Annotated in this window: 48 protein-coding genes, 1 tRNA gene and 2 pseudogenes (1 of these 51 running past the window's edge); 25 read left to right on the top strand and 26 right to left on the bottom strand. The window is 61.6% G+C overall.

Annotation, left to right across the window (positions count from 1 at the left end; translation table 11 throughout):
- Positions 1 to 213: pseudogene (locus G372_RS13510) on the top strand (DUF4172 domain-containing protein); the annotation flags it as partial.
- Positions 214 to 682: 469 nt separating this feature from the next.
- Here G372_RS13510 and G372_RS0106250 read toward each other — a convergent pair.
- The 3 genes and pseudogenes from G372_RS0106250 to G372_RS14565 form a co-directional block, all read right to left on the bottom strand.
- Positions 683 to 1,345 (bottom strand): hypothetical protein, encoded by a 663-nt coding sequence (locus G372_RS0106250; protein ID WP_019024494.1) that lies wholly within the window; start codon positions 1,343 to 1,345, stop codon positions 683 to 685.
- Between the two features lie 300 nt (positions 1,346 to 1,645).
- Positions 1,646 to 6,274 (bottom strand): site-specific integrase, encoded by a 4,629-nt coding sequence (locus G372_RS0106255; RefSeq protein ID WP_244263190.1) that lies wholly within the window; start codon positions 6,272 to 6,274, stop codon positions 1,646 to 1,648.
- A 456-nt stretch (positions 6,275 to 6,730) separates the two neighbouring features.
- Positions 6,731 to 7,233, bottom strand: a pseudogene (locus tag G372_RS14565) (integrase core domain-containing protein).
- A gap of 121 nt (positions 7,234 to 7,354) precedes the next feature.
- Here G372_RS14565 and G372_RS13910 point away from each other — a divergent pair.
- The 5 genes from G372_RS13910 to G372_RS0106280 all read left to right on the top strand — a co-directional run bounded on the left by G372_RS13910 (position 7,355) and on the right by G372_RS0106280 (position 9,749).
- Positions 7,355 to 7,591 (top strand): type II toxin-antitoxin system Phd/YefM family antitoxin, encoded by a 237-nt coding sequence (locus G372_RS13910; protein WP_081621260.1) that lies wholly within the window; start codon positions 7,355 to 7,357, stop codon positions 7,589 to 7,591.
- 442 nt (positions 7,592 to 8,033) lie between these two features.
- Positions 8,034 to 8,684 (top strand): SOS response-associated peptidase, encoded by a 651-nt coding sequence (locus G372_RS0106265; RefSeq protein ID WP_019623386.1) that lies wholly within the window; start codon positions 8,034 to 8,036, stop codon positions 8,682 to 8,684.
- A gap of 73 nt (positions 8,685 to 8,757) precedes the next feature.
- The gene (locus G372_RS0106270; RefSeq protein ID WP_018873847.1) at positions 8,758 to 8,967 is read left to right on the top strand and encodes an MbcA/ParS/Xre antitoxin family protein; all 210 of its coding nucleotides are present in this window, start codon (positions 8,758 to 8,760) and stop codon (positions 8,965 to 8,967) included.
- A gap of 146 nt (positions 8,968 to 9,113) precedes the next feature.
- Positions 9,114 to 9,323, top strand: coding sequence for an MbcA/ParS/Xre antitoxin family protein (locus tag G372_RS0106275; RefSeq protein WP_019623385.1), 210 nt, complete (start codon positions 9,114 to 9,116; stop codon positions 9,321 to 9,323).
- Between the two features lie 93 nt (positions 9,324 to 9,416).
- The gene (locus tag G372_RS0106280) at positions 9,417 to 9,749 is read left to right on the top strand and encodes an MbcA/ParS/Xre antitoxin family protein (protein WP_019623384.1); all 333 of its coding nucleotides are present in this window, start codon (positions 9,417 to 9,419) and stop codon (positions 9,747 to 9,749) included.
- A 274-nt stretch (positions 9,750 to 10,023) separates the two neighbouring features.
- Here the strand turns inward: G372_RS0106280 and G372_RS0106285 are convergent, their stop codons facing one another.
- The 7 genes from G372_RS0106285 to G372_RS0106315 all read right to left on the bottom strand — a co-directional run bounded on the left by G372_RS0106285 (position 10,024) and on the right by G372_RS0106315 (position 18,386).
- The gene (locus G372_RS0106285) at positions 10,024 to 11,196 is read right to left on the bottom strand and encodes a sialidase family protein (RefSeq protein WP_018649400.1); all 1,173 of its coding nucleotides are present in this window, start codon (positions 11,194 to 11,196) and stop codon (positions 10,024 to 10,026) included.
- A complete protein-coding gene (locus G372_RS0106290; protein WP_018649401.1) occupies positions 11,184 to 13,193 on the bottom strand; it encodes a TonB-dependent receptor family protein in 2,010 nt (669 codons plus the stop codon). The genes G372_RS0106285 and G372_RS0106290 overlap by 13 nt, the downstream gene beginning before the upstream one ends.
- Before the next feature lie 135 nt (positions 13,194 to 13,328).
- Positions 13,329 to 14,618 carry an NAD(P)/FAD-dependent oxidoreductase gene (locus G372_RS0106295; RefSeq protein ID WP_018649402.1) on the bottom strand — a complete coding sequence of 430 codons (1,290 nt, stop codon included), beginning with the start codon at positions 14,616 to 14,618 and terminating at the stop codon, positions 13,329 to 13,331.
- A gap of 12 nt (positions 14,619 to 14,630) precedes the next feature.
- Positions 14,631 to 14,945 (bottom strand): c-type cytochrome, encoded by a 315-nt coding sequence (locus G372_RS0106300; protein ID WP_018649403.1) that lies wholly within the window; start codon positions 14,943 to 14,945, stop codon positions 14,631 to 14,633.
- Positions 14,946 to 16,243: 1,298 nt separating this feature from the next.
- A complete protein-coding gene (gene tatA, locus G372_RS0106305; RefSeq protein WP_018649404.1) occupies positions 16,244 to 16,504 on the bottom strand; it encodes a twin-arginine translocase TatA/TatE family subunit in 261 nt (86 codons plus the stop codon).
- Positions 16,505 to 16,730: 226 nt separating this feature from the next.
- Positions 16,731 to 17,900, bottom strand: coding sequence for a copper resistance D family protein (locus G372_RS0106310; RefSeq protein WP_038038837.1), 1,170 nt, complete (start codon positions 17,898 to 17,900; stop codon positions 16,731 to 16,733).
- Between the two features lie 3 nt (positions 17,901 to 17,903).
- Entirely contained in the window at positions 17,904 to 18,386 is a 483-nt protein-coding gene (locus G372_RS0106315; protein WP_018649406.1) for a copper resistance CopC family protein, read from the bottom strand.
- A gap of 402 nt (positions 18,387 to 18,788) precedes the next feature.
- Here G372_RS0106315 and G372_RS0106320 point away from each other — a divergent pair, with 402 nt between their 5' ends.
- The 9 genes from G372_RS0106320 to G372_RS0106360 all read left to right on the top strand — a co-directional run bounded on the left by G372_RS0106320 (position 18,789) and on the right by G372_RS0106360 (position 30,073).
- A complete protein-coding gene (locus tag G372_RS0106320) occupies positions 18,789 to 20,435 on the top strand; it encodes a YncE family protein (RefSeq protein ID WP_019623383.1) in 1,647 nt (548 codons plus the stop codon).
- Between the two features lie 59 nt (positions 20,436 to 20,494).
- Positions 20,495 to 21,697 carry an ABC transporter permease gene (locus G372_RS0106325; protein WP_018649408.1) on the top strand — a complete coding sequence of 401 codons (1,203 nt, stop codon included), beginning with the start codon at positions 20,495 to 20,497 and terminating at the stop codon, positions 21,695 to 21,697.
- On the top strand, positions 21,694 to 22,365 hold the full coding sequence (locus tag G372_RS0106330; protein WP_018649409.1) for an ABC transporter ATP-binding protein: 672 nt from the start codon (positions 21,694 to 21,696) through the stop codon (positions 22,363 to 22,365). Before G372_RS0106325 ends, G372_RS0106330 begins: the two co-directional genes overlap by 4 nt.
- A complete protein-coding gene (locus G372_RS0106335; RefSeq protein ID WP_018649410.1) occupies positions 22,362 to 23,576 on the top strand; it encodes an ABC transporter permease in 1,215 nt (404 codons plus the stop codon). Before G372_RS0106330 ends, G372_RS0106335 begins: the two co-directional genes overlap by 4 nt.
- 25 nt (positions 23,577 to 23,601) lie before the next feature.
- Positions 23,602 to 24,279: an ABC transporter ATP-binding protein gene (locus tag G372_RS0106340; protein WP_018649411.1), complete on the top strand. Its 678-nt coding sequence runs from the start codon at positions 23,602 to 23,604 to the stop codon at positions 24,277 to 24,279.
- Entirely contained in the window at positions 24,279 to 24,980 is a 702-nt protein-coding gene (locus tag G372_RS0106345; protein ID WP_018649412.1) for a hypothetical protein, read from the top strand. Before G372_RS0106340 ends, G372_RS0106345 begins: the two co-directional genes overlap by 1 nt.
- Positions 24,981 to 24,991: 11 nt before the next feature.
- Positions 24,992 to 25,534 (top strand): hypothetical protein, encoded by a 543-nt coding sequence (locus tag G372_RS14570; protein WP_018649413.1) that lies wholly within the window; start codon positions 24,992 to 24,994, stop codon positions 25,532 to 25,534.
- Positions 25,535 to 25,626: 92 nt separating this feature from the next.
- Positions 25,627 to 28,683: an ATP-binding protein gene (locus G372_RS0106355; RefSeq protein WP_231362411.1), complete on the top strand. Its 3,057-nt coding sequence runs from the start codon at positions 25,627 to 25,629 to the stop codon at positions 28,681 to 28,683.
- Complete coding sequence (locus G372_RS0106360) at positions 28,673 to 30,073, top strand: sigma-54-dependent transcriptional regulator (RefSeq protein ID WP_019623382.1); 1,401 nt, start codon at positions 28,673 to 28,675, stop codon at positions 30,071 to 30,073. The genes G372_RS0106355 and G372_RS0106360 overlap by 11 nt, the downstream gene beginning before the upstream one ends.
- A 45-nt stretch (positions 30,074 to 30,118) precedes the next feature.
- Here the strand turns inward: G372_RS0106360 and G372_RS13915 are convergent, their stop codons facing one another.
- Positions 30,119 to 30,616 carry a c-type cytochrome gene (locus G372_RS13915; protein ID WP_231362410.1) on the bottom strand — a complete coding sequence of 166 codons (498 nt, stop codon included), beginning with the start codon at positions 30,614 to 30,616 and terminating at the stop codon, positions 30,119 to 30,121.
- A 1,392-nt stretch (positions 30,617 to 32,008) separates the two neighbouring features.
- On the opposite strand from G372_RS13915, the gene G372_RS13520 reads away from it, so the two are divergent.
- Positions 32,009 to 33,217: a hypothetical protein gene (locus tag G372_RS13520; protein WP_231362409.1), complete on the top strand. Its 1,209-nt coding sequence runs from the start codon at positions 32,009 to 32,011 to the stop codon at positions 33,215 to 33,217.
- Positions 33,218 to 33,731: 514 nt separating this feature from the next.
- Here the strand turns inward: G372_RS13520 and G372_RS0106380 are convergent.
- From G372_RS0106380 to G372_RS0106395, 4 genes are all read right to left on the bottom strand, one after another.
- Entirely contained in the window at positions 33,732 to 34,247 is a 516-nt protein-coding gene (locus G372_RS0106380; protein WP_018649419.1) for a VOC family protein, read from the bottom strand.
- A complete protein-coding gene (locus G372_RS0106385; RefSeq protein WP_018649420.1) occupies positions 34,229 to 34,819 on the bottom strand; it encodes an NADPH-dependent FMN reductase in 591 nt (196 codons plus the stop codon). Before G372_RS0106385 ends, G372_RS0106380 begins: the two co-directional genes overlap by 19 nt.
- 107 nt (positions 34,820 to 34,926) lie before the next feature.
- Positions 34,927 to 35,706, bottom strand: coding sequence for an acetoin reductase (locus G372_RS0106390; RefSeq protein WP_018649421.1), 780 nt, complete (start codon positions 35,704 to 35,706; stop codon positions 34,927 to 34,929).
- 109 nt (positions 35,707 to 35,815) lie between these two features.
- Positions 35,816 to 36,283 (bottom strand): DoxX family protein, encoded by a 468-nt coding sequence (locus G372_RS0106395; RefSeq protein ID WP_018649422.1) that lies wholly within the window; start codon positions 36,281 to 36,283, stop codon positions 35,816 to 35,818.
- A 112-nt stretch (positions 36,284 to 36,395) separates the two neighbouring features.
- Here G372_RS0106395 and G372_RS0106400 point away from each other — a divergent pair, with 112 nt between their 5' ends.
- Positions 36,396 to 37,346 (top strand): LysR family transcriptional regulator, encoded by a 951-nt coding sequence (locus tag G372_RS0106400; protein WP_018862965.1) that lies wholly within the window; start codon positions 36,396 to 36,398, stop codon positions 37,344 to 37,346.
- Between the two features lie 580 nt (positions 37,347 to 37,926).
- Here G372_RS0106400 and G372_RS0106405 read toward each other — a convergent pair.
- Genes G372_RS0106405 through G372_RS0106415 form a run of 3 tightly spaced genes read right to left on the bottom strand, consistent with a single transcriptional unit; the run spans position 37,927 to position 40,337 of the window.
- Positions 37,927 to 38,904 (bottom strand): TraI domain-containing protein, encoded by a 978-nt coding sequence (locus G372_RS0106405; protein WP_018864004.1) that lies wholly within the window; start codon positions 38,902 to 38,904, stop codon positions 37,927 to 37,929.
- On the bottom strand, positions 38,894 to 40,111 hold the full coding sequence (locus tag G372_RS0106410; RefSeq protein ID WP_018649426.1) for a site-specific integrase: 1,218 nt from the start codon (positions 40,109 to 40,111) through the stop codon (positions 38,894 to 38,896). The genes G372_RS0106405 and G372_RS0106410 overlap by 11 nt, the downstream gene beginning before the upstream one ends.
- Positions 40,104 to 40,337 (bottom strand): hypothetical protein, encoded by a 234-nt coding sequence (locus G372_RS0106415; protein WP_018174062.1) that lies wholly within the window; start codon positions 40,335 to 40,337, stop codon positions 40,104 to 40,106. Before G372_RS0106415 ends, G372_RS0106410 begins: the two co-directional genes overlap by 8 nt.
- 119 nt (positions 40,338 to 40,456) lie before the next feature.
- Between G372_RS0106415 and G372_RS0106420 the strand changes: the two genes are divergently transcribed.
- Positions 40,457 to 40,702: a helix-turn-helix domain-containing protein gene (locus G372_RS0106420; protein WP_018649427.1), complete on the top strand. Its 246-nt coding sequence runs from the start codon at positions 40,457 to 40,459 to the stop codon at positions 40,700 to 40,702.
- Between the two features lie 211 nt (positions 40,703 to 40,913).
- Here G372_RS0106420 and G372_RS0106425 read toward each other — a convergent pair.
- Positions 40,914 to 40,990 (bottom strand) — tRNA-Arg (locus G372_RS0106425).
- Positions 40,991 to 41,055: 65 nt separating this feature from the next.
- The gene (locus G372_RS0106430) at positions 41,056 to 41,763 is read right to left on the bottom strand and encodes an MBL fold metallo-hydrolase (protein WP_026278967.1); all 708 of its coding nucleotides are present in this window, start codon (positions 41,761 to 41,763) and stop codon (positions 41,056 to 41,058) included.
- 345 nt (positions 41,764 to 42,108) lie between these two features.
- On the opposite strand from G372_RS0106430, the gene G372_RS0106435 reads away from it, so the two are divergent.
- Positions 42,109 to 42,729 carry a methyltransferase domain-containing protein gene (locus G372_RS0106435; RefSeq protein ID WP_019623380.1) on the top strand — a complete coding sequence of 207 codons (621 nt, stop codon included), beginning with the start codon at positions 42,109 to 42,111 and terminating at the stop codon, positions 42,727 to 42,729.
- 114 nt (positions 42,730 to 42,843) lie between these two features.
- The gene (locus G372_RS0106440; RefSeq protein ID WP_019623379.1) at positions 42,844 to 43,605 is read left to right on the top strand and encodes a TIGR01458 family HAD-type hydrolase; all 762 of its coding nucleotides are present in this window, start codon (positions 42,844 to 42,846) and stop codon (positions 43,603 to 43,605) included.
- 49 nt (positions 43,606 to 43,654) lie between these two features.
- On the opposite strand, the gene G372_RS0106445 is transcribed toward G372_RS0106440, so the two are convergent.
- The 6 genes from G372_RS0106445 to trxB all read right to left on the bottom strand — a co-directional run bounded on the left by G372_RS0106445 (position 43,655) and on the right by trxB (position 50,628).
- Positions 43,655 to 45,538 carry a DEAD/DEAH box helicase gene (locus G372_RS0106445; RefSeq protein ID WP_018864000.1) on the bottom strand — a complete coding sequence of 628 codons (1,884 nt, stop codon included), beginning with the start codon at positions 45,536 to 45,538 and terminating at the stop codon, positions 43,655 to 43,657.
- Between the two features lie 162 nt (positions 45,539 to 45,700).
- The gene (gene gloA / locus G372_RS0106450; protein WP_019623378.1) at positions 45,701 to 46,201 is read right to left on the bottom strand and encodes a lactoylglutathione lyase; all 501 of its coding nucleotides are present in this window, start codon (positions 46,199 to 46,201) and stop codon (positions 45,701 to 45,703) included.
- A 234-nt stretch (positions 46,202 to 46,435) separates the two neighbouring features.
- The gene (locus tag G372_RS0106455; RefSeq protein ID WP_019623377.1) at positions 46,436 to 47,110 is read right to left on the bottom strand and encodes a transglycosylase SLT domain-containing protein; all 675 of its coding nucleotides are present in this window, start codon (positions 47,108 to 47,110) and stop codon (positions 46,436 to 46,438) included.
- 284 nt (positions 47,111 to 47,394) lie between these two features.
- Positions 47,395 to 48,150, bottom strand: a complete 756-nt coding sequence (gene aat / locus G372_RS0106460) for a leucyl/phenylalanyl-tRNA--protein transferase (RefSeq protein WP_018863997.1) — start codon at positions 48,148 to 48,150, stop codon at positions 47,395 to 47,397.
- Between the two features lie 135 nt (positions 48,151 to 48,285).
- Positions 48,286 to 49,509 (bottom strand): GNAT family N-acetyltransferase, encoded by a 1,224-nt coding sequence (locus tag G372_RS0106465; RefSeq protein WP_018863996.1) that lies wholly within the window; start codon positions 49,507 to 49,509, stop codon positions 48,286 to 48,288.
- Positions 49,510 to 49,512: 3 nt separating this feature from the next.
- Positions 49,513 to 50,628, bottom strand: coding sequence for a thioredoxin-disulfide reductase (trxB, locus tag G372_RS0106470; RefSeq protein ID WP_018863995.1), 1,116 nt, complete (start codon positions 50,626 to 50,628; stop codon positions 49,513 to 49,515).
- A gap of 439 nt (positions 50,629 to 51,067) precedes the next feature.
- Here trxB and G372_RS0106475 point away from each other — a divergent pair, with 439 nt between their 5' ends.
- From G372_RS0106475 to G372_RS0106490, 5 genes are all read left to right on the top strand, one after another.
- The gene (locus G372_RS0106475) at positions 51,068 to 53,962 is read left to right on the top strand and encodes a ribonucleoside-diphosphate reductase subunit alpha (protein WP_019623376.1); all 2,895 of its coding nucleotides are present in this window, start codon (positions 51,068 to 51,070) and stop codon (positions 53,960 to 53,962) included.
- 109 nt (positions 53,963 to 54,071) lie between these two features.
- Positions 54,072 to 55,310, top strand: a complete 1,239-nt coding sequence (locus tag G372_RS0106480) for a ribonucleotide-diphosphate reductase subunit beta (protein WP_019623375.1) — start codon at positions 54,072 to 54,074, stop codon at positions 55,308 to 55,310.
- Positions 55,311 to 55,477: 167 nt separating this feature from the next.
- Positions 55,478 to 56,140: a hypothetical protein gene (locus G372_RS14330; protein WP_167539415.1), complete on the top strand. Its 663-nt coding sequence runs from the start codon at positions 55,478 to 55,480 to the stop codon at positions 56,138 to 56,140.
- A 727-nt stretch (positions 56,141 to 56,867) separates the two neighbouring features.
- Positions 56,868 to 57,497 carry an AbiV family abortive infection protein gene (locus G372_RS13925; RefSeq protein WP_081621255.1) on the top strand — a complete coding sequence of 210 codons (630 nt, stop codon included), beginning with the start codon at positions 56,868 to 56,870 and terminating at the stop codon, positions 57,495 to 57,497.
- 106 nt (positions 57,498 to 57,603) lie between these two features.
- Positions 57,604 to 57,671 carry the 5' end (the start) of a transposase gene (locus G372_RS0106490; protein WP_019623373.1) on the top strand. The gene runs 349 nt beyond the window's last position, so the window shows 68 of its 417 coding nt (coding positions 1-68); the start codon lies at positions 57,604 to 57,606; the stop codon falls past the right edge of the window.

Here is a 57,671-nt window from a genome sequence, read left to right on the forward strand (position 1 = left end):
GAGCCGCTCAATGCCCGACAGATCAAGGTTCTCAATCGCCTGCTGGACGGATTCGAAGGTGGGATGACCTCTTCACGTTGGGCCCGGATGGCCAAGTGTTCGCAGGACACGGCGCAGCGGGATATTGCGGACCTAGTGGGCCGGGGCGCGTTGAAGAAGAACCCGGGCGGTGGACGCAGCACGAGTTACTCTTTGCCAGAAACGCTTGCATGACCCCGATCAGGGCGCCGAGCTGTCAAGCAATGCTGATCGCTACCAACCACGTCATCGCGGTAAACCATTTTGATGAAGGTCCACCCGTCTCCCGCAAGAATGACGTAATCGCCGATCCCTACATGGTTATCCGTCGTCTTCAAAACCAGCTGTTGCGAGATCACGCCTAAGTTCCTGCAGACGCAGCTCAAGCGCCGCCAGGAGAGCCTCTAGCACCTGCACCTCATCTCTCGGCTGTAGCCAATCCAGTTTCTTTCCTCCACCTTGTGAAACACCGAAAGGCAGTTCCGCCGCGCATCCTTCTACCTCTGTATCGATGCTTCGAGCGTGGGGAAGGGGAAGCGATCGTCTGGGGAAAAGACTAGCACTGATCTTGAATCGTACTTTCGGATCCTCAACCTTTAGAGTGGCGGGTCCTCCCTCAGGCTTCGGTTTAAATGGGGTAGAACCCGTCCGTTCAACGCCACTACTAGTGGTCCGGTGGCTGGGTCTGCTCCTTACGCAGGTCAATCAGTACATCGTTTAGCGCATCCCTGACGGACTCAAGTACCTGTATCTCTTCCGCCGGCATGAGCCATTCCAGCGTCCTACGGCCATTTGGCGCGATGCCGAAGGGCAGTTCCGCCTGCAGGCCTGTCACAGTCGTACGAATATTGCGCGCACTGGCAAGTGGCAGCATTCGGCTGCTGGGTATCAGATTTGCCTTGATGCTGAAGCGAATCTTGGGGTCTTCGACATTTACGCTTTTTCGTGCGTTTTGGGGCTTTGGGGAAAAGGGTTGGTCCATTATGTAATCCTTGCCGGGCGAAAGACCATCAATGGTCATGTTTTTCAGAGATCTCCTGATCTGTTTCTTTTTTGACGAACTTGCAGACGCCAGTTGGTTTCGCAGCAATGCGCTTTGCAGGGAGAGCTGCTTTTTAAAATTATCAACATGGGAGCGATCGCGGAAATGAAAGATAATCGCGATATGATCGCCATCGCGCTTGATCCTTATTTCAGCGGGCTCCTCGCCAACAGGGACCTGTATCGGCTGGAGATCGTGTAGGAACTGTGCGCCTAGCGAATCGGCGGTTCGTTTCTCGACTGCCTCGAGTAGGACTTCGATCGTGTGTCTGGAAGATACATCCATGTATGCGCTCCTTTAAGCCTTGGAATGACAGTACCAATATACACCCTCGTGCTTGGGTCGTTTTTGCGTGCGAATAGGGCGCGAGGTTTCGGTGGATGCTTTCTGGGAAAGCAGTCGAAGCGCCAGGGAGAAACGACAATGGACGGCTCTCCGATGTCGATTGGTTGTGAGACGGATGCTCGACAATCCCCTGTCCTGAATCACCCACTTGCGTGCCAAACCACTACCCGCTGAATATCTTGCCTTGTCTGGTATCACCGGGAGTTCGAATACGAGATCTCTCTTTCGCCAGACTCTTAGTTAGCCATCGGTCAAATAAGCCTGTATGGCAAGAATTAGGAGATGGTGTCTGGTGCGTCCAATAGGCGGTATTGTCTGAGCGGTGGGAAGGTATTTTCGGACGATATCGGCGGCCTGCGCATGGGATGAAATGGCGATCAGCTCGAGTCCCAGCGCATGTAGGTCTTTGCGTGGTAGTTGTGCGATGGGGCGGGCGAGGTCGATGAGTGGTTCGGTTCGACTCCTCCGCTTCTGTGGGGCGCCTCTAAGAAATTGGAGTGTCAACAGCTGTTCGAGCCATTGAAGGTAGCTCCGGTCATGCGATATCTGGCCGATGGTACGATCTTGCGCGCGCGCGATCTCTTCGATTGACCAGCCTTCTCGGATGCTTATCGCTGTAGTGAGATACTGGACGAGGCGTTCGTCGGCCTGGTTTGGATCTGGCGATGGGGTAGTAGATAGGCCTATGTGTGAAGGGTCTCCATCGGTTGGGGCCGGGTAGTTACTCACGCGGTGATCAGCATCTAAGGGTGCCAAGGCAAGGGTATCGATGATCGCGGCATCCTCAGGCTGATGAGCACGGCGCTTGCGCAAGGCGGCTTGTGAGAGCGCACCCGGGCTTCGTTTGACCAAGGCGGCGAGACAGCGGCGGGTTGGCCCGGTCCACCCATGGGACACGTCGGTCATCAGGGGGATGGAATGGTCGTAGTGCATGAGGGTGGTGGAGGGGTGTCCATGCCCCAGTTGACGGGAAATGTATCGGTAGCGTGCGCGAAGTGACAGACGGGTCACTGTAGCGGTCGGTGATGTTTTGTAAGGTAGATCCAGCGTTAAGCTAGGAAAATGGTCGCAATGGACGTCGTAGCCTGCCTGCGTCGCGTAGGCATGCCGATAACTGTGCAGTCGGAATGGGGCTAAACAGTCGGATTGGAATAATTGTTGGACGGCTTCAGCGAAATGCGCGTGATAGTTCCGTTGCCAGTCCAAGGAGTTCCCATGAGGGGGAACCGGTAAGAGGTCCTGTGCAGCAAGCGATTGTGTTTTCTTGGTGACGTGGATGCACTCGTGCGTCCGGGTTATTTCTCTGCGCGCTTCGCGCTCTTGGATTGTGGTAACGAGTCGTTTAGAGGCCAAGGACTTTAGCCATGCTTGACGTCGAGGATGTATCCAGAGAGCGGAGCGATGGTGGCCGATGAGATGGGCGTCGGCGGTCAGGGTCGGCAGTTCCCCGGTTCGCAGTTTGTACAAAAATTGGAGGAGGAGGGCGTAATGGATAACCCGATCAGGCGGGCTAGGTCGAGCGGGTAGCTGTGGGGATGGATTGGGGGCGAGGAATCGCAGGAGCCATTCTGACTCGCCGCCTGTGATGGGGTCGCCCGCACGAGGAAACGCAACCCCTAACTCGTCTGCTTCGGTCAACTGAGCGTGAACTTCCCGCGGTATGTCTTCCGGGTGGTCGCGGTTGTGCCTCAAAACCCATGCGACGGGCTTTTGCTTCTTTGGGTCGGCACAGATTTCGCTGAGGATCAGCTCGGCGGCCTCTCGCGGGTCTTCGCCCGCGTGGCCGGAGAGAGCGAGTTCCACCGCGTGGGTCAGCTGTGTCACGTATTGGTACGTTGTGGATGGGCGAATCTTTTTCCTGTGCTTGGGGGCCGTCATGTGATGACGGATTGCGCGGGCGAGAAGTAAAGGCACCGACCCTGCAAGGGATTCGGAAGCGAGGCGGTCTGCTGCGTTGATGACGGCTGTTGCGCGGTGGGGCACGCAATCCGAGCGCCAGCGACCGATGGCTTTGCGCATCGCCTCATAGTGGCTCAACGCAACAGACTGGGTCTGCATCCTTGTCTCGGTAGTGGATGCGGCTTCTGCCGGCCCAGATGCGGCCTGAGGAGCCACGCGACGCCCCGTCACCAAGGCGAGGAGTCGGTCGCAGCGTGGGCCGGTCGCTTCGAGGTCTCCGCGCTCCCACGCGGCCCGTGTGGCTGGTGTCGTGAGTCTGCGTGCCATGCTCACGGTGCGGCATACACTTTTCAGTGTGATTCCTCGCCCAAGGACTTTCCGGGCTGGGGGGTGAGTAAGGAGAGCCTTTAACGCGACTTCGCCGGATGGATGTAGGACGCCCCCTTCGTGAGCAACGCGGAACGCAGTGGCTTGGGCCGCAGACAAGAGTTGGATGCCATGGATATGGTCCGACCGGGGTAGGAAAAGAGCCGCCACATGGGTGGCATTCGGTACACGGCGCAATTCACCCTCCGAGAGGAGTTTCTTGATCCGTACGGGGTCTGTGCTCACACCCCATATCACACTGAGCACGAGCGCGGCCTGGTGCATCTGGCTTGCTGCCGCATCATCCAGACCCGAAAGCGGCCCGAGATCCTCGACCAGTCGCAGGAGCACCGTTTCGAGCGATCGTGTGAGGCGATATGCCTCCAGGTGCGTGGGCTGGATGACCGATACCGGGACGTTGTTGGCGGGATCCTCGTCATTCGTGTCGGAGGTGCGAGGGTCCGGGGCGTGCTCCTTGGAGGCGCACTCGCGAGCGAGCTGCGCGACCGTGGAATATGGGTTATCGCGGTCCGACGGGCGTTCTTCATCGTAGCCGGCTACTGGGCAGAGGTTCAGGTCCTCTAAATAACTCTCGATAAAAGGCGCGAGCCGCTGGGCCAGCGAGTATGGAGAATCGGGATCAGTCACGTCATAGGGCTCGCCGAGATGACGGTGCCCCATGTGCTGCTGGATGTCACAGCCCGGTGCGCCGAGTTCCTCGATTCGAGTGGCGAACCAGTGGCGTAGGCGGTGAATATCGACAGGGATTTGCGTGTGTGCGACCAAGTCCTCCGGGCGTAGCGTCCGGGGACTGAAATCGATTGGATCGAGCGAGAAAAATAGCGGCGCATCGCCGGAAAGGGCCCGTTCAAGATGCTGGATAGCTGAACGAGCCTGTTCAGATAGATGTACCCGTAGCTCATCCCTGATGCGTCTCATTAACGCTGCCATGGACTGGATCTGAGCGAGGACCGATTGTGGAAGAACGACTATCCGGTCGTCGCCCCGACGGCGTTTATCCGACAGGTACGCGATGCCCGGGCCGGAATCCGAAAACTCGACGAGATGAGCGAGGGAGAACTGGGAAAGGCTGAATCCCATGCGATGGGCGGTTGCGGCCGCGAACATTAGCGCGGTGTGACGCATGAGGTCGCCGTGCCATTTAAGCGCACCCTGCAGGGACCAGCGCTTTGGGCGGCCATTCACGACCCGGCGCTGGGCCTGCGACATGAGGTCTCGGAGTGATTCGATGTTCAGCGCGCCCCGTGGGGCGCCCACACGGGTCCCGTCATACTGATGATCGACGTGGACCGTGATATCCGCAAGGTCCAGCGCGTCCTTGTATTGCGATGCCACTGTGCTGAGTCGAGGTGCGTAATAGCTCAGGGGCGCGGCGGACGCAAAACCATTCGTACCGACAACGATTTGGGCCGTCCTGGGGTGCCCGGTGACCTGGTAGAGCAGTACCGGAAGTACGCGTTGTAGGCGAACCTGACTTAGTCGCGGAACGACTTGAGCGTGGTGCCTGAGCCGCTTCTCGAAGTCCGTTTTCTTGATGGCCGAGGGAATGGCGGGCGAGTGTAGGAAGGCCGGTATGCTCGTCTGTAGGGCTGCAGGGTAAGGCAAAAATAGTTGATCCTGATGAGCCGCTTGCCAGTCCCCCTCGCAGTCTGCTTGTGAGTACTCGATCTCACGGTCCCTTAAGGATATCCAATAGTAGCCGGTGAGTTGGAGGTGGATGCTGTCATCATACTGTTGGCCGTCTTGATCCACCCGGAAGTTCTGCAGTGCGCGTATCACCGTCGACGCACTTCGCGCCGTGGTCAACATTAGCGCGAGGACGAGGTCGATGAGGCCATCCTGATCTATGACTCTGCGACTGAGGTTGTTGGTGAGCTCCGCAAACAGCAGCCGCGCCTCGTCTGCGGAGAGACTAGCCTCGGTATCAGGTACCAGATAAGCACCGAACCGTAAGCGGCTGTCGGGTGCGGCCAATTCTCTCGTAACGAGAGCGTCGGGCTGGTGATCCGCTGGCTGAAAGTCGTCTTGCTGCAGTGTTTTCGTGGGGCGATCCGGCGCTCGGTTGGCTTGCGAGGGCTTTTGATCGGGGCGCGTCGCCCGGTTTCGAGGCGAGATCGCCTCAAGTGATCGGATGGCGAGCGAGCGGGCAGGGTTTCTCGTAAAACCTGCCGTATCCGCCAGGAGGTTGGCAGTTTCGCGGGTAATCTTGCTGTCGCCCGCTAGCGCTTCTTCAAATTGGTCAACCGCCGGAATCGGTTCATTGATCGAACTGATGTAGTTTGATAAGCGCTCAATATACCGCTGGACACCGCGTACTTCGGGAGATGCGCCATAGGTGTAGAGTGCAGCGAAGAGCCAGAGCCTAAGCGCATCCACGCCCGGCGGTTGATCGACGCGATCGTGTAGGGCCGCGAATACGTTGCCTGACGGCCCAAAGCCGTGATAGGGGCAGCGTGGGTCATGGGACACATACCGTTCGTGGAGCTCCCGGATGTCGTCGCACAAGCTGCGCAGAAGGTCGTGGTACGTCAGTGTGAGGCGATCCCCGAAGCGATGAAGTATGCGCTCGATGGCTTGCGCCACGACCGCCCCGTGAGCGACTTGCCCGGTGGCGGTGGCTGGGATTGGGAAGAGTACATACCCGGCCAACTGGGCCCTGCCGTCGATGTGCTCGGGGGGCGATTCGATGGCTCGGTACTGAGCCCACGGGTCTGTAGACGAAATCAACGGGACTCTCCCGGGATGGTGTGATCGCCTCCTGTGCCGGGTAGGTACGCCCCAAGATAGGCTTGATGAGTTGGTGGTCTAAAGTCGCTGCTAGGAAAAGGCGCGTCCATGCGTCCTCTCTGTTACGGGATGGCTTGGGGCACGATGATATCGAGCCTTCGGGATTCCATGCATTGCTCACTGGCGGACGTTAGCGGATCGGGACTTGGATGTCACAGGTCGTTTTAGGCGCGGGAGTGGAATGAGATTTCGAAGGCTGGAGCGCTTCGTGCGCAAGCGGAACGACCATCGGTTCATGCCTCGGTGCTTCGATCATCCCCTCGGCATTTTCGGAGTGCAATTTGCTGTTGGGGAGGAGTAAGTGTCAGGTCTCGCGTGGTCATATACACGTTATTGGAAATAAACCGGGACGTTCATGCTGCCAGGCCTTGAGGGTTTCCACCGGTGTCCGATGCCCAAGCGCCTTCTACCCGATGTGATGGTTGTACAGCCTCTGGTAGTGCCGCAGGGCGTCGTCCAGGTGCAGACCGGAGTCGAAGTGGCGGGTGCGCAGCAGGTCGGCGATGCGCCCGTGGGAGCGTTCGGCCATACCGTTGGTCTGGGGCCGTTTGGGCCGGATCATCAGAGTGGTATGCAGTCGCTTCGGGCAATGGGACCGGCTTCCACGTCCCGGCGGTAGCGCCGCTTACGCTCGGTTATGCGGGTAATCCCGTAGCGCCGGGCCAGTTCGGGATCGTTCACGCTCGGCCGCGCTTCTGCAGCGCTCGCTGGATCTGGGGTGTGGTGCACGCGTTCGAATGGATCGTACTCGCCATGCTATTCGTCCTGCGTGGGCCCACCGTACACGGTATTCAGCTACTCCCGGGCACGGAACAGGGGAACCTGCTCGTGCGATATAGAATCATCCGTTATCTAACACCTAGGGTCTGGAGCCACATGAAAGAGATTGACGTCCGCGACGCGCGAGAACAGCTTTCCAGCATCCTGAAAGAAGTGGAACAGGGCCGGGAGGTATGCATTCTGCGTCGAGGTCGGCCCGTCGCGCGCGTGGTTCAACCTGCCGGGGGTCGCCCGAGATTTCGTTCCCGTGCCGACTTGCGACAGGGCTTGCCGGCCATGCGAGAAACCGCCGTTGTTACGGTTCGTACAGTGCGGGATTCTGAACGCTACTGATGTTCTTTGCGGACACCAGTGCTGTCCTGCGGTTATACCGTAGTACCCCCAAGCGATGTCATGGAGCAGCTCTTCCCCGGGCAGCGTTAGCCGCACTCTCAGTTGAGGGGGGCATCAAACATCCTGATGTAGTAGTGACCATGGGACTGCCTCCACGCGGCCATGCGTGAGGCGAGCGAGGTGAGGACACGGCTCGCCGTCAAGGACGAGTTTTCTCAAGGAAACGCTCGGGATGCCCAAAGCCGCGAAGTCCCTCGGCCGGTGAGGGTTGCGCTTGCGTACGAGATCAAAGGCCCTTAGTGAGGATCTCAGCTTCACGGCAAACTGTTCCTAATGCCGGTGAATTTGAACGAGTGGCGGCATTAAGGAACACGATCGGGTGCATAGAGGCGCTGCCAAAGGGCATGCCCTTTCGATAGGAAGCGACGTGATGTGCGGACGTATGACGCGCTACAGCGCGACGAGTGAACTCGGTAGGCGGTACTTCCAGGTGCCGGTCGACGAGACCTTTGATGCGCCTCGGTACAACGTTGCACCCGGCACGGACCTCGAAGCATTCCGCGCCAGCGACGAAACACCCGCTTCCTTCCTGCCGATGTTCTGGGGCTTTCGGCCGAAACGGGTGGAGGACGGCCCTCGCCCGATCAACGCCCGGGCCGAAAAGGTTGCCACGAGCCCTTACTTTCGGTCCGCATTCGCCCATCGGCGATGCATTGTGCTGGCCGATGGCTGGTACGAGTGGCGCAAGACCGATGACGGCAAGCAGCCGTACTACATCGCCCTGGCCGAGGACGCCCCGCAGGACATCCTGATGATGGCCGGCATCTGGGAACCCATGGCAGATGGCGGCGCCTGCTGCGCGATCATCACCGAACCCGCGTCAGAGCGACTGTCGCACATTCATGACCGCAAGCCGCTGGTACTGGATGCCGCGTGTCGCTGGGACTGGCTCGACCCCAAACGGACGGAGCGGGAGGCGATCCGAGCCGCGACCGTCCGTCTGAACCCGGATGCCTTGGTCTATCACCCGGTTTCGACTCGCGTGAACCGCCCAACCGAAGACGACCCCGGATTGATCGAAGCGATTGCCTGAAGGGGCGTTAGGCCGTGGGGTAGTGCTACCTTGGTGAATAAGCCCGGAACGGGCACTCAGGCAGGTGGCAGCGATGGCCAAGCAGAGCGAAGTTGAAGCGCGCATCACCCGGATCCGCGAGAAAGCCGCATCGGTTTTTGATACCCAGAAAGTCGTCGATGACTGGATGCGCACAGAGAACCTTGTGCTCGGCGATGCCCCGATCAATCTCCTGGAGACGGAGGAGGGCGCCGACAGGGTTGAGGCCATCCTGGGCCGGATCGAGCATGGCGTGTATTCGTAAAGGGGAAGGTGCACGTGGAGGCATTGGAGCCACGCCGCGGCGGAGGCGCCAGGTGGCTCCGGTGGGCGGATCGTTGGGAGCGTATGCCTACTGGTTGGTGCTACCTTCAAGGAAACCCGAGTCATCACGAGCATAGGAACGGAGCCGTGGCAGAGAAAAGCGAGTTTGAGGCACGCGTCGCCCGCATCCGGGAGAAGGCAGCGGTGATCTTTGAGGATCCGGAAAAAGCGCAACGCTGGATGTGGGCGAGGAACCGGGTTCTTGAGTCGGCGCCGATCGATCTGCTGGACTCGGATGAGGGTGCGGAGATGGTCGAAACGGTTCTGCACCGGATCGAGCACGGAGTGTTCTCGTAACAGGCGAAAAGGGCTGCAGAAGGAGTCGGAGGCTGCATGACGGATTCAGCATACTCAGAGGTATCGGCCCATGACCGAAGCGCCCTGGCGCGAATGGTGATGCAGGCGTTTGATCACTGGGGTCTCGAAACGGACGAAGCCCTCGCGATGCTGGGCCATGCGCCGGACGACTTGGACGCGCTTTCGCACTACCGCGGAGGAGAGCCACTGCCGGATGAGCGCGATGCTCTGGATCGTGCGGGCCACATCCTGGGGATCCACAAGGACCTGCGCCTGTTGTTTCCGCATGAGCGGGATAAGGCCTATCGCTGGATGAAGACGCACAACCGTGCGTTCGGTGGCTGCCCCCCGGTCGAAGTCGTCAGCCGTGAGGGATTGCAGGGACTGTTGCGCGTCAGGGGTTATCTGGATCGGGCCGTCGCGTAGCAGCTGTTCGGGAATCGCGCCCGTTGCTCATCTGCGGCCGGTGGGGCCCCGATCACCCCAAGGAACTCATTGTGCCGGGAAGGTGAGATCGCTGAAAGGCCTTCGTCCCGGCTTCCACATCCCCATGCCGTTCTATGAGCAGAGCCGCTCCCTAGTTGGCTGCTGGGCGATGGGGCGCGGGCCTATGGATCGCTACTAAGGCGACCCGCACAAAAGTGGTCACGCATAAACCCCATTCGGACGCCTACGGTGCTCTGGGGAGCGAAATTGCAGACTATGGGGGTGGTAGCCGGGTGATCCGCCAGGTCCGTGTACCATCCTCCCGGTCCTCGGTCCAGAAGACCTGGATGGCGTCGCCAGCGGCTGTCACCAAAGGAAACCTCGGGCGATGGGCATTCCTGCCGAGGGTAAAAGTGGTGGACCAGGTACCGTTGTGGTATCGGGCCACGCCGATGCTGTGATCCGCGGTACCGTGGTCCCACGCGGCGAGCAGTCCGCTGTTGGGGGTGGCAGTGAGATCGGCGGCGCGAGCCGAGGGGCGTCCCAGTCGCTCAGGAGTCGACCACTCGCCGCGATGGTTGCGATGCAGGTGGTAAAGACCCGTATGGTTATCGTCACCGGTCCATACAAGGGCATGCAACAGGCCGTCGTTATCTGTGGCGAGTCCTCCGCCCACATGGGGACAGCCGTCTACGTACCAGTCGAATTGGCCGACACGGGAGTGCCCACGCCAGCCGGCGTCGCCGGCGCCGGTCACCGCTACAGCCATGTCTCGGGGTTCGATGCCACGATACAGCACCATCGTCTCGTCACCGGCGTGTGCCAGGCTGTTCCAGCAGCATTGACACGTCGTATCCCGCGGGGTGGTTACGTCGGACCAGGATTGGCCGCCGTCGATACTGGTCGCATGGTGCACCCCCTGTTGTCCGTCTCGGCTGTCCAACCAGGCAATGTGGAACACATTGTTGGGGGCCCGGGATAGCGCGAAAAAGCCGTGGCTCCCGGTGCCGTCCCCCTTGACCGGGGTGGTGGTCGGTTCCCACTGTTTGCCGCCATCGTTGGACCGGGCCATCACCATTGGGCCGCTGCCGGCGAAGCCGTCGCCTGAGGTCTGCCAGACCACTAGCAGACGGTTGCCTGCGGCGGCGATCCGCAGGTCGTTGCTGCGGTGGACACGATCCGGGGGGGGGTGGCCGGTTTCGATGGCCACGGGGTCCGACCAGTCTAGTCCACCATTGTCACTGGTCGCGTGGTAGGCAATGGCGGTGTCGTCTTTCAGCTCTACCCAGGTGGCGTGGAGTCGGTCGTTGTCAGAAGTGACGCCCAGGCTCACGACGTCGCCGCCGGCATCGAACAGCACATTCTGGAATTCCGGTTCTGCGTTCCCGCATGCCGCCAGCACTATGGCCGCACTCACGCCGGTCAGGCAGCGAATCACCATGTCCATTCCACACCTCCGTAGATCGAGCGCGGAGCGCCGGGATTGTAGACGGCGCTATTCGGCTCAGCGGAGTCCACGATGTTGGTATTGGCCGCGTAGATTCGGTTGCCAAGGTTCCGGCCTTCCACGAACACCCGCCAGCCATTGGGGCTACGGTAGCCGGCGCGAATACCCCAGATAACAAAACTGTCTGCATCCTCGCTGTTGGCGAAGTCCACCGGGTAGCCGCTGGCGGCCTCGATCACCGGGCCGGCGTATGCGCCGCTCGCGTGCCGCGCGCGTAGATCCAGCCGTGCCATGTGGCGAGGGACACCGGGCAGGCGGTTGTTTCCCCAGTCGGGGTCTCCGTCAAATCGGAAGTCGTTGTAAGTGTAGGTGAGTTTCTTTTCAAGAGTGAGTGTGTCTGTAACACCCTGTTGGTGGCCAAGACCCAGTTCCACGCCTTGGTGGACGGTGCGCTTGGCGTTGCGGGTGGCAGGCTGGAACGGGTTGTCCGGGTCTTCGAACAGCAAGATCTCGTCGCGAATACGGGCGTGGTAGACGGCCAGTTCGCCGGACCACCGGTTCCCACTGCGGCGTACACCTAATTCCACGGTGTCGGCAGTCTGCTGGTCAAGCAAGTCGCCGCCATGACCAACCAGTTCGCCAATGACCGGCGCCTCGGTGCTGCGGCTGAGATTCCCGAACAACTGCATGCCGCCGGGCAGGTCATGAAGCGCGCCGATACGTGGATTCACGGAGTGGTAATGGCGGGACCCGCCATCGCCATCACCGCGGGTCACGTTCACTTCGCGCCGGGCCCAGGCGAGCTGTACGCTGCCCATGAGGGTGGTGGCGTCAGTGACCGCGTAGTGGTTGTCGGCGAAGAGTTCCACGGTCCTAGCCGTTGAGCGCTCGCGGCTGCCGTCACTGTGGTCATCCGCCCGTTCGCGCCCGGTGACGGCGAGGGTGCCCCAAGTGAATCGGTTGGCGCCGGACTCAATTGTGTGTCGAGCGCTCGCGCCTATGTCTTGGCGGGACGTGTCCAAGTCGAAGAATGGCATGGGGTGTTCCATACGGAGGTCCTGCATGAAGACACCCAGGTCGAGATGGTCGGCCTCCCGCAACTGGTGCTTATGGTGGGCGGTGACGCGCCACAACCGCAAATCTCGGGCGGCATTAGCATTCTCGAAATCCGGGTTTGCCTGGAGCCGATTGGCGCGGAGCTGGTTCCGCGTTAGAGAGCCTGGTAGCTCCAGTTGGTGTTCCTGAGCCTCCAAATGCAGGCGGGTCTGGCTGCGGTTGTTGTGCTGAAACCCCACATTGCCGTAGGCGCGCACCGCCTCCTGGCGACTGTTGTCGCGAAAGCCATCTTGCCACGAACCGGTGACCGTACCTACTGCATCGGTGTGCTCGTTCGCTGTGGAGCCCTTGGCCTGGAGGCGGCGGTAGCCGAAGCTACCCGATTCCGCGCGCAAGCTGAACGGGTGGCTGTCGTAGCCTGTGGGAGAGATCATGTTGATGGCACCACCGAGGGTGGCCGCCCCATATCCAATGGCGTTGGCACCCCGGTAGACGGCCATGTGGTCGTAGGTCAGCGGGTCCATGAGCTGGTTGCGAGTGTTGCCGTCAGCCTCGGTTACCGGAAGACCATCGCGCAGGAGCCGGATGCCGCGGTTGTTGAAGGTCTGAGTGAGCCCCGAGCCTCGGATGGAAAGTCGCGTTTCGTCCTGGCCGAAGCGGCTGCGGGCGTAGACGCCGGGTGTGGTAGCCAAGGCGTCCTCCAAGTTGGCGGTGCGTCCCTCGCGCACTGTGCCAAGGTCTACTAGGGAGGTGCCGCCCGGGACGCGCTCCAATTCGGCTGCCGTGTCATCGGTGGTTGGGAGTGTCGACGTAAACAATTGCCCGGTGACGGTCACCGTCACCGGGTCGAGACGAACGGCGTTCTCACCGTGCGCTGCACCTGACAGCATCACGGTGAGAGCACCCACGGCCGCGAAGCGACGCCATTGTTCTGCAATCACGTTTGTCTCCCTGTGTTGAGAGGTCGCTGCAGCACATCGAAGCAATGTGCACTCGAACGACGCGGCCGGGCTTGGTTTATCGTTATGGGGCAGGAATGCCTTCTCGAGGCCCATAGAGTCAGGCATTACCAGCAGCTAGCCCCAGATGTCCTGAGTGATGCCTTGGTACCAAGCCCGGGTGTAGTCGGCCTCGCTGGCGCGGAATTCGGGGCTGGCTCCGGAGGGACTAACACCCCCACCCTCAGCCGTTTGAGTCCCGTCAATGAATCGATAGACGTTTGCTACGCTGATACCGTGTTCTGGGGTGACCAGGCTGTAGCAAGTGTTGGCCGAGGAAGGATTGAGCGGCTCCTGGTCCATCAATTCGCGCACAATCGCCGCGGCGACGATCTTGCCTTGGTTGTTGGCCGAGTGGCCGGACTTCGGCATCGCGCCCGCCACGCTGGCATCCCCCAGCACATAAATGTTGTCGTCCATCTCCGACTTGAAGGTCTGCTGGTTGACCGGGACCCAGCCTTGGTCGTTGGTGAGGCCGACATCGTGGGCGATCTGGGCGGCCTGTTGGCGAGGAATGAAGTTCATCACATCGGCCTTGACGCGTTCGAAGCCACTGTCAGCCCGTGCAGTTTTCTCGGCTACGTCTACCGCTTCGACATGGCCACCGTCCGAAGCAGCTCGCCACTCGATCATGTCGCCGTAGTGCTGTGCCCAGCCTTCCTCAAAAAGGCCCTGCTTGGAGAAGTTGTCCTTGGCATCAAGCACGATGATCTTGGAGCGTGGCTTTTGCTCCTTGAAATAGTGCGCGATGAGCGAGACACGCTCATACGGTCCCGGCGGACAGCGGAACGGATTCGGTGGGGCGACCATCACAAAGACGCCACCGTTCGGCATGGCTTCCAGCTGATCTCGCAGAAGACGAGTCTGGTCGCCCGCTTTCCAAGCATGAGGGATTTCGCTGGCGTCGGATTCGCTGATGCCGTCGACAGCGTCATAGCGGAAGTCGATCCCTGGGGACATGACGAGTTTGTCATAGCTGATGGAGTCGCCTCCTTGCAGGTGGACACGCCGCCTATCGGGATCGACCGTGGTGACGCGGTCGGCGACTATGTTGATGTCATGATTGTCGCGCAGGCTGTCATACGTGTGGGCGATGTCGTCCATGGACGCCAGGCCGCTGAGAACCCAGTTGCTGCCGTAGCAGGTGTAGTACGTCGCGTTGGGTTCGATTAGCGTAACGCGGAGTTGAGGTAAAAACTGCTTCATGTACTTGGCCGCTGTGGCACCACCGGAACCGCCGCCAACGACCACGATGTGTGCCCCGTTGCTGCCGTGCGAGTTGTCAGCGGCAAAACTTGTGCCTGCGAAGGTCGCAGCCCCCGTAGCTCCGGCGGCTTTGAGGAAACGACGTCGAGTCAAATGATTCATGGTGTTCTCCTTTTACTGGTTTCCGAAGTACGCCGCCATAGCGTCAATTTCTTCGTCGCTGTAGCCCTCTGCGTGACGGTTCATGACTGTCGCCTCACGTTGCCCGTCACGGAACGCGCGCATCTGACTTGCAATGATGTCTTCCCCTAACATGGCCAGATTGGGTATGCCTTTGTTAGCTCCGGCCGCGTTGTGGCATGCCTGGCATGAGGCAGCCATGAGTTGACCGCGCGTAATTTCGTCATTGAGGTCGGCGGACACTGTGGGTGCCGCGCTGAGCGCGACAAGCGAGGCAACTAGCCCCATGACCTGCGTACGTATCTTCATTACTAGCCTCCTTCGGATTGTAAATCCGGTTCATGTGTCGGCGCTGGATGACGGAGTCGCCAATCCAAAGAATCCGGGTTTATTGGCTGTGTTTTTTCATTGTTTAATAGTTCATTCTCTTGTTGATAAATAGATTTCGTGGTCTATAGAGATCGATGGACGATCTGAACAAAAAATCCACATTAGTTTCTCCTTAAAAAGAGCTTGCCCTGGGGCTCAGGGCAAGCAAAGAGGAGAACTACAATGTCAACAACACCTTCGGTGCTGGGCGGATTCGGGTCTGCCGTGGGGTTCTAGTTAAGCAGGTTGCGTTACCGGCGCACCCTTAAGGTGACAAGACGTTAGAACTATCCGCATAGGTTTTCCTTGGTGTTGTAGGGTGACCCGCCAAGAGCCCGTGCGTGGAGGAGGGGGTTTCCCGACGTCTAAGCGAGCCGCCCTACAGGAGGTAGATGCAATGAGCGTGCCAGCCTCCGCCCTTTGTTGGTCACCTGCTTGATGAGGTTAGGGAGGCGTCGTGAACGGTGGAGGTGTAGACGTGGTACGTCGGGGGTGCGTGACTGTGGGTGCTGGAGGCAGTGCCTCATAGACCTACCCGGAACACAGCTTTCGGGGGTGTCGAGCGTCCTCGAAGCTAGTCCGCGACTTGAGACGCAGCCCCCTCGGGCGGACATTTCGAGAATCGCGTTTTGGCTCATTGCGTAGCGCCCCATGTAGGGTGCTCGATTCTGTGCCTACTATTCCATCGAATGGCGCGCCCATCACGATGCGATCAGTACTTATGACGTGTCGGTACGCGGACGATCTCGAAGGTAGAAGGTGCGCCGAATTTTGTATGTGGGTTTGGGGGGCAAACGCGGCATACGCGTTCCATCGTTGGTACTGAGTGTTCCAGGGTGAAACATATGGAACGATCAGAATGGGGGCGCAATGGTGGCGACCATGCCAGGATCCAGCCGGCCCATCTGTGGAATGCGAGAGCGCGGGATTGGGAGAGTATGGCTGGGCAAGAGGGGCAGAGGCCCGGGCGAGGCATACTGTTGCCCGTGGCGCGAGAGGATGATTCGGCTGCGTCAACCCTCAACGGGTGCCGGCTACGGCTGGGGCTACTGAGAACTCGTATGCGAACCTCCAGCCAGTCAGCACTGGCACTGTGGAGGCTGTGACAACGCAATGCATTGTGAAGGCCAGGTTACAATGGCGGTTATCGTCGTCACAGCGCCCGCTGGCCACTTTTGGTATTCCCCCTCATAAGCACGTTTTGAACGCACGTGGTCGGTGTGATGAAGGGTCGGCGCTCAGTCCCGTTCGCGGGGTTGGTTCAGTGGTTCGGCGCTGTCCTCGCCCTCTCGCGTTTGGGGCTGCTCCTCATGTTGCAAGGCGTTGCTGGTGGTATCCGGGGCTGTTCCGCCATCCTCGTGCTTCACCGCTTTGCGGAAATTGTGCACGGCACTGCCGAGGTCACCTCCTGCGTTGCGAAGTTTCTTGGTACCGAAAAGGAGGAGCACGATCACGAGAATGATCACCAGCTGCCAGACACTAATACCGCCGATTCCCATAGTTCTTTCTCCAGTCAGTCAGAATGTTGGCTTGAGAGATTGGGGAATGCCCTTCATTGGGTTCCCCCGAGGGGTGAGCAGGTCCACGGCCGTCGTGTCTCGGACCCGTCTGTCGGTTGGAACAGCGGGTGCATAAGTGGCCGTGGCGGACGAAGCAAGAGGATTTCGCGCAAGAGGAGCCAGACGATGCAGGGGCCGTCGGTTTGGCCCATCTTGGGATAGTTATTTACGGCCTCGCGTCGAGGAAAATAGTCAGGGCATCGTCGCCTATCTCCAGGCGGGCCTGCCAGCGGCCCGGCATCGTGAAAACATCATGGGCCTGATACTCGCCGATCCCGATAGGCTCGACGGCAGGCTGCAACGGCACCATGCGATGGTCGATCATATCGAGCACCAGTCGCGGTTCGGGCTCGGCCGCCACTGGTAATGCCGTGTCGTCAGTGATTTCGAGTTGCAGCCGGAACCCCGGTGTCGAGGGAAGAAAGACGGCATGGATGTAGTAGGGTCCGAGAGCCTCTTCGACCTCAACAGGTTCGAGGAGAGTCGAAGGTTCCCCGGGTGGCGATCGAGTGACGTAATGGGCGGCAGCGATTAGCGCCAGTATGAGGAGAGCCGCTTCGATACGGATGGACCATCCGAGTTGCCTGATCTGGCCATGATCGGTGGCCTTTGGCGCCAGTATCCATCGATTAAGTGCAGCCAGTCCCAGGATGGGCGCTATTACTATCAGTTTGATCACTAATGCTTGCCCATACGGTGTTCCGAACAATTGCATTGGGTTCCAGAAATGGGTCCAGACGCCATAGGCCCCCGTGAGTACGATTGCGGCCACGGCGACCAGCCCTACGGCTGATGTACGGTGAATGGCTGCCTCTAGCCATGGTGGTGGTGTCTGCAACTCCCATACAGGCATCAGGGCCAGAGATACCACCGTGCCCACCCATACCGCGACCGCCGCGAGATGGACAGCGTCGGCCGCCACCAGGAAATACCGTCCTTCCCCAGCCGCATGGCTGGTGAGACTCACGCTTAGTACGAGCGCCAAGCCCACGACTGTGTAACCGATCCGGCGCCATAGCGGTGGTAGAAGAAGCCATGCAGCGAGGAATGTGGCGAGGAGCCCTAGTCGGGCCAGGCTCACTCTCCCATGGCGCGTCTCGGTGACGTACGCCAGGGTCATCGTCAGGTCGATGGTCCCGAGAGCAGTCCACACGACCTGTGCTACCTCGCCCACGGTGCCTGCTGCGAGCATCGCAGCGCCCGCCCATGGAAGGAGCCGGCGGCCGTTGACTACGTGGTCTGGCGCCGAAGCAGGAAGAATTCCGTGGCGTAAGAACCCCGGCGATAGCAGGAATACAAGCCCCACCAGCACCAGCGTTGTCCAGGTGAATTCCACGGGTTACTTGCTCGCCTTCGCATCACCTACATTCACGAAGGTGTGAAATCCAGTGGTCGTGTGTCCGTCCGAGGAAAGTACTTTCCAAATGACAGCATAGGCCCCGGCGGGCAGCGGTGCGCGGGTACTCAGGCTAACTTCCGCGGCCTGCGACGATAGATCGCTCTCAACTGATACCTCGTCGTGAACCGTATCGTCGGGGTTCGCGTTCAGCTCCGAAGCCAGGGTGTTGAGTTGGGCCAAGTTCCGCAGGCCCTCCTCGGGTAGGTTCAGCCTAAATAACCGGAATGTGCTGAAGCGGCTCACGACTGGCTCGCTAAAGACGAGGCGCACCTCCTGGATCGCACCGTTGCCGACGATGGCTTCGGGGGGGATAGCCGCACGCAGGTTGGCATGTGCGTCGGCCGCCCCAGGAGCGCCTAGTAATCCAACGGTGGCGAGCATCACCACTGCCAGACGCGACAACTTTAGTCTCACTGCGTACATCTCTCACCTCCACTGGCTGTAGATCGAATTGGCGTGCTGGGCTGCGGCTGCCGATATCAGGGTGCCGAGCCCCGACGCCGCGGGTAGGTGGTATGCATGCGAAAAGCGTGCCTAACGGACGTACCGGCTTGTTGCAGGAGACCGGCGCTCGCATTTGTTCCGATTTCGTTCCGGCAGGCGGACCGCTGGCCCGAAATGGAACAAGCTGTTTCAGGCCGGAACGTGGCGATAGAGATGTGCTCGGAAGGAAACCACCGAACGACGCGATGTAGACCGATTGGCATGAATTTCGCTGGGCCTAGGGCACCGCAACGAACGCGGTCTGTTGGTCGCCGGTTGAACGGCATTAGAAACGGCCACCAGTGCTAATCGGTAGTACATCACTCATTTGGAGGAGTCATCATGAGCAATTCCGACCATACTGACGGCAAGGGTCCGTCTGATCCGAATATCGCCTCGAAGACCACTGAAGGTCACGTCGAAGCAACCGGCCCATCCGAGTCCCGCCGCAAGTTCCTGAAGTCTGTCGGGATCGGGACCGGTGCCGCGTTCGCGGCCACGGCTGCCGCCCCGTTCCTGCCCGAAAGTGTCCGCGGAATGGTCACGCAGGACGCTCAGGCTCAAATGTTCGGTCGTAGCGGGAGCAAGTACATCAAGCTTCAGGACTTCTACGACCAGCTCGGCGAATACGTACTGCTGGCACCGGGCAAGTTCTCCGGCACCGTCGCTGCGACCGACCTCAGCACCGGGTGGACGATGGCGTGGTTGGCTGGATGGAACTACGGCGACACCTGCCCAATCATGCACCACATGGCCGCCTTCCCGTCCCCGGACCCCTACAAGGAGTTCGAGTTCGTTGTGAACACACAGGGCGGGAAGAACCTGTTCATCTATGGTGTGCCCGTGACAGTGGAAGAGCCGGGCGAGGGCATGAAGATCTACCGGATGCAGTACGACGGTACGCGCATCAACCTCCAGCGGGATGCCGCTGAGGTCAGTGGTCTGGGGTTGGGTGTACACGTGACCGTTAACCCCGAGGCGGATGGTTATGCGGTGGGCGACGGCCAGAAGGACATCTGTGCCGAATTCGACCGTGAAACCGACAAGGTGCGGTATGCCTGGTACTTCGACTGGGATCCCAACGTCAAGGAACTGGAACGCGCTTGGCTCGATGGTGGCGTAATGACGATCAAGCGCCTGAAGCCGACTTTGGCTGACGGCCGCTATGACCTGCAGGGATCAAAGGGCAACAAGATTGACTGGGAATTGGTGCCTGGCGGCGAGCTCCAGATCGAAGAGGGCAAGGTCTCTGGTGATCGCCCGCTCAATGCCTGCGCGAACGATGCCCTGGTATTCGACCCTCGGGGCAAGTGGGCTGTCGCCTCCCTGCGGCTGACGGGTGTCTGTGTCGTGTTTGACCGCGAGAAGGAGGTGCCGGTGGCGGTTCTTTCCGGACCGAAGGGCACGCCTTCTCAGCTGGAGCTGGTCAAAGTCGACGACGACACCTGGACGGTGGAAATACCGGAGGTTGTCAGCGCCGGTCACCAGGCGGGCTTCTCGCCCGACGGAAAGAGCTTCCTGTTTATGAACAGCCTGCGCCAGAACAACATCATGGTGTGGGACAGTTCGGATCATTCCGATCCTAGCCAGTGGGACAAGAAAGCCGTTGTCGAGAGCCCGGACTGGCGTGGCGCTTACCCGAACACGTTCCACATGGTGTTCACGCCGGATGCCAAGAAGCTGTACGTCACGATGTGGTGGCCGTCCCCGACCCCGAACGGTATCGCGGTTATCGACGCGGTCAACTGGGAATTGCTGAAGGAAGTCGACCTCGGCCCCGACATGCATACGTTGGCGATGACGTACGACGGCAAGTTCGTGATCGGTACGCTCTCCGGCTACCAGAACACGGCGTCTGCGATTGTGGTTATGGAAACTGAGACCGATGAGGTGCTTGGCTTCCTGCCCAGTCCGATGGGCCACCATGACAACGTGATTGTGCCGCGCACGCTAGAAGACCTGCGCATCAGCCGTTCCACCACGACCTGACATCGTCGTATCACGAGGGCCGCCAGGCGGCGGCCCTCTATTGATGCTCGGGAGGCGGCATGAACCTTTTTACGCTGGCAGCACACAATCTCTTTCGTAAGCCATTCCGTACGGCCGCGCTAGTACTTGCTGTGGGAATCGCGACGGCGGCGGTGTTTGCGACCGCCACTCTGATGCATGGCATTGAGCGCAGTGTGGACCATGGGTTTTCGAAGCTCGGTGCCGACCTGATGGTGGTACCGAGGGGAACTATGGTCAGTATGGAACGGGCCTTGCTCACCGGTGAACCGTCGACTTTCTATATGGAGGCCGACCTCGCAGACGAGGTCAATGCACTGCAGGGCGTTAGCACCGTAGCATCGCAGCTTTTTCTGACCACGGCCGATGCGGAGCACTGCATTGTCGGTGATGCGTTCCTGGTCGGTTTCGACCGCGAGAACGACTTCACCGTGATGCCGTGGGTGAGTGATCGCCTAGATCGAGAGATGCAGCCCGGAGACGTGGTCGTCGGCGGCGGCAGTGATTTCGAGTTGGGCGAGAGTGTCTACTACTACGGGCAATACTTCACTGTGTACGGGAAACTCGATCGCACGGGCATTGGCCTGTCCGACAACGCGATTTTCCTGGACCTTGACGAAGCCTACGCACTGGCGGAGGCATCGCGCGACTACGACGACGTGGAGCTTGGTTTCGGACCAGGGGACATCTCGGCGGTGTTGGTCCGGCTCGAGAGTGGAGCGGACCCGGAGCGAGTGCGTTTTGCCCTAGCCCAGAACTCGGGCATCTCGGTTGTTGCAGCTGGCAACGTGGTGACCGGCGTGCGTCAGAACGTGGTCGCGCTGTTTGCCGGCACGGCGTTGCTCACGGGCGTACTGATCGTGGGCAACATTCTGATGATCAGTGCGATCTTCTCCACCATCATCAATGAACGCCGGCGCGAGCTCGGCCTCCTTCGCGCAATTGGGGCACGTAAGAGCCGAGTCTTCAATCTAGTGCTCACCGAATCGGCCATGCTCGGGGCTGCTGGTGGAGTGGCTGGGGTCGCACTGGGGTTGATCCTGCTACGCATCTTCAACCGCACGATCGGCTTCCACCTCGACCTGCTGAATATCCCGTTTCTCTGGCCGCCGGTTGAGAACATTGCCTTGATGGGAATGGCGGCGATCCTCATGGCGCTGCTGGTGGCAACGCTAGGTGCGAGCTATCCAGCGGTATCGGGCGCACGACTTGAACCTTACGACGCGATTCGGGCAGGTGAATGATGCTGTTACGTGGCGAAGAACTGTCGAAGTCCTATGTGATCGGAGACCAGCGTATCCAGGCGGTAAATGCTGTCTCGATCGATCTGTCACCGGGTGAATTCGTTGCGGTCATTGGGCATTCGGGGAGTGGGAAATCCACCTTGCTGAGCATGTTGGGCGGCCTTACCCGGCCCACGTCTGGAGCTGTGTACTTCGAGGATGAATCGGTGTGGAGTCAACGGGATGTCCCTAGGTCGTTACTACGAAACGAGCGGATTGGGTTTGTGTTCCAGTTCTCGAGCCTGATTCCAACCCTGACCGCTATCGACAACGTGGTCTTGCCTCGCATGTTCGGGCGAGAACGGGTCAGCAAGGACGTCTATGCCCAGGCCGAGGGACTACTCGAAACCGTAGGGCTGGGGGAGAAGATCCATTGCTTCCCCAGCGAGCTGTCGGGTGGGCAGCAGCGCCGCGTGGCGATCGCCCGTTCGCTTATCAATCGGCCGAGCTTGCTGTTCGCAGACGAGCCGACCGGCGATCTCGACGAACAGACGGAGGCCGAAGTGATGGACCTGTTGCTGCGGACGCTAAACGAGGACAACACCGCATTGTTGATGGTGACACACAACAACGCTCTTGCCGACCGTGCCGATCGTGTCCTGCAGATGAAAGATGGGAGGCTGCTATGAACATTATCCAGATTGCACTGCGGGAAGTTGGCCGGCGAAAAATGCGGACGCTCTACACCGCTTCCGGTATTGCGCTTGCCGTGGCTTTGCTGATCTCGACCATCACCGTTGGCGGTGGTGGATACCAGGATCTCACCCAGACCATCAACCGCTACGGGCATCAGCTCACGATTCTTCCGGCGACCACGAACGAGACCAGCCTGCAGGGCTTTGGAATCGGCGGAGAGCATTACATTCCGGAGGACGCCATTCCGCATCTCCAGGAAGTCTATGAGCAGGCCATTGTCGAAGGATGGCGTGCGCGCGACGCCCTGATCTTGATCGAAGGCTTTATCGGCGACCAAGAACAGGTGGATCCGGCGACCTTCGCGCCTCGTGTCTATGCCGAGACGGAGCTGAAAGGGCGTGACATCGTGTTCGCCGGGATCGAGCCCCGGAAAGAGTATATCGCTAAATTCTGGTGGGAAGTCGATGCGGGGAACCTTGTTCGCAGGGACGACGAGATCATGTTGGGCAAGATCCTTGCGTCGGCGACGCGTACTCAGGTCGGTGACGAGGTCGATATTGCCGGCGAGACGTATCGGGTCGCTGGAATCTTGCAGGAGACCAACTCGCCAGATGACTACATGGCCTTCGCCACGCTGCCGACGGTGCAGCGAGCCTTCAATCGGGAAGGGCAGGTATCGCTGATTAGCGTCCGCGCGATGTGCGCCTACTGTCCCGTCGGTGAAGCGGAACTTGCGATCAATCAGGGCGTGGTTGGCGTGAGGGCTACCTCGCAGCGAGACATCGCAGCGGCCCAAGCAGCGATATTCAGTAATGTTTTCACGACCGTTGTGGGGTTCGTGATTATGGCATTCGTGATCGCTTGCATGGCGGTTTTCAACATGATCATGGGATCGCTGCATGCTCGTATCCGCGAAGTCGGATTGCTGAAGGTGCTTGGGGCCTCACATGCGCAACTGGCCCGTTTATTCATGTACGAGGCTGCATTGATTGGTCTTGTCGGGGGACTCCTCGGGTATCTGATCGGAGTGGGCATCGCCTACCTGCTCGGGCCGATTGTCATGCCCGATGTTGTGATCCGGTGGGAGTGGGAACACGTGGCGCTAGCCGTTGGGGCGGCCCTTGGGGCCAGCTTGTTGGCGACGCTCTATCCGGCATTTCGTGCCTGCAACGCACGCCCTGTCGAGGCTTTCCGGGCCCTCTGATGCCAGCCCAACCAAGGAGGTCGATGTGGATCCTATCGTGCAATTGAAAGGTGTCTCCAAGGTCTACAAAGCGGGCGAAGAGCAGGTTGCCGCGCTCGATGACGTCGATCTTGATATTGGTCGGAACGAGTATGTCGCCATCATGGGGCCGAGCGGCTCAGGCAAGTCGACGTTGCTGAACCTGATGGGTGGCATCGACCGCCCAACCAGCGGTGAAGTTTGGCTCGCTGATCAGCGCATTGACCAATTGTCCGAGCGCCAGCTGCTGGAGGTTCGTCGACGGCGCGTTTCATACGTGTTTCAGGATGCTCGACTTATGCCATCACTCAACGCGATCGAGAACGTGATGTTGCCGCGAGCGTTTAGTGCGGGCAGAGCGGATGCTCGTACGGCCGCACTCCAATGTCTCGAACGAGTGGGGTTGGAGAAACGGGCGAAGCACATGGTGCACGAACTGAGTGGCGGCGAAGCGCAAAGGGTCAGCATCGCGCGGACGCTGATGAAAGAGCCCGACCTGATCCTGGCGGACGAGCCTACTGGCAACCTGGACCGAAAATCGAGAATGGAGATCGTGTACCTATTCGAGGAGCTGAACACGATGGGGAATACCATCGTACTTGTCACGCACGACCAAGAGATTGGTGAGCGCACCCGGCGATGCATCCGCATCGACGATGGGCGTCCACTCCAGGAGGCTGCGTGATGAACGCTGCGTCCGAGTCCCCAATCGAGAGGAAGGGCCAGCCACGTAACCGGGTGGGCAAACGCCGATATGGCTGGAAACGCGTTCTGGGCAAGGTGCTGTTCTGGTTTGCGATCGTTGCCGGTTCTTTCACCATGCTGGACTGGGGGCTCGGCGCTTACCAAAGTAGCCTGATTGAGGCCCGCGAGCAGCGCATGGAGGAGCTTCAGCGCATGGCCTGGCGCCATCTGCGTGCCGACCTGGACGAGATCACGTTGGAGCCTGACGGGCGCTACCGCGTAACGATCTGGATGGAGAACCTCTACCCAGAGAACGACATGTATTTCATGGTGCCGTCGGTCCGAGGGTATCTGCAGGTGGGTCCGCGCTGGGTGGAAGTGCCAGTTGAGGCAGCCGAGGATGGCAATTCTCGCGTGCCTGGCTCGGTCGTGAATCTGTCCGACCGTATCCACCTGGATGTGTTGCTGGAGGCGGATGACTATGACGAATACTACGAGATGCTTGAGGGCTATATGCACATCCGCTTTGACAACACGATGTACCTGAGCCCCGAGGCTGAGCCCGAAGACGATATCGTGGAACGCACCGACTGGTACTACGTCCATCTGCGTCCGAGGGATGCGGATGTTGAAGCGCTGGCGCGCAAGCACCGTTTCGGTGGCAGCGGTGCGCCATTGTTTATCTCGATGCCCCCTCACTAACGGTGTCGGACGTGATTCGGAGGTTCGCGGCGACGGTGATGGTGATGGCCGGGGCTAGTCTGGCCGGCTGCGGGCAGGGTGGCGACCCGCTTGACGTGCAGGTGGAGACGGCCCGGGAAGTATTTCTAGGCGAAGGGGAGGGCGAAGGCGATGGCTTGCTCTTCGTCACTGTGACTTTAGAAAACCACGGTACTCGGGCGGTGCATGTCCTTCTTAATGGCGTCCGGCTCATCCCAGAGGGACGAGACCCAAGCGGGTATGGTTCGTTTATCCGCCACGTCAGCCCGGTCGTGGAGGATTCAGGAGCCTCACCGGAGCACACGAACTTGCGGGCTACACTTGAGGAGTTGGGGTTCGACCGTGCATGGCTGCGTGCAGTATCGCGGAATGAGCTCGCGATCGAGCCAGGAGAGTCGGTTCGGGAACGGTTCGGCTTTAGAGTCGACGGTCCCACGGGGTGGGGTACACTGGAACTACGCTATCACGACGACGCCACGGATCAATTTCAGCGGATACGGCGGCCCGTGCGTGTGTCTGCCGAGGGCACAAGCTGAGTACCGTCCGCGCCAAAGCCGTTGCCAGTGCTAACCGGTATTCGCTTCGCCTGGGATAGGCGCGGTGAGCGGGTGGTTAGCAGGAGGGTCGGTTGAATCAGGGCCAAACGACATTCAAGTCCGGGAACGGACTGATTGACAAGGCACGTACGCCCTTGGGCGGTCCAGAACGCGGTATGCCGGCGGGTCAGCTTGGCATTGCTTCGCTGGTCGTGCTTGTGCCTCCGCTCGCCATGATTATGCAGCATCTGGTGGCGCCCGTTTCAGCGGACCTGCACCACAACGCCGGGGCACACTTCGTGCTTGAACTCTTCTACGGGTTCTTGTCACTGGTCGTTGCCTTCATCTTGTTTCAGGAAGGCCGTCGGTACAGTAATGCACGGCTTGCGTTCATGGCCTATGCGTTTGTGACGATGGGCATACTCGCTCTGGCCCACGCTGTTGCCTCCCCGGGGTCGGTTCTCTTCGTATGGTTTCACTCTTTGTCGGCGCTGTCCGGGGCACTGCTCTTGGGATTGTCCCTGTTGGTCGGGCGAATCGAGTGGTTCCGTCCCGCGTCGGCGACTCCACTTGCCGCGGTGGTCATAGGCACGGTGCTGGTGGCGTTCCTGTCGATACAGTTCGCTGAGTACCTCCACGTGATGCTGGTCAACGGGGGATTTTCTCAGGCGGCAGTGGCCATGAATCTCGCGGCCGGGGTGTTGTTTGTGCTCGTGGGGGGCGCCTTTCTTGCTGAGTTCTTGCGGTCACGCGAGACTTTGTTCCTTGTGTTCTCGGTTGTGTCGCTGCTCCTTGCCCAAAGCGAGTTCATGTTTCCCTACTCCATGCTTTGGGATGTGAACTGGTGGATCTGGCACGGAGTGCGCGTTGGCGTAGTGGCAGTGCTGATCGTGATGCTTGCGATTGAATTCGTGAAGGGCTTTCGGCAGTTGGAGATCTACCATCAGCGCCTGCTCGGTGCGATGCAGTCGATTGAGGACAGCAATCGCAGAATCCAGAACGACAACCAGATGCTCGCGGCGCACGCCGCTATTTTGCAAGACATCAGTCAGTCTCTCGATACCGAGAGCGTGCTGCACTCGATCTTAAGGGCGGCCCGGCGTTTGCCGGGCGTGGCCGACGTCGAGATCCTGCCCGTCGCTGAGCGTGGCATGCCGGGCCAATCCTTGGGGCATGATGCGCAGCGTGCGGAGCCAAACTTCACTGACCAGAGCCGGAGGCTGGTACAGCCACTGGTGGGCCGAGAGCGCGTTCTTGGCAGCATTCAGGTTGATTACGATTCGGACTACACCCCCACGGAAGAAGACTCGGTGCGGCTTCAGGTATTTGCTAACCAGGCCGCAGTCGCAATGGAGCGGGCAAGGCTGCATGAGGAGCTGGCTAAGCGCCATCGTCACCTGAAGGGGATGTACGAGACGCTGCGCGCGGTGACCTCCAGCATCGACCTCGACCGGATCCTCGACAGCTTGCTTCAGCATGAGTCGGAAGTGCTAGAAGCGCGGTACGCCCTGGCGTATCTGTTATCGGAAGACGAGAGTCGGGCGACTGTCGTTGCTGAATATGCACGCGATGAGCGACCGAGGTTTCGTGGCGCCACTTGTTCGGTAACGAGCCATCCGATGTTAATGACTTGCGTGCGTGAGCGACGTTCGTTCCATCTGGCTTTGCAGGAAGACGGACCCGAACACTTTCCGGAAACCGCCATTCAGGCAGCGGTCGATGAGGGAGAGATCAACGAGGCGCTGTACATACCGCTCATCGCCGATGGGCAAGTGATCGGGTGTATTGGCCTCCTCCTTGACGCGGGGTCACCGTTGGGGAGGGACGAGCTGGCGCTTGCACGGGCGCTAGCAGGGCAGGCCGGGTTTGCCATTCATCATGGGCGCCTCTTTCGTGAAAGCCAGTGCTCCGCAGAGTTTCGAACCGGGCTTGGTGAAACGATGATGTCGATGATCGCTGCGCGGGATCTGGATGCGGTGGTTGATGTGGTCTGTTGTGGGGCAGTCAAACTACTGAACTGTTCCCCTGCATTAGTGTGCCTCATCGACGACGATACGGAGTGTCTCCATGGGTGCGTGGCGCGGCATGAAGGGCCGAACGATCTGCGGCGCTTCGAGCGTGCATTGCGGGTCGGTCGTCGTGCCCACGAAGCAGTCGCAGGTAGTGGCGCTCCCGTGTGCCTCACACCCGGTAGCCTCGAAGATCTGGGTCTCGATGGCATTGAGGAGGAACTGGATAACAACGCGCCGATATTGATTGCTCCCTTCAACGTACGCGGACACATGCTGGGATACATGATGCTTCCGGTGTCGATGAATGGGGGGGAGCGTGACTTTGTCGAGCGGACGATGCTGTTCGCGCAGCAGGCAGGATTGGCAATCGAAACCGCAGTACTAATAAAGGACCTGAAACAGGCGTTCGTCGCGCTCGATAACGCACAGCAAAGTCTGGTGGAATCAGAGCGGCTTGCGTCGCTGGGTGAAATGGCGGCCTCGCTTTCGCACGAGATTCGGAATCCCCTGGGTACCGTCACTAGCGCGGTGGGGCTGCTGCAATCGGAGCAGCTGGACGGTTCCGAGCGGCGAGAATTGCTTGAATTGATGGAGTCCGAAGTGAACCGCCTTAATCATCTAGTGTCCGACACGCTCGATTTCGCCCGCCCGGCGCGGGCCCGCGAGCAGTGTTTCGAACTGGGCCCGTTGATTGACCAGATCGTGAGGATGGCGTCGGTTCGCTTTCCCGATCTGGTCGTAGAAAAAGAGCTCCCGGAGGACCTGCCAGATTTGACCGGCGAAGCGGCCGAGATCCAGCAAGTCCTGGCCAATCTACTAGACAATGCTGCGGCCGCGACCCAGGGCAAGGGCGCAGTGTTGTTGCGGGTGAGGCTGGAAGCGGAGCAGGTGTGGTTCGAGATTTTAGACTCGGGTCCGGGGATCCCGCACGAGATGCGCAACCGGGTATTCGAGCCATTCGAGACCACCAAGCCGGATGGCGTGGGGTTGGGGCTGGTGATCGTGCACCGGATCGTTTCGAACTGGGGCGGTACAGTAGACTTGGAGAGTGAGCCCGGCAATGGGACACGGGTAGCGTTCTGTCTGCCGCTGCCCCGTTCCCCTGCAATGCCGAAGGAGGTTAGCTATGACGGGTAGCGTGCTGATCGTGGACGATGAGCGGGGCGTTCGCCGGACGCTGGAGTTCTTGCTCTCCAAAGAGGGCTTTAGGGTGAGCGTCGCGGAGAGTGGGGAGCAGGCAATGGATCGATTCGAGGAGCGCCCCGTCGACTTGGTGCTTACTGATCTGCGCATGGATGGCATGTCCGGGTTGGACGTGGTGCGAGAGGTTAAACGGCGATCTCCAGGGGCGGAGGTTCTCGTGATGACTGCGTTCGGCAGTATCGACACGGCGGTCGAGGCGATGAAACTTGGTGCCACGGACTACATCACCAAGCCGGCGAGGAACGAAGAGATCCTTTGGAAGGTGCGCAAAATACTCGAGGGCCGATCGCTTAGCGAGGCGCATGAACCGGGCAACGAGGAGACCTGTAATTCTGGGCTGGGCGCGCTGGTGGCAGAGAGCCCCGCGATGTGTGAGGTACTGGAACGGATTCGAAAGGTGGCGCCTACAAACCTGACGGTTTTGATTACTGGGGAGACGGGAACCGGTAAGAGTTGCATTGCGCGGGCCATCCACCATCACAGCCAGCTATCCGCAGGGCCGTTCGTGTCCGTCAACTGTGCGGCCTTGCCTGAGCCGCTGCTGGAAAGCGAGCTGTTCGGGCATGCGAAAGGCGCGTTCACCGGAGCAACTCAGGCGCGAAGGGGGCTGTTCGAAGAGGCTCATAACGGCACGCTGTTTCTTGATGAAATCGGAACGTTGCCGGCAAATATGCAGGCAAAGCTTCTCGGTGCATTGCAGGATCGTGAGATTCGCCGTGTGGGCAGCAACACTCCTCAGGCGGTGGATGTGCGCGTGATTGCGGCGACGAACGCGGATCTCGAAGAAGAGGTCGCACGTGACGTGTTCCGGGAAGATCTGTTTTACCGGCTGAATGTCGCCCGGCTACAGGTACCGCCCTTGCGTGAACGAAGGGAGGATATTCCTGTGCTGGCACGAGGCATCCTGGCCCGTCTTGCCGGGGATGGTTCACACGGTGTTGCGGTAACCGACGAGGCTATGTCGGTGCTGTGCAATGCGGAGTATCCAGGTAATGTGCGCGAATTGGAAAACGCCTTGGAGTGGGCAGCAGCGGTCTGTCGGGGGCACCTAATTGCGGTCGCTGATCTTCCCGAGGCGCTCCAACAGCCACAACGGTCTGTTCGCACACCGTTAGAGCAGGGTGAGGAAACAGCAGTGGTTCGCGAGAAGGCGGTGCCGACGGATGGCAGTCTCGCAGGGCATGAGCGTCAGATTATTGAGGAAAGCATCGAGCGCTGCCGCTGGAATCTCACCGCTGCGGCCAAGTCCCTCGGAATCGGCCGCACCACGCTCTGGCGCAAGATGCGCCAGTACAATATTGGGCGTGACCCAGCTTCACGCTGATGGAGTAGGCGTGGCGCGGCCTCGGCGGGCGTGGCACATGGTGACCTAGTGCGGGCCGCCATGCGGAGCCGAGTCTTCGTTGTGACGGTTTGGATGACCGCCCGAGCCGGCGAGGGAAGCGTTGCGAGCCTCGTCCTTCAAGAAGTTCACCAAGTGCCAGATGTCCTGCTCGTCTAAGACCTCTGAGAAGGCAGGCATTGGACCACGTCCATTCCGGATGCGGTATGCGAAGTCACCGTCGGTATGGTGCGGCGCGTGTTCGATCAGATTCGCGGGGGGAGGATCAAGTTCTGTGCCGTCGGGCCCATCGCCGAGGAGTTTTGCGCCGTGGCAACGCAAGCAGTGTTCCGTGTACAGCGACTGACCGCGAACGATCGAATGTTCGTTGGGTGGAATCGGGTTTTCACGCTGGATTTCCGACTCCGGGACCTCCCATCCACTGCCATGACCGTGGGGCGGATGAGCGATTGCGGATCCAGCCATGAGGAGCGCGGCGGAGAGGGTGGTGGCGGTGACACACGACTTCAATTGGTTTCGAATCATCGTAATCCTCCTAAGGCGTTCTCGCGTGCCCGCAACAAAGCGAGTGCAGGCAACTCAAGGGACGCCAGGTGCAGAATGAGACTGGAGGTCACGTTCACCATCTGGCTATCCCGATAGAGCCAAAGCAAGAGCGGGGCCAAGTCATTGGAGTGGCGTTACAAATACCGTCAAACGGCTCTAAAGCAATTGATAGCTGCCTGCCTGCGGATGCAGTGTGCATGGCATCCACGTTTCACGCCGGTTGGATTTGGAACGGGATGGTTCAGTTCGAAACGACGGCTGCCAGAACGTACCGGGGGCAGGCGAGTGTTCAACCTTATAGGTCTGGCAGCGCAGACCGCTCCTCCCTGTTCGGTCAACGCAGATGCAGACGCCGCGAATCCCGATCGGGGGCGAGTGGCCGACCAAGGACGGGCACGCGGCAGGTCATGCTGATCTAGGTGTGCAAACGGCATAGCCATGGTGTGGGGTTTTTGATATGGCAGCCTCCGCCAGATTACGTATCTGGACCGGGTCGTATGCGGCCGATGAGCAGGCACAGGTGGTGACCTTCTTGTTTCGCGGACCTTGGACTGGTTGGATGTAATGGCCTGTTAATCGACTCGGCGCCTGCGCATCGCCCGCGAACCTTCTTGGGCCGGTACGCGTAACACATGCCTTGCAAGTCCTTTTCTCATTCTGTCCTCGAAGACGCCATTTGCCCGACGTGAACCGGACGCGTTCATGCGTCCGGCATGATGGCCATTTCGGATCTGCGGAAGCCGACGCCTCCGTCGGAGTGATCATGTTGTGTGCGAGCTAGGCTATGTCGACTTGGAAATGCAAGGAACTTCCGGAAGATGACCGTGACAGACACAGGTCTGTGCGCGTCCTCGTTCGCGGGAAGGGTTGTTCGATCTGTCATGGATCCTGATCCGTTGTAGGAAGGAGGCGCCGGAGCATCCGGGCAGGATGGGTTGGCAAAGGGTCGTGGGGTGAACCTTCCATTCTTGGATAGTGGCGGCGAGGCACGGGCCGATTCCGTAGAGTCGGATGGCAACGGTCTTCGCGCCGCAACTGCCAGATTGCCGTCGCCGCTGGGAAGAGGCCTTGCGGGCAAGCGGGCTGCGGAACCGGTGGAGGCCCGGTTAACGGGGCGCCGCTACGACATGCCGTACATCCGAGTCCCCGATTAGGGGGCTGTACGGATGGCTCAAGGGTAGGTGCTGCGCTACCGTGGGGCACACCGGCGTCGCGAGGGCTTGTTCGTTGTTCACGTTGAGACGTAAGGGAAAGTTTGGCATCCAGCTTGAGCGAGCCCTGAAGAAGGTGGGCGAGCATGAGGTTACGCTTTACCTGTTGACGCCTCATGACCAAGGGTCTCTCGAACGCGCCCTCGGTGGGACGAGAGCGTTGCCGGAGCGCTGGCATCACGGTTTTCGACTGCTAGGCCTGCCTGCCGAGGACAAGGCGAGCCTAGAGGATGCATCAATTTCTCTGCTGTCGCCGTATTACGAAATGCTATGTGGCACCTGGCTGTCGCGTTACCAGGCGTCCATGGATCAACTTCGTCAGCGATTCGAGAACAGCGACAATCCCGAGGAGATTGTGAGGCGCGCACTGAAGCTCAGCGAAAACCTTGCGCGCAGACTGCGACAGTCTCCCCCTGAGAGCAAGGCGCAGCTGTCATACTTCAGAAGAATGGACATCTATTTCTCGTGGTACGCGGAACAGTTCTTCCTGGAGTGCGCGAGCAAGGTGCAGGTTGGCGATGTCGGTCAACCCTACCGCGAACGGGTCCGGGCCTATCTAGATGCGGAGCGCCAATACAGAGCGCGGCAGGGGTATTTGGCGGATTTCCGAGGTTCGCCGACGCAAGTGTGGAACCGGATGGCGATGTACCACAAGTTGCTGCAATACTCGGTTGTCGCAAAGACCCGAACCACCGACTTGTGGCGTGCCACGTACAGGGCTGTGAAGGCGCTCTATACGATGGTGATCATGACCCTTTTCACCGTACTCATATTCCACACGATAAGGGCCGTACACAGGCTGACCATCACGCTACTGATCATGATCGCTCTGGTCCACGCGCTACGGGATTATCTTCATGACGAAATGGTCAACCGGATCACGGGATGGATTCGCAAGGGAAAACCTCTCGCCAAGACGCGAATTCTGAAACCTCTTACCGGCGAGGGGATGGGTACTCAACTCACCTGGTTCGATTACTTGCCTCCGGCGCGCCTCCCAAGCAATGTCAAGCGCAACGCGGGGAGGGGGCAGCTCGGTGAAGATATGCAGACGGTCCTCTACAGGACACGATTGATTCTGGAGCCGGAGGCGCTGGGGCAGGGACATGTCCAGGAGGTGCTGGGGCTGGACCTGGAACCCCTGTGCAAACTGATCGAAGGTGGGCAGAACCAGTTGTTTTCCGAGACGATCGATGAAGGGATGCAGGACGGGGTTCAGGTGCATAATATCGAGCGGCAGCACATCTATACATTGCTCGCGGTGTGCACGGTTCCGGGCGACCCCTTGTTAAGGGTACAACGCTGGCGCGTGACCCTGTCAGTGCGCGGCATCGCCCAGTGCGAATCCATAGAGGCGAATTGGCCGTGACCGCGGCACGAGCTCTCGACGGCGGTGTAATGCGGCGCGTCCATGCGGCTCACCCGTGGACCGCGTGAGGCAAACCGTTCTCGCCGCTCCCATCGTCCGGTTCGGTCAGGTCGTGGATCGAATCGGAAGAAGAGGGCGCCCTCCTTCTTGGTGCGTCGTTGCCGTCTGCCGACAGGACGACGGGCAGACGTTGATGGCGGAGTTGACGCAGCTATTTACCGACCGGCTGGGCCTCCAGCCCGGCGCTCACGGCCAAGCCCTCGTAAAATCCATTGCCTTCCTCGCCTGATCACGCCCGGGCGACCTTCGTTCCGGACCTCCCGAAATCCGCAACTGACAGAGAGTCATGGGAGTCAGACCCCTCGACAATCGTGATTCTGTCCTCCGCGGGAGTCGGTGTACTCCGCCAAACGACTAAGCGGCGCGATCGCCGACGCCGAAGCAAAGGAAAATACGAACGGGGACGCTGGTCGCCAGTGTCGACCGTCCACCGCGGTCAGCAACTGCTCGACAATTACAGTCCCGGTTCGCTAAGCAGGCCTTCCACATCGAGCCGCCGGGTGACCATGGCCAGGTCGCCCTCCTGGTTCCGGGGCCACGCTTCGCGGGGACGGTCCCAGTAAAGTTCCACCCCGTTCTGGTCGGGATCGCGCAGGTACAAGGCTTCGCTGACGCCATGGTCGCTGGCCCCGTCCAGTGGTATCCCGGCGGCCCGCACGCGCCGCAAGGCATTGGCAAGAGCCGCACGCGTCGGATAGAGGATGGCGAGGTGATAAAGCCCGGTCGTCCCGGCCGGTGGCGGGGAGCCTCCCGCGCTCTCCCATGTATTCAGCGCAATATGGTGGTGATAGTCGCCCGCTGCCATGAAGGCCGCCTGGGAGCCATAGCGCTGGGTCAGTTCGAAGCCGAGGACGCCGCAGTAGAAATCCAGCGCGCGTTGCAGGTCGGCCACTTTAAGATGCACGTGGCCGATCCGCGTCCCGGCCTCAATGGGACCGAAATCCGGTGAATTCACGCTGTGCGTTCCCATCGTTGCTCCTTCGTGCCTTCCCGGAGCGCTTTCATGGCCACGCTCCATGGCACTAGCTGGTCCAGCATCCCATTAAGCGATTCCTCGTTCCTGGGATGCGGCTTGCACACAGTCATATCCTCGAAATCGGTGAAGAGCGATAACTCGACCTGATTCCGCACGTGCGCCACGTGCAGCGCGCTGGCCACCAATCGCAGTTGCTCCACCGCCCGCACGCCACCCGCGGCGCCGTATCCGACGAAGCCCGCCGCCTTGTTGTTCCATTCGCCAAACACGAAATCGAGCGCGTTCTTGAGGGCGCCCGGAGGGCCATGGTTGTACTCCGGCGTCACAAAGACATAACCGTCGAAGGACGCAACCGTGTCCGCCCATGCCTTGGTATGGGGCTGCGAGTACTGCCCCATCGACGGCGGCACCGGCTCATCGAGCATCGGCAAGTTGAAATCCGCGATGTCCACGAGCGCGAACTCCGCGTCGGTCCGCCGGGTGGCGATATCGTAGACCCAGTGCGCGACGGACTCGCCGGCGCGGCCCGGGCGGGTGCTTCCAATTACAATGGCAATCTTGGGCATTGTTCTCTCCTTCACTGATTTCGTTAAAAATCATGACGAGCGGTCTCGCATCCCAGGGTGCTGCATAGCCTTTTTCCAACTCCCTGCTCAAGAGCGCACGATCATGCTCACCGGTAGACAAGGCCCCCGTCGATGATGGGAGCCTGGCCGGTCATGTAGTCAGAATCGGGCCCAGCGAGGTAAGCGACGAAGGCGGCCACGTCTTCAGGCGTCTGCGCACGGCCCAATGCAATGCCGCCGACAAACTTGTCGTAGTTCTCACCGATCTTCGCGCCCGTGATTTCGGCCATGCGGCGGTCAATCTCGACCCACATGTCGGTGCCCACCACGCCGGGGCAGTATGCGTTCACGGTGATACCATCTCCGGCAAACTCTTTGGCCGCGGCCTGCGTCAGGGCACGCACGGCAAATTTCGTTGCCGAATAGGCGCCCAGTAGCGGAAAGCCTTCGTGACCGGCGATCGACGAAGCGCTGATGATCTTGCCCTTCCGGCCACGCTGCTTGAACTTCGCGGCGGCAGCCTGAATGCCCCACAAGACACCCTCGACGTTCACCTTGAAGACTTTCTCGGCTTCCTCGGGCGTAAGATCAGCGATTGCCTGGATGCTTGCGATCCCGGCATTGTTGACGATCACATCGAAGCCGCCGAGCGCCTTTTCGGCGTGATCGACTGCCGCGTAAACCTCGTCGCGCTTTGACACATCCGCCTTGAAGGTCGTGGCGTTACGACCAAGCGCCCGCGCCACTTCCGCAACGGCCTGCATCTTTTCCTCATTCATATCCACGATGGCGATATCCGCACCGTCGTTGGCCAGGCGCAGCGCGATTGCCCGGCCGATACCCTGTCCCGCGCCCGTTATCAAAGCGACTTTGTCGTTGATGCTCATGTCCATGTTCCTCTTCAAATTGAATGCTCTATTGCAGTGAAACTTTCGGCTACTGATTACCGTTGGATGTGGGCGCCGGCTGATCGCGGTTGCCACACGGGCCCGGGATTTACCGCCGCAGCGCCGCATCCAGCGACCACCGGCCGCCGCCGCGGAAGAAGATCGCCAGCGCCACCAAGGTCCACATCAGGGGAAACTCGAAGCCGCCCTCGGTCCAGAAGAACCCGCTGGACCAGTGCACGGTTATCGTCACCGCCAGGAATGCCGCGACCACCAGCGCCACCGGCCGAGTGAGCAGCCCAAGGGCCAGCAATAGCCCGCCGAAGACCTCGATAATCCCGGCCGCCAGCGCAAACAGCAGCCCCGGCTCAAAGCCCAGGGTGCCGCCGAAGTATTCAGCCGTTCCCGTGAGGCCGTGGCCTCCGAACCAGCCAAACAGCTTCTGGGCGCCGTGGGGGATGAGCAGCAGCCCGGCGGTGATACGCACCAGCGGCCAGGCCAGCGGCGCCAGGCTGTCCAGGGCCGCGGGCCCCTGCAGCGCCCGGAAAAGTGATGGATTGGAAGTTGTCGTTGCCATGGGAATGTCTCCTGTTGTTGAACCGGTCGTTTCCGTTGCGACCACGGGGACCATCCTGCCTTGGTTGTCGAATAGTTGTAAGTCTGTAAACTCGGAACTTATGGTTGACAAAATGGAAACGCAAAAGCGGGCGGGCGTAGCAGATCCGCAGGAGCTTGGCGGCTCGCTCGACGACATCCGCGCGTTTTGCACCGTCGTGGAACTCGGCAGCATCTCGGCCGCCGCCGGCAGGCTGGGCGAGACCAAGGGCGCGATCAGCCGGCGCGTTACCCGCCTCGAGGGGCGGCTCTCCACCACATTGTTGGCCCGCCGCCCCAGGGCGGTGAGCGCCACGGAGGAAGGGCTCGCCTTTCACGCCAAGGCGCGGGACGCCCTATCTCTACTGGGCGATGCCGCGGAGGCGGCCAGCGAGGCACGCTCACTGCCACAGGGTCATCTGCGGGTGACCGCGCCGGCGGACCTGGGTGTGGATCTCCTGCCGCCAATCATCACCGGCTTCCGCAGGCAATACCCGCAGATCACGGTGGAGCTGCTCCTGACCAGCAGCGCCCTGGATCTCACCTCGCACCGGATCGATATCGCCCTGCGAGCGAGCAGCGATCTCCCGGACATGGAGTATCGCGCGATTCCACTGGTGAACCTGGACGTGCGCCTGTATGCCACCCCGGCGTATCTCGGCGAGCGTGGCGAACCCCAAGTGCCCGGGGATCTGTCGTCCCATGATCTGGTCGTCGCCCGGGACCTGATGAGTACGGCTGCCATGACGCTGACCCGGCGCGGCCGGGTCGAGCGCGTCGCGCTCAGGCCCGCCGTCCAGACCAGCGAGCTGGCCAGCGCTTCTCGCGTGGTGCTCGCCGGCGGCGGCATCGGGCCAATGCCCGGCCTGGTGGCCACTCCCGCACTGGAAGACAATCGGCTACAGGCGGTGCTACCGGACTGGACGGTGGCCAGTGCCCAGCTTTACGCCATCACCGTTGCGGGCCGTCATGCACCGGCCCGTGTGCGTGTGTTCAAGGAGTTCGTACACGAGGAGTTGAACCGCCTTGGCGGCCGCGGCGCTTGACGGATCGAATTTTTGTCACAGCCTTGTTCTACCCGAAAGATTGTGAGGAAGAAGTCTGATCTTGTCACAACAGCCAATACTAGGCCGTGCGCGTATGACCCCCTCCGAAAAGAAAAACGATCAGGGCAATTCTTGCGTATTGCGCCCGGGGGCGAGAAGGCAAAACACGAGTACCGGCTTACTTCGAAAAAGTGAATCGCACGTTTCAGGGCGCTGCGCCGAGGCGCATGTCCGCGGCATGCTCCATGGATTAGTCACTGGCGCGATCGATCCATGGGTAGCACAACCCTGCGCCGCGGAATCACTGGCTTTTTCTGCGGCTCCCTAGGCTCCCCGGGATCCGCGTCGAGACGCCGAAATGTTTATTAATGGGTCGTTATGTTGGGGTGACCTTCCCGTATTGCATGCGAGCAGGTTGAACCGGCGCGGTTTCCGATGCCGTTGCCCACATTGGCTGCGCCGTGCAGTCCGCGAAGACCTGGTAGCGGCTTAGCGGTGGATTGGCCAACCAAGTCGATGGAGGCCAGGAGAGGCCCCAGATCCCCGCATGGATGGAGTAGGGGTATCTGGGGTCCAGTTGTTAACGTGATTCGGCGCGGCGACGGGTGTCGTGGTTGAAGAGGGGCGGAACCCAGACTTTGCGACCGCCGCAGGGAGATTGCCAATACCGATGGACCCGCGCCTGAGATGAGCCATGCACGGTCGCATCCGTTTGTGCGCTGCAGCCATCCAGGCCTCGCACAACCGTTGCCATTGGTGCTGAATAGCTGTCGCCGTTGCGGTAGGCGACGATGAGTGCCCACAGCGTGTGATAGGCGTCTGCGTCCATTTGCTTTGAGGAAAGCAGCGGTTCCTGAAGAGCATATTCGATGAGCTCTTCATGAGAGCGAGTGGGTACCCGTTCGGCGACTTCCGAAGCAAGGACGATCTTGCCAATGTCATGCATCAGGGCCAGGAGTATGCCGGCTTCCGTCTGAAGCGTCGGCAATGCCATGGCCCGACCCACCGCATTTACCGCTTCGGCCAGCTCGAGGCTGTGGGCGATCAGCCCGCCCGTCTTGGCATGGTGGCATCGCTTGGATGCCGGGAGCGTGAGGTACTGGATAGCGAATTCCTGATCCGAGAGTGCCTCACGGACAAATTCTCGGTAGGACTCGATAGAAAGGTTCTCGACCACATTGACCAGGCGCTGCAGGCTGCCGGACTCGGGTGCGTGGTGGACAGGGAGAAGATCCAGTGGCCCCTTGTCGGGCAGTGCCGACCCGACCTCTGGATAAGCCACAACGTGCCGATGTCCGCGCTCTGTTTCGATGGTGTGGAGGGCCAGGGATCGAAATTGACCTCCTCCCAAGGGATGGCCCTCCCAGTCTCGAATCCTCGCGAAGGCCGTGAAATAACCGGTCGAATCGTAGATCCGAAGTCGGTAGTAGGGTTCTCCGCTAGGCGCGCGGCCTTCGCACTGGATCTCGACCCGTGCGGCGAAGATGACAGGCTCATGGCGTGCGATGTCATCCATCCCGACCAGTCGCTGCAGTTCTTGAACGTCGTTAGCCTTCATTGCGCACCTCCGTGTGCTCTTCGGCGTTGCCTTGAAGAGAACGCAGGAGACGATCCATGGCGGAACCATCCTGGCGTGTCAGGTTTGGGACGTAGCGCGAATACACGCGGAACAACATCTCGGTCGTGGTATGGCCCAGTTGCCTGGCGATCCACTCCGGGTTCTCTCCAGACGCCAACCAAAGCGTGGCGGCGGTATGCCGGCACTGGTAGGGCTGGCGAGGCTCAAGCCCGAGATGGCGTAGTAAGGGGTACCAGACGCGCTGAGTGACGTTTTTCGTGTCCAGTGGCCGGCCGGCCTTCGTGACGAAGACGTATTCCTGTTTGCCAGTGGCTCGGAACTGTCGCTGCAGGGCATCAGCGACCACGGAAGACATGGCCACCTCACGCTGTGAGCCGTCGTTCTTGGTGTATTCCGTGCGTCCCTGGTTGTATGTCTCGCGAATCAGAATCTGGCCCTTCTCGAAGTCCACGTACTTCCACTTCAAGCCGTGCACTTCCCCGGTTCTCAGTCCGGTGAAAAGTCGCACGATGAAGTAGTCGCGGTAGTCGTCTCGGACCGTATTGATGATCTGCTGCGTTTCCTCCCACGTGAATGGCATGATCTCCTTCCGAGGTTGCTTGAGCCGTTTTAGATTGCTCATCGGGAACGTAAACTGGAAGCGGTCAGCGGCTTCGGCCAGGACCATCGAGAGCACCCCGAGGGTGTGATTGATGGTCTTTGGGGACAGGGTCGCGTTGCCTTTCCGGCCTGGAACTTTGGCGAGCTCGGACCGGAAGGCAAGGATGTCCGCTTTGCTGATGTCGCTGACCCTTTGATCACCGAAGTAGGGCAACAGGTGCCGTCGCAGGGAGCCGCGGTTGGTCTCCAGCGTCTTGAAGCGCCAGGCGACCTCGTTTTCTTGCAGCCACTGTTCGGCGAAATCACGGAACAGTGGAGTGCTCCCTGGTTGGTCGATTACGTCGGTGGCAGTGGGTGCTGCTGCCTCCGTAGCGAACTTGGCTGCTCGGCTACTGTTCGGGAAGTACCGGCTGTACTCGAAGGTGCCAAGAGTGATCTCGGCTTCGATCTTCTTTGCGACTTTCTCCATGTTTCGCCGGTTGGCTGCGGTGTCATCTAGTGTTGTGCACTCGCGGCACCGGACGTGCTTGTAGAAGAAGTCGAAGTAGAGCTTCCCGGTGTCTTTTCTGGCTCGCACTCTAGCCATGACACGCTCCCCCGCTGGCCATGGGGATGGCGGGCACCCCGCCGTCCGTATCCATCATGTCGCGTTCGATCGTTTCCCAGATGAAAAGGATCTTGCGACCGCCGAATGGCCGGAAGTAGTGAATTCCCTCAATGAGGACGCTGTCCTTGAGGCGTTCACGGATCGTGCGCGTGTCGTAGTGGATCCGTTCGGCGAGACCTTCTGTGGTCAGGTACGTGTAGCTCATGTATCGTCCCTCTTATCGATGAAGTCCATTCGTTTCGTGTGTAGCGTGTGCGCTTCACACAATGTCGATCGTACACAATCGATGTAGCGTGTCAACTACAAATGGAGTGCTCGGGCGTCATGGCTATACGCATCAAGCTGAAAGAGCTCGTAGCGGAGAAGGAGTATCAAGAGGGACGGGTGGTGACCTTCAAGGAAATTGCTGAGGAGGCAGGGGTCCACCGCGTTACGCTTTCGAAGATCGCCAACAACAAAGGCTATAACGTCGGTACGGATACACTGGACCGCCTGTGCAAGTACTTCAGATGCCGCATCGAAGAACTGGTTGAGTTTGTTGACGAAGGAGATGCGTCGCACCGCTCCTGAGGACAGGCCGCTGGGATGCGCTCGGAGGGCTTCTTACGAGCCACAAGGTACGGAATGAGTCACGAAGCTAGGTACTCGTAGGGCACGAGTAGCCAAACTGCGTATTACGGGTTTGTCACAGAAGTGGCACGAGAGTGTCACGGGACGCGACCTGCCCCAAAACGAAAAAAGGACCAGCGACTGTAAGTCACTGATCCCTTTCTCTGGAATATGGCGCGCCCGGAAGGATTCGAACCTCCGACCACCTGGTTCGTAGCCAGGTACTCTATCCAGCTGAGCTACGGGCGCATCGACTGAAGGCGCGCATTATCGCGATTGGTCCCGAGGGATGCAAGCGCCATGAGGCATTTGGCTCAGCCGCGCGGGATGGGATGGTAGGGCGTGGAGCGCACCCGGTCGTGTTCGTGCATGCGGTAGTGGACGAATTCGTCCTTGTCGTGGAAGTGCAGGAACGGGTTGCCCTCATCCTGTTCCGCCAGGGTGGATTCGGCCTCCTCCGCGTAGTTGTGCCCCGGGTGGATGCAGGTATGCGGCGGCAGTCCCTCGCGCAGCCCGTTCAGGGTATGGAACATCTGCTCCGGGTCGCCCCCGGACAGGTCGCAGCGGCCGCAGCCGAACACGAACAGCGTGTCCCCGGTGATCAGGTCGTCGCCGGCCGGCATGTGGAAGCAGGCGGAGCCCGGGGTGTGGCCGGGCGTGTGCAGGAAGCGGATTTCGGTATCGCCCAGCTTCATCGTGTCGCCGCCGTGGTGGAGTTCCGGGCGTTCCAGCTCCTTGCCCCAGAACTCGGCCTCGGGCTTGAGAATATGCAATCGGGCATTCGGGTACTGCTCCAGGATCGCCTCGACGCCGTTGATGTGGTCGTGGTGGCTGTGGGTCAGCAGGATGTCGGAGATGGTCACATCCTGTTCGCGCGCCTGGCCGAGGATCGCGTCCGGCTCCCAGGCCGGGTCCACCACGGCCGCGCGGCGGCTGGCCAGGTCCTCGATCAGGTAGACAAAGTTCTCCATTGGCCCGAGTTCCTGGCGGTGGATGCGGTAGGGCAGGTCGTTGCGGTCCATCGGCGTCTCCATTGAGTCGTTTTCATGTTGGTAGGGTCGATCATCTGGGAGGCGCTGGTCCAATCGCGCCTTCGCGCTCGAGTCGCTTTTGCGTGCGAACAAGGCGCGGTGACTGCCGTGCAGTCATTCTGCACAAGGGAGCCGCAACGCCGTGCGCGCGCAAAGGCGGCCGAGCCCCGCGGGGTTGGTGCCCAGGTTCCCTGATCCTGCGTTGGGCCGCGTGCGCGGTAGAATCTCTAACGCTGTACGACGCCTCTGGTCTGGGAAAACCTGGGTACCAACGCGAAGGTGCGATTGGATCAGCGCCTCCCATAGAGGTTCCATCGTCCGCAGGGAAGGAGAGAGATGCAAAATTCCGAAGAGTCGTCCGCCGTTAACGCTGTCCTGGATGCGGAGGCCGACTGGGAGTCCCGCTATCAGGAGGGATCCACGCGCTGGGATCGCGGTGGCCCCAGCCCGTCGCTGGAGGCCTGGCTGGCGATCACCGACCTGGCGCCAGGCGCGCGGATCGTGGTGCCGGGTTGCGGCTTCGGGCACGAGGTCCCGGCCCTCGCGCGCCTCGGGTATTACCCGATCGGTCTGGATGTGGCGCCCACCCCGGTGCGCCAGCTGCGCGAACAGCTGGGGCGCGAGGGACTCGCGGCCGAGGTCGTCCAGGCCGACATGCTGGCATGGCAGCCGGAGACGCCGGTGGATGGCGTCTACGAGCAGACCTCCCTGTGCGCGATCCCGCCCGAGCAGTGGCCCGCCTACGAGCAGCAGCTGCATGACTGGCTGCGCCCGGGCGGCGAGCTGTTCGCGTGCTTCATGCAGACCGGGCGCGAGGGCGGGCCGCCGTTTCACTGCGAGATGGCCGATATGCGGGCGCTGTTCCCGGGCAGTCGCTGGGAGTGGCGCAACGACGCCGGGCGGACCGAACACACCAACGGCAAGTTCGAGTTGCTTCATCGCCTGATTCGGCGTTGAATCGGGTGAAGGGGCGCACCCGTGCCCCGGGCCGGGGCACACGGATTCCGGCCGGATACCGCGTGACGTACCGCGGCAAGGGGGATACTCATGCTTAACTCTATGCCGGAGGGAATGGAGCAGGTCCGCGCGCTGTTGCTGGACCTCTCCGGCGTGCTGTACGTGGGCGACGAGGCCCTTCCCGGCGCCATCGAGGCGGTGCAGCGGGCGCAGGCCGCCGGGCTCCCGATCCGGCTGATCACCAACACCACGCGCCAGCCACGCGCGGCCATTATCGACAAGCTGGCCGGCCTCGGTTTCGCGTTCGAGTCCGCGCAGCTGACGACGGCCCCCTCCGCCATCCGCGAGCGGCTCGAGGCCGAGTCACGCACCCCGCTGCTGCTGGTGCACCCGGCGCTGGAACCCGAGTTCGAGGGTGTGCCCACGGGCGACGCTGATGTGGTCGTGCTGGGGGATATGGGCGCCGCGTTCGACTACGCGGTGCTCAACCGTGCGTTTCGCGTGCTGATGGAGGGCGCGCCGCTATGGGTGATGGGGACCAACCGGTATTTTCGCGAGGCGGATGGCCTGTCGCTGGATATCGGCCCGTTCGTACGCGCACTGGAGTATGCGGCCGATCTGGAGGCCGAGAACTTCGGCAAGCCGGATGCCCGGCTGTTCCACGCGGCGATCGCGGACCTGGATCTGCCACCGGAGCAGGTGCTGATGGTGGGCGACGATGTATCGGGGGACGTGGACGGCGCGCGCGCCGCGGGTCTGGCGGCCTGTCTGGTGCGCACCGGCAAGTATCAGGACGGCGACGAACAGCGGGCACAACACCCCGGTGCCGGTCTGGCGGATAGCCTGGCCGACATCGTGGATGCGCTACTGAGTTAAGCAATCGCGCGCCGGCCGTTGTTGACCGGCGCACGGGTCCTGGCGGGGATCAGGCCGAGCGGCGCTTGACCGACAGGGTGCCGTCACCGCGGCTGGCGGCGGCCTTGCGGCCCGGCGCCTTGCGCGGCTTTCCGGCGGCCGCATAGGCCGGGCGCTTGCCGTTGGCCGGGGCCGGGCCACGCCGCTTGGCGGCCGGCTTGCCGGGGCCGTGGGGCTTGCGCGCAGCCGGGGCGTGGCGCTCGGTCGCACGCGAGTCGCGAGTCGGGACGGAGCGACCCATCTCCAGGCGCCGGTTGGCGACATGGATATTGCCCAGGCGGCGCACCGCGGCCTCGTCCAGCGCGGCCGGAAGGTCCACGTGGCTGTGGTCGTCCTGCAGGCCGATCCGGCCGATGTCGCGGCCGTTCAGGCCACCCTCGTTGGCCAGGGCCCCGACAATCGCGCCGGGGGCGATGCCGTGGTTACGCCCGACCGGCATGTAGTAGCGCACCATGTCCGCTTCCGGCCCGCGGTCCTTGCCGCGGCTGGGGCGGGGGGCGCGGTCACGGTTGCGATCCGCACGATGACTGTCACGCTCGGGACGGCTGGCGGCCGCCGTCACGGGATCGTGCGCATTGGGCGTGCCATCCAGCGGCGTGCCCTGGGTCGCCAGGGCGAGCAGCGCGCGGGCGAGATCGCGTTCGCCCATCTGGCCGTTGGCCAGCAGCCGGTCCAGCAGGGCGTCGAGCTGCGGCGATGCTTCGCCGGTCAGCTCGGCCTGCAGACGCTCGGCCAGGCGCTCCTCGCGGCGGGCGATCACGGCGGCGCGATCCGGGACCTTCTGCTCGCGCACGGGCTTGCCGGTCAGGCGCTCGATATCGCGCAGCATGCGCCGCTTGCGCGGCTCCAGGAACAGGATCGCGCGGCCCTTGCGCCCTGCGCGGCCGGTACGGCCGATGCGGTGCACGTACACCTCGGCATCGCCCGGGGCGTCGTAGTTGAAGACATGGGTGATGCGCGGGACATCGATGCCGCGGGCGGCCACGTCGGTGGCCACGATCACGTCCAGACGCCCATCACGCAGATCGGCGACCACGCGCTCGCGCTCGCCCTGTTCCATGTCGCCATTGAGCGGGGAGGACTGCACGCCCTGGGCGTTCAGGGCCTCGGCGATCTCGGCGGTCGCGGCCTTGGTACGGGCAAAAACGATCGCCGCGTCCAGTTCCGGCTCCACCTCGATCATCCGGCCCAGGGCCTCGGTCTTGTGGCGCTGGTCGACCAGGCAGTAGCTCTGGTCGATGTCGGTGCCGGCCTCGTTGCCCGCGCCAATGCGGATCTCCTGCGGCTCGCGCATGTGGCGGTGCGCGATACGGCGAATCGGCGCCGGCATGGTCGCGGAGAACAGCGTGGTCTGGCGCTCGGCCGGGGTCTGTTCGAGGATCCACTCGATCTCCTCGACAAAGCCCATGCGCAGCATCTCGTCGGCCTCGTCCAGCACCACCATGCGCAGCGCATCCAGTGTCAGCGTGCCGCGCTTGATGTGGTCGACCACACGGCCGGGCGTGCCGACCACGACCTGTGCACCATCGCGCAGGCCGCGGATCTGCACGCCCATCGGCTGGCCGCCGTAGACCGGCAGGATCTCGAGCCCGTCGATACTGGCCGCGAAGCCCTCCAGGGCGGTGGCGACCTGGCCGGCCAACTCGCGGGTCGGCGCCAGGATCAGCGCCTGCACGCGACGTTGCGCCGGATCGACCGAGTCGATCAGCGGCAGGCCGAAGGCGCCGGTCTTGCCGGTGCCGGTCTGGGCCTCGCCCAGCACGTCGTCGCCGGCCAGCAGGGCGGGGATACACGCGGCCTGGACCGGGGTCGGGGTGGTAAAGCCCAGTTGCAACAGGGCACGGGCCAACGACTCGGACAGACCGAGTTCGGCGAAGGAGGGGGATTCGGACATGCTGGAGGTACTCGGGCGGGCCGGAACAAAGGCCCGGCGAAAATCGGATGAATCTACTCAGCGCGCATCATACACGAATTGCGGCACGAAATATGTCTGCGCCTACGCAACAAAAAATAGCGCCCGCGCGCAAACGAGTGTGTCGCGGCAGGTTTGGGCCTGCTATCGCCCCAGCCCGGTCAGCCGCGCCGGCTCCAGGATCTCGATCCAGTAGCCGTCCACGTCCTTCACGAAGGCGATGTCCTTCAGCCCGCCCTCGTCCGGGCGCTTCACGAACTCGACATTGTTCTCGTCCAACCAGCGCACGGCCGAATCCAGATCGGGTACCGAGAAACAGATATGGCCGAAGCCCTGCGGCTCCTCGTTGCCGTCGTGGTAGTGGAAGTCGGCGTCCTTCTCCGTGCCGTAGTTGTAGGTCAGCTCCAGGATGCCGCGCTGGCTGAACATCCAGCGGGTGGCCTCGCCGCCATCCTTGGGCGGGTGCGGTTCGTCCTCGCCGAGCTGCGCCAGGAAGTAGAGCGTGAACTCGAACTCCGGGAAGTCCAGTGTCTTGACCAGCTGCATGCCGAACACTCGCTGGTAGAAGTCCAGCGCCTTCTGCGGATCCTTCACGCGCAGCATGGTGTGGTTTAAGCGAAAGCCTGCGGTGGGATTGTCGCTCATGGTGCGTCCTTGTCTCGGCAAAAGGGGGGCTGTCCCGGAAGACTGGAACACAGGGGCCAAGGTTCCCTCAAGTATCACCATCGCGTCGTCCGCGATCCCCCGTCACTGCGAGGAGGCGCAGCCGACGCGGCAGTCTGCCGAGTCAGCCCCAGCATCGGTTCCTGCGTTGGGAGATCGCTTCGCTTGGCTCGCGATGACGGGGGTTGAGCGCGTTCCGTTCGGCTACGGCTACGGCTACTGTCGGCAGAACGGCCCGAACTGGTAGAAGCGGCGGCAGCGGAACTCGGACTCGCAGCCCTGCAGCTGGGATTCGTAGCGGCTGGCCCGTTGCGCGACCTGACGCGCGGCTGCCTGGACCTGCGGCTTGCTGCGGTAACTGCCGCGGTTATAGCCGCCCTGGCCCTCGTGGTAGGCCAGATACAGGTGCTCGGGGTTGTGCAACGAGACGCCGGTAATGCGCTGCGTGCGGACGTTGTACCAGCCGATAAAGTCGGTCGCGTGCTTCATGTGCGTGCGTCGCGCCATCATGCTGCCGGCATCCTCGCGGTATTCGCCCCAGACCGGGTCCTGCGCCTGCGCATAGCCATAGGCAGAGGAGGGCCGGCGCCACGGGATGACCCCGAGCAACCGCTCGCGGTCCGGGCGCACATGGCTGCGGAACGAGGACTCCTGCTGGATGAACGACATCTGGGTGGCGATGGGGGTGCCCCATTCGCGTTCGGAGTCGCGGGCGTAGTCGTACCAGCGCGGCTGCTCGCGGAAGATCTCGCAGATATTGCTCTGGTCCGACGGCGGCGATGGCGCCAGCGTCGCACACCCCGCCGTGATCGCGGCCAGCGCCAGCAGCAGGCCCACTCGTAGCCCGTTGAGCGCCATGGCCCGCCATTCCCCCTGATCTGCCTTGCCCACCCGAATCTCCCGTTCGGTCCCCCAGTGGCCGGGAGTATAAAGCACCCCCGGTCGCTGCAAAGGGCGGGTGGTGAGGGGGTTGTGTGGCAGGGCTCTGGGAGTGGGTTTGCTTGTGGGAGAGGTCTGTGGGAGAGGTCTGTGGGAGCGGGCTTGCCCGCGAAGCCCCTGCCCGCGTCGGACCTTGGCAAAAGGCATTCGCGGGCAAGCCCGCTCCCACAGGGCCCTGCCACAAGCAAGCCCGCTCCCACAGGCCGCTCCCATAAGGTGCACTTGCGACGCCCGTGCTACGGGGCGGTGTTCCAGTCAGGGTCGAGCGGGCTCAGGCCGGGATCGACGCGCCAGGGCCCCGGTGCCTCGGGCGCGTGCGCGATCTCGCGGATGCGTGCGATGAACTCGCGCCGGGGGAGGTTGATGGCGCCGAGGTTGCGCAGGTGCTCGGTCTCCATCTGCACGTCCACCAGGGGCCAGCCCCAGGCGACGAGGTGGCGGCACAGCCAGGCCAGCGCGATCTTGGAGGCGTCGCGCTCGCGCGAGAACATCGACTCGCCGCAGAACAGGCGGCCCACGGTCACGCCATAGAGCCCGCCGATCAGGCGCGGGCCGTCCCAGACCTCCACCGAATGCGCGTGGCCCGTGCGGTGCATGGCGATGTAGGCCTGCTGCATGCTCGCGGTGATCCAGGTCCCCTCGGCATACTCGCGGGGCCCGGCGCAGCCCTGGATCACGGCCTCGAAGGCGCGATCGAAGCTGACCGTATAGCCGCGATTGCGGATCGCCTTTTTCAGACTGCGGTGCATCCGGAACTGGCCCGGCTCCAGCACCGCGCGCGGGTCCGGGCTCCACCACAGGATCGGCTGCCCGGCCTCGAACCAGGGGAATACGCCGGAGCGATAGGCATTCAGCAGCCGCGGCACGGAAAGATCGCCGCCGGCCGCGAGCAGGCCATTCGGATCGCGCAGGGCATGCGCCGGGTCCGGGAACGGCGCCTCCGGGTGCTCCGGGTCCAGCCAGGGCAGGGTGATCTGCGGGCCGCCGGTCATGGGGTGCCCCCTGTTGGCGCACCCGATGGGAGGCCCGTGTTCCGTGGGAGCCTGCTTGCAGGCGAATGTTCGGTGGCGGGCTCCAGCGCGGGCAGGGGCTTCGCGGGCGAGCCCGCTCCCACAGGCGTGCGTCGGTCAGCTCTGGGGTGCATCGTCGGGTTGGACCTGCCGGTAGGGCGAGTGTTCGTGCAGGCGTTCGCACTGGGTGCGCATCAGCTGGGCCTCGCGTTCGCAGAAGTCGCGCACGGGTTGGTCGAAGCCCTCGGTCAGGATCATGTGGGCGGAGTAGGTGGGCGTGGGCAGGAAGCCGCGCGGGATCTTGTGCTCGCCCTGGGCGCCGGGCTCGAAGCGGGCCAGGCCCTCGCGGATGCAGAACTCGATGCCCTGGTAGTAGCAGGTCTCGAAGTGCAGGTCGGCCATCTCCTCGGTGCAGCCCCAGAAGCGCCCGTACAGGGTGTCGTGGCTGCGATAGCAAAGGGCCGCGGCGATGGTCTCGTCGTCCCCGGCCTCGCCTGGGCGTCTTGCCTCGAACAGCACGACCTGATCGCCCAGTGCCGCCGCCGTCTCCACGAAAAAGGCCTCCGACAGCGTCGGGATGCCCATGTGCTTCTCGAAGGTGTCGACGTAGAAGCGGTGGAAGCGCGCCCAGTCCTCGGGCGATCCGGTGGCCCCGGTCAGCGTGCGGAACTCGATGCCGGCCTCGGTGACGCGGCGGCGTTCGCGCTTGATGTTCTTGCGCTTTTTCGAGCTGAGCGCGGCCAGGAAGTCGTCGAAGCTGGCGTAGTCGGCGTTGCTCCAGTGGTACTGGCAGCCCATGCGCTCGGCCAGCCCCATCTCGCGGGTCACGTCGAGGTCGTCCGCGTTCGGGAACAGGATGTTCACGCCCGAGGCATTCAGCTCGCGCCCGCGGGTGACCAGTGCGCGCACCAGCAGGGTGCGCAGGTGATCGAAGTCCGGTGCCTCCGGGTGCACCAGCAGGCGTGGCCCGGTGGCCGGCGTGTAGGGTACGGAGACGACCAGCTTGGGATAGTAGTTGAGCCCGTGGCGGTTCCACGCGCTCTCCCAGGCGAAGTCGAACACGAACTCGCCGTAGTTGTTGGTCTTGGCGTAGGCGGGCGCGGCCGCGACCAGCTGCTCGTCGCGGAAGATCAGCACATGCTGCGGGAACCAGCCAAACTGCCGCCCCAGGCAACCGTGGCGCTCCAGGCCCTCCAGGAAGGCATGGCGCAGAAACGGCTCGGTGCCGCCGGTCAGGGCGTCCCAGGCGGCCGGGTCCACATCGGCCAGGCCGTCGCGCAGCTCGATGCGTTCGGCCGGCTCTTCCGGCGGGGTCGTCCGGGTATCGCCCTCGGCGCTCACGACTCAGCCGTTCTCTTCGAGGTACTTCTCCGCGTCCAGTGCGGCCATGCAGCCGGTCCCGGCGGAGGTGACCGCCTGGCGGTAGACATGGTCCATCACGTCGCCGGCGGCGAACACGCCCGGTACGGAGGTCGCGGTGGCATTGCCTTTCAGCCCGCTTTGCACCTGGATGTAGCCCCCTTCCATGTCCAGCTGGCCTTCGAAGATGTCGGTGTTCGGCTTGTGGCCGATCGCGATGAACACGCCCATCAGCTCGACGTCCTTCGTCTCGCCGCTTTGTGCATGCTTGATGCGCATGCCGGTCACGCCCGAGTCGTCGCCCAGGATCTCGTCCAGGGTGTGATTCCACTCGATGGTGACGTTGCCGTTCTTTTCCCTCTCAAACAGCTTGTCCTGCAGGATCTTCTCCGCACGCAGCGCGTCGCGACGGTGCACCAGGACGACCTCGGAGGCGATGTTGGACAGATACAGGGCCTCCTCGACCGCAGTGTTGCCGCCGCCGATCACCGCGACCTTCTGGCCGCGATAGAAGAAGCCGTCGCAGGTGGCACAGGCGGACACGCCCTTGCCCATGAACGCCTGTTCCGATTCCAGCCCCAGATACTGCGCGGAGGCCCCGGTGCAGATGATCAGCGCGTCGCAGGTGTACTCGCCGGCATCGCCGACCAGGCGATAGGGCTTGTCCTTCAGATGCACCGTATGGATGTGATCGAAAATCACCTCCGTTTCAAAGCGCTCGGCATGTTTTTTCATGCGTTCCATGAGCTCCGGGCCCTGCACGCCGTCATTGTCGCCCGGCCAGTTGTCCACGTCGGTGGTGGTCATCAGCTGGCCGCCCTGTTCCAGGCCGGTGATCAGTACCGGGTTCAGGTTGGCGCGCGCGGCATAGACGGCGGCGGTCCAGCCGGCGGGGCCGGAGCCCAGGATCAGCAGCGGGCAGTGGCGCGGGTGCTTCTCGTCGCCGCCTTTCTTGCCCTTGGGCGCGGTCTCGCCGCCACCGGAGAGCGAGACGGCCCCCGTGGCGGCCTGGACGGCCCCGGTGGCGACGGCGACCTTGGGCGCGTCCTTCTTCCCGGCCTTCTTGTCCTTCTTGTCGGATGGGTCCTTGGCGTCGCTCATGCGGTACTCCCTGTCGATTCGATGAATACGGCTGGCGCTGCCGGCCGGGCCGACGGCGCGCAAGACGGGTTCGATAAGGCGGGGATTATTGGTACCCGGCGGGGCTTTGTCCAACACCGCCACCGCGCGCGAGGGTCCGCCCGATGGATCCCGTCGACGGATACCGATTCGGTAATCGCGGGCCATAAAACATTTTCATGTTCGCCTTCGCTAATGCTGGCGCCGGTGGATCACAAGGGTGCCGAGTTATCCACCATTGAGTGAACTCGCGGGGAATGGCGGCGGGATGCGGACTTGGGGTTCTTATCCACAGCTTGCCCACGGGTTGTCCGCCGGGTTATTCGGGCCCCAGGCACAAGATATTGTGTCTAGGCACTTCTCGATCCCCGATCTATAGTACTCCACGTCAATAGCCACAGTTACGCGTGAGGCCGCCACCATGCACAGCGACACCCAGACCGCCGAAGCCCAAGAGGGCATCCAGTACCCGCCGCAAACCGAGCCGTCGGCCGAGGTCCTGGCGACCAGCCCGGGCCAGCACCAGGTGATCCGCCGCAACGGCAAGGTCACCGGATTCGACGCCTCGAAGATCGAGGTCGCGGTGACCAAGGCCTTCCTCGCGGTGGAGGGCGGCAATGCCGCGGCCAGCCGCCGCATCCACGACATCTCCAAGGAGGTCGCCGGCCAGGTGGTCGACAGCCTGTTCCGCCGTGCCGGCACCCAGGGCATGACGGTGCATATCGAGGATATCCAGGACCAGGTGGAACTGGCCCTGATGCGTGGTGGCCACCACAAGGTCGCGCGGGCCTACGTGATCTACCGCGAACAGCAGGCGCAAAAGCGCGCCGCCGAGGCCGCCGAGCAGGGCGTGGACGAGCAGGAGGAAGCCCCGACCCTGAACGTGACCCGCGCCGACGGCACCCAGGCCCCGCTGGACGAGGCCCGCCTGCAGGCGGTGGTGGCCGAGGCCTGTGCCGGCATCGAGCACGTCGATGGCCAGAAGATCCTGACCGAGGCGCGGCGCAACCTGTTCGACGGCGTGGCCGAGAAGGACGTGGCCACCGCGCTGGTGATGGCCGCCCGCGTGATGATCGAGCAGGAGCCCAACTACTCCGAGGTCACCGCGCGCCTGCTGCTGGACGCGCTGCGCCGCGAGGCCCTGAGCTTCGTGCACGGCCGCCCGGAAGAGGCCACCCAGGCGCAGCTGGCCGAACGCTACGCCGAGTACTTCGGCGCCTACATCCGCCGCGCCGCCGATCTGGAGCTGGTCGACAGCGAGCTGACCCGCTACGACCTCGACAAGCTGGGCGCGGCGATCAAGCCCGAGCGCGACCTGCAGTTCACCTACCTGGGCCTGCAGACCCTGTACGACCGCTACTTCATCCACAGCGACGGCACCCGCTTCGAGCTGCCGCAGGCGTTCTTCATGCGCGTGGCGATGGGCCTGGCGATCAACGAGATCGACCGCGAGGCGCGCGCGATCGAGTTCTACAACCTGCTGAGCTCGTTCGACTTCATGAGCTCCACGCCGACGCTGTTCAACTCCGGCACCCTGCGCCCGCAGCTCTCCAGCTGCTACCTGACCAGCGTCCCGGACGACCTGGACGGCATCTACAGCGCGATCCGTGACAACGCGCTGCTGTCCAAGTTTGCCGGCGGGCTGGGCAACGACTGGACCCGCGTGCGCGGCATGGGCGCCCACATCAAGGGCACCAACGGCAAATCCCAGGGCGTGGTCCCGTTCCTGAAGGTCGCCAACGATACCGCCGTGGCGGTGAACCAGGGCGGCAAGCGCAAGGGTGCCGTGTGCGCCTACCTCGAGACCTGGCACATCGATGTCGAGGAGTTCATCGAGCTGCGCAAGAACACCGGCGACGACCGCCGCCGCACCCACGACATGAACAGCGCCAACTGGATCCCGGACCTGTTCATGAAGCGCGTGGCCGAGGACGGCGACTGGACCCTGTTCTCCCCGAACGAGACCCCGGACCTGCACGACCTGGTCGGCGCCGAGTTCGAGAAGCGCTACTGCGAATACGAAGAGAAGGCCGCGCGCGGCGAGCTGCGCGTGCACAAGACCATGAAGGCCGTGGACCTGTGGCGGAAGATGCTCGGCATGCTGTTCGAGACCGGCCATCCGTGGATGACCTTCAAGGACCCGTGCAACCTGCGCAGCCCGCAAAGCCACACCGGCGTGGTCCACAGCTCCAACCTGTGCACCGAGATCACCCTGAACACCTCGGATGACGAGATCGCGGTGTGCAACCTGGGCTCGATCAACCTGGCCGCGCATGTGAACGAGGCCGGCGAGCTGGACCTGCCCAAGCTCGAGCAGACCGTGAACACCGCCATGCGCATGCTCGACAACGTGATCGACTACAACTACTACTCCGTGCCGCAGGCGCGGCGCTCCAACCTGCGCCACCGTCCGGTGGGGCTGGGGGTCATGGGCTTCCAGGACGCGCTGTACAAGCTGCGCGTGCCGTATGCCTCCGAGGCCGCGGTGGAGTTTGCCGACACCTCCATGGAGGCGGTCTCCTACTACGCCATCAAGGCCTCCACCGACCTGGCCGAGGAACGTGGGCGCTACGAGAGCTTCCCCGGCAGCCTGTGGAGCCAGGGCATCCTGCCGATCGACTCGATCGACAAGCTGGCCGAGACCCGCGGCGACTACCTGCAGATGGACACCACCCAGCGCCTGGAGTGGGACAAGCTGCGCAAGCGGGTGAAGAAGGTCGGCATGCGCAACTCCAACACCATGGCGATCGCGCCGACCGCGACCATCTCCAACATCTGCGGGGTCAGCCAGTCGATCGAGCCGACCTACCAGAACCTGTTCGTCAAATCGAACCTGTCCGGCGAGTTCACCGTGATCAACCCGTACCTGGTGCGCGACCTGAAAGACCGCGAGCTGTGGGACGAGGTGATGGTCAACGACCTCAAGTACTACGACGGCTCCGTGCAGCCGCTGGACCGCGTGCCGGAGGACATCAAGGCCCTGTACGCCACCGCGTTCGAGCTGGACACCCGCTGGCTGGTCGAGGCCGCCTCGCGCCGGCAGAAGTGGATCGACCAGGCGCAGAGCCTGAACCTCTACATGGCCGAGCCCTCCGGGCCCAAGCTGGACGCCCTGTACAAGCTGGCCTGGGTGCGCGGCCTGAAGACGACCTACTACCTGCGCTCCATGGGCGCGACCCACGTGGAAAAGAGCACCGTGGCCGACTCCTCGCGCGCCAACAAGCTGAACGCCGTCTCCGGCGGCCAGCAGGCGGCCGAGCCCGAGGCCCCGAAAGCGTGCTCCATCCTCGACCCGGACTGCGAGGCCTGCCAGTAAGGCGGCACCGCCCTCGGGCACCGAATACGCACCACACACTGAACGCGACGCACTGAACAAAAGGCCCGGCCACCGTGCCGGGCCGCCACCGAAAAGAAGAGGGGACACTATGCTTTCCTGGGACGATCCGATCGCAGCCATCAAAGGCGAAGGCCAGAAAGAACCCGCCGTCCGCCCCGGCATGGGCTTTCAGGAGAACGAAGCCCTGATGAGCACCGCCGGCGCCGCACCCAGCGTGCCGCCGGAGCCGGAAAACGCCGGCCAGCCGCTGGACGAGCCGAACGAAGACGCCCTGACCGGCACCGGTCTGGAAGACATCGAGATGGGTGCCGAGCGCATCCGCGTGGATGACAAGAAGATCATCAACTGCCACGCGGACCTCAACCAGCTCGTGCCCTTCAAGTACAAGTGGGCCTGGCAGAAGTACCTGGACGGCTGCGCCAACCACTGGATGCCGCAGGAAATCAACATGAACGCGGACATCGCCCTGTGGAAGGACCCTAACGGGCTGACCGAGGACGAGCGCACCATCGTCAAGCGCAACCTCGGCTTCTTCTCCACCGCCGACTCGCTGGTGGCGAACAACCTGGTGCTGGCCGTGTACCGCCACATCACCAACCCCGAGTGCCGCCAGTACCTGCTGCGCCAGGCCTTCGAGGAGGCGCTGCACACCCACGCCTACCAGTACTGCGTGGAGTCCCTGGGCCTGGACGAAGGCGAGATCTTCAACATGTACCGCGAGGTGCCCTCCGTGGCCACCAAGGCGGAGTGGGCCCTGCCGTTCACCAAGCACCTGGCGGACCCGAACTTCCGCACCGGCACGCCGGAGGCGGACCAGAAGCTGCTGCGCGAGCTGATCGCCTTCTACGTCGTGTTCGAGGGCATCTTCTTCTACGTCGGCTTCGTGCAGATCCTCTCCATGGGCCGGCGCAACAAGATGACCGGCGTGGCCGAGCAGTTCCAGTACATCCTGCGCGACGAGTCCATGCACATGAACTTCGGCATCGACGTGATCAACCAGATCAAGCTCGAAAACCCGCACCTGTGGACCGAAGACTTCAAGAACGAAATGCGCACCCTGATCTCGGATGCCGTCGAGCTGGAGGCGCAGTACGCCCGCGACACCATGCCCCGCGGCGTGCTCGGCATGAACGCGCAGATGTTCGAGGAATACCTGCACTTCATCGCCAACCGCCGTTGTGCGCAGATCGGCCTGGCCGAGCTGTACCCGGGGGCCGATAACCCGTTCCCGTGGATGAGCGAAGTGCTCGATCTGAAGAAGGAGAAGAACTTCTTTGAGACGCGGGTTACCGAGTATCAGACGGGTGGGGCGTTGAGCTGGGACTGACCCGGCGAGGCCGAGCCCCAAAGAAGCGGAGCCAGGGAAATGGTCACGCAGCAACAGAAGGGGGCGCCGCAAGATGGCGCCCTTTTTTTGTACCCTCGGTTCAGATATGAGGGGGAAAAGACAACGTCTGACCCCGGTGCCGCGCGTTGGGCGGAAGGAGAATATCCATGAGCGCGCCAGAATCACCGAGATACGAAGAACTAACCACAGGGCAGAAGGTGGCTGGCTGCATTGTGGCAGCAGTAGTGTTCCTGATCGCAATCGTCGTATGGGTCAATCCGCCAGTCCAGGTGGTTACAGAGTACTCCCGGGAAGGGGACATCCTGGGGGTTACCGAGCGTGATTTTGACGCGACCACGCCATTTACGATCCTCACCATTGGGGCACTTATCATTGTGGGTTATGTGCTTAACGGGCTTCGCTTTTCCAGGATTTCCGCTGCAGGAGTAAGTGCTGAGGCGAAGGATGCAGGTCAGGCCGCTGAGAAGTACTACTTGGAGTCTGAAGGTGCTCGTGAGGAAGAGGAAGTTAGCGTTGAAGAGAAGGCTTCTCCGGAGGCGAGCGAAGATCCAGTTCAGTATGTGCAGCAGGAAGACGGTGACTATGCTGTCTATCCCCTAGAAGCTGTTCCTGTAACAGTCATCGGGGATGCGCTCTCCAATTGGCCAGAGGATGTATCCAAGCCCGACGATCTGAGCAACTTTGAGTTCGCAACGAGGAAGACGGGGAAAGGTAATCATCCATGGACGGTAAAGTTTAAAGGGCGCAAAGCAATCACCGTATCATATGGTGGTTACGGCAAATCTGGTGCTACTGTTGCAGGGCAGTGAATCGTGCCCAACAAATTGCTGCACCGGACGCTCCTACGTCGCGCCGGTGGGCATAGCGTTATATGTTATGACTCAACGATACTGGGAAATCGCCGGATATCAGGGCACCGAGAAGATATTCGAGAAAAAGATCAAACTCGGGTGCTACACCGAAAATCAAATGAAGCACCTTTTGAAGGCCTTGGCTGCTAAGACTGGTTTGGATACCGATGAAATCGTTGGCGCTTACGCAAAACGGGGAACCAAGGGGGCAAACGAATTATTGGAGGTCCGGCGAGACCCCAAATTCGCAACCTTAACGTGTGGTGTTGACCCCCACTTCGTGGCTCGGGTGGTGAAAGAAAGCGCATAACAGCTGTACCGATTTGGGAGTTCAGGTATGGGTAACCCTAACGTAAAAGAAGGGGATTGGATCACGGTTGGGTCATCAAATACTGACGTCTACGTATTCCACGTCTTTTCAGCAACCGAAGTCTCGGCGGGCTACTATCAAAACAGAAGTAAGGCGATAAAAGAGGATTTCGTTTGGGATGGCGAGTCGTGGCAGTTCAAGCATGATGGGCCTTGTGGCAGTTACCTGCGCGGCTCGGATGAGGCCATTGTCAAGAGAGGGCCACCTAGAGCCTAGCTCGCCATATAACCAGTCATTGCAGTTCGTTCCGGCCCTGGCGGGCCTCCACCGGACGGAAGAAGAGGACACCCATGGTTTCTCCGGTTAGCTGAAAAGATGGACAAGCTCACGACTCATGATGTTGACGCCGGAATACAGGCAATTTTGGAAAATGTCGAGTCACTAATCGAGGAAGCTGCGCTGCTATTTCAGAATGAAAGGTTCGCTCGCGCATATACGCTTGCTCACCTGTCACGTGAGGAATTGGCGAAGACGACAATGCTGCATTCGTTAGGGGTGAAGCTTTTGCTGGGGATAGGTATTGATTGGAAATCGTTTTGGAAGCGTTTTAGAGATCATAAGGCTAAGTTATTTCAAGAGAGTGTTTTTAACGTGGCGCTAACAGAAGCGCCAGAAGTGGGGGGGAAACCGCATTACACGAAAATAGCGGGTGCGATTCATTCTAGGAACGACTGGAAAAACGAAAGCCTATATGTATCTTGGAAAAACGGTTTTCTGAACCCCGTCGACATTATGGATAAAGAAAAGGCAAGAAATGCAATAATTCTGGCCAAGCGGTCTTATGAATTAAACAAGCGGGTCGCGGAACAAATTGGGAAGTTTTCTGATCGAGGCTCTGGTGACATTATTCACATGAAACCACTCATTGAAGAGGCGCTAAAATGTTCTGAAGAGGAAATGGCTGGGATTGTCAACAAGCTTGGCGGAAGACTTGGGGGCAGTTAGAAGAAGAGGAGAGCCCAAGAAGAAGAGGACACCCATGATTTCTTGACGGTCTGAGGCGGGCTGTCTAGGGCTGTGGGGGAGTGCATGGACCAGGGAGGGTCCGGAGATGACGCGAGCCAGGAAGGAGCTCGTCTCGGTCGAGACGACGCCGTATTACCACTGTATTTGTCGCTG

Origin of the sequence: Thioalkalivibrio thiocyanoxidans ARh2, assembly GCF_000385215.1 — a bacterium.
Lineage (GTDB): Bacteria > Pseudomonadota > Gammaproteobacteria > Ectothiorhodospirales > Ectothiorhodospiraceae > Thioalkalivibrio > Thioalkalivibrio thiocyanoxidans.

Bases quoted from the DNA above. Each gene is read 5' to 3' on its own strand.
- G372_RS0106385 (WP_018649420.1), bottom strand. From the start codon at position 34,819: ATGCCCAAGATTGCCATTGTAATTGGAAGCACCCGCCCGGGCCGCGCC.
- aat (WP_018863997.1), bottom strand. From the start codon at position 48,150: ATGACCGGCGGCCCGCAGATCACCCTGCCCTGGCTGGACCCGGAGCAC.
- G372_RS0106405 (WP_018864004.1), bottom strand. From the start codon at position 38,904: ATGAAGGCTAACGACGTTCAAGAACTGCAGCGACTGGTCGGGATGGAT.
- G372_RS0106480 (WP_019623375.1), top strand. From the start codon at position 54,072: ATGCTTTCCTGGGACGATCCGATCGCAGCCATCAAAGGCGAAGGCCAG.
- G372_RS0106315 (WP_018649406.1), bottom strand. From the start codon at position 18,386: ATGTACGCAGTGAGACTAAAGTTGTCGCGTCTGGCAGTGGTGATGCTC.
- G372_RS0106320 (WP_019623383.1), top strand. From the start codon at position 18,789: ATGAGCAATTCCGACCATACTGACGGCAAGGGTCCGTCTGATCCGAAT.
- tatA (WP_018649404.1), bottom strand. From the start codon at position 16,504: ATGGGAATCGGCGGTATTAGTGTCTGGCAGCTGGTGATCATTCTCGTG.
- G372_RS14330 (WP_167539415.1), top strand. From the start codon at position 55,478: ATGAGCGCGCCAGAATCACCGAGATACGAAGAACTAACCACAGGGCAG.
- G372_RS0106430 (WP_026278967.1), bottom strand. From the start codon at position 41,763: ATGGACCGCAACGACCTGCCCTACCGCATCCACCGCCAGGAACTCGGG.
- G372_RS0106360 (WP_019623382.1), top strand. From the start codon at position 28,673: ATGACGGGTAGCGTGCTGATCGTGGACGATGAGCGGGGCGTTCGCCGG.
- G372_RS0106445 (WP_018864000.1), bottom strand. From the start codon at position 45,538: ATGTCCGAATCCCCCTCCTTCGCCGAACTCGGTCTGTCCGAGTCGTTG.
- G372_RS0106390 (WP_018649421.1), bottom strand. From the start codon at position 35,706: ATGAGCATCAACGACAAAGTCGCTTTGATAACGGGCGCGGGACAGGGT.
- G372_RS0106420 (WP_018649427.1), top strand. From the start codon at position 40,457: ATGGCTATACGCATCAAGCTGAAAGAGCTCGTAGCGGAGAAGGAGTAT.
- G372_RS13925 (WP_081621255.1), top strand. From the start codon at position 56,868: ATGGACAAGCTCACGACTCATGATGTTGACGCCGGAATACAGGCAATT.
- G372_RS0106280 (WP_019623384.1), top strand. From the start codon at position 9,417: ATGGTGATGCAGGCGTTTGATCACTGGGGTCTCGAAACGGACGAAGCC.
- G372_RS13915 (WP_231362410.1), bottom strand. From the start codon at position 30,616: ATGATTCGAAACCAATTGAAGTCGTGTGTCACCGCCACCACCCTCTCC.
- G372_RS0106475 (WP_019623376.1), top strand. From the start codon at position 51,068: ATGCACAGCGACACCCAGACCGCCGAAGCCCAAGAGGGCATCCAGTAC.
- G372_RS0106300 (WP_018649403.1), bottom strand. From the start codon at position 14,945: ATGAAGATACGTACGCAGGTCATGGGGCTAGTTGCCTCGCTTGTCGCG.
- G372_RS0106440 (WP_019623379.1), top strand. From the start codon at position 42,844: ATGGAGCAGGTCCGCGCGCTGTTGCTGGACCTCTCCGGCGTGCTGTAC.
- G372_RS0106285 (WP_018649400.1), bottom strand. From the start codon at position 11,196: ATGGACATGGTGATTCGCTGCCTGACCGGCGTGAGTGCGGCCATAGTG.
- G372_RS0106435 (WP_019623380.1), top strand. From the start codon at position 42,109: ATGCAAAATTCCGAAGAGTCGTCCGCCGTTAACGCTGTCCTGGATGCG.
- G372_RS0106415 (WP_018174062.1), bottom strand. From the start codon at position 40,337: ATGAGCTACACGTACCTGACCACAGAAGGTCTCGCCGAACGGATCCAC.
- G372_RS0106270 (WP_018873847.1), top strand. From the start codon at position 8,758: ATGGCCAAGCAGAGCGAAGTTGAAGCGCGCATCACCCGGATCCGCGAG.
- G372_RS0106380 (WP_018649419.1), bottom strand. From the start codon at position 34,247: ATGGGAACGCACAGCGTGAATTCACCGGATTTCGGTCCCATTGAGGCC.
- G372_RS0106295 (WP_018649402.1), bottom strand. From the start codon at position 14,618: ATGAATCATTTGACTCGACGTCGTTTCCTCAAAGCCGCCGGAGCTACG.
- G372_RS0106345 (WP_018649412.1), top strand. From the start codon at position 24,279: ATGAACGCTGCGTCCGAGTCCCCAATCGAGAGGAAGGGCCAGCCACGT.
- G372_RS0106265 (WP_019623386.1), top strand. From the start codon at position 8,034: ATGACGCGCTACAGCGCGACGAGTGAACTCGGTAGGCGGTACTTCCAG.
- G372_RS0106250 (WP_019024494.1), bottom strand. From the start codon at position 1,345: ATGGATGTATCTTCCAGACACACGATCGAAGTCCTACTCGAGGCAGTC.
- G372_RS0106410 (WP_018649426.1), bottom strand. From the start codon at position 40,111: ATGGCTAGAGTGCGAGCCAGAAAAGACACCGGGAAGCTCTACTTCGAC.
- G372_RS0106330 (WP_018649409.1), top strand. From the start codon at position 21,694: ATGATGCTGTTACGTGGCGAAGAACTGTCGAAGTCCTATGTGATCGGA.
- G372_RS13910 (WP_081621260.1), top strand. From the start codon at position 7,355: ATGAAAGAGATTGACGTCCGCGACGCGCGAGAACAGCTTTCCAGCATC.
- G372_RS0106335 (WP_018649410.1), top strand. From the start codon at position 22,362: ATGAACATTATCCAGATTGCACTGCGGGAAGTTGGCCGGCGAAAAATG.
- G372_RS0106325 (WP_018649408.1), top strand. From the start codon at position 20,495: ATGAACCTTTTTACGCTGGCAGCACACAATCTCTTTCGTAAGCCATTC.
- trxB (WP_018863995.1), bottom strand. From the start codon at position 50,628: ATGAGCGACGCCAAGGACCCATCCGACAAGAAGGACAAGAAGGCCGGG.
- G372_RS0106400 (WP_018862965.1), top strand. From the start codon at position 36,396: ATGGAAACGCAAAAGCGGGCGGGCGTAGCAGATCCGCAGGAGCTTGGC.
- gloA (WP_019623378.1), bottom strand. From the start codon at position 46,201: ATGAGCGACAATCCCACCGCAGGCTTTCGCTTAAACCACACCATGCTG.
- G372_RS0106395 (WP_018649422.1), bottom strand. From the start codon at position 36,283: ATGGCAACGACAACTTCCAATCCATCACTTTTCCGGGCGCTGCAGGGG.